Annotated in this window: 44 protein-coding genes (1 of these 44 running past the window's edge); 24 read left to right on the forward strand and 20 right to left on the reverse strand. The window is 69.0% G+C overall.

Annotated features, from left to right (window positions below; genetic code table 11):
* Positions 1–123: 123 nt before the first annotated feature.
* Together OWR29_RS38610 and OWR29_RS38615 are read left to right on the forward strand one after the other, a co-directional pair.
* Positions 124–690, forward strand: a complete 567-nt coding sequence (locus OWR29_RS38610) for a hypothetical protein (protein WP_267568465.1) — start codon at positions 124–126, stop codon at positions 688–690.
* Between the two features lie 293 nt (positions 691–983).
* On the forward strand, positions 984–2306 hold the full coding sequence (locus tag OWR29_RS38615) for a hypothetical protein (RefSeq protein WP_267568466.1): 1323 nt from the start codon (positions 984–986) through the stop codon (positions 2304–2306).
* On the opposite strand, the gene OWR29_RS38620 is transcribed toward OWR29_RS38615, so the two are convergent.
* From OWR29_RS38620 to dnaA, 5 genes are all read right to left on the reverse strand, one after another.
* Positions 2297–2776: a DciA family protein gene (locus OWR29_RS38620; protein ID WP_267568533.1), complete on the reverse strand. Its 480-nt coding sequence runs from the start codon at positions 2774–2776 to the stop codon at positions 2297–2299. The two genes, OWR29_RS38615 and OWR29_RS38620, sit on opposite strands and share 10 nt — an antisense overlap.
* A 541-nt stretch (positions 2777–3317) precedes the next feature.
* Positions 3318–4448, reverse strand: coding sequence for a DNA replication/repair protein RecF (recF, locus tag OWR29_RS38625; RefSeq protein WP_267568467.1), 1131 nt, complete (start codon positions 4446–4448; stop codon positions 3318–3320).
* Positions 4449–4455: 7 nt separating this feature from the next.
* A complete protein-coding gene (gene gnd / locus OWR29_RS38630) occupies positions 4456–5328 on the reverse strand; it encodes a phosphogluconate dehydrogenase (NAD(+)-dependent, decarboxylating) (RefSeq protein ID WP_267568468.1) in 873 nt (290 codons plus the stop codon).
* A 102-nt stretch (positions 5329–5430) separates the two neighbouring features.
* Complete coding sequence (dnaN, locus tag OWR29_RS38635; RefSeq protein ID WP_267568469.1) at positions 5431–6564, reverse strand: DNA polymerase III subunit beta; 1134 nt, start codon at positions 6562–6564, stop codon at positions 5431–5433.
* Between the two features lie 1395 nt (positions 6565–7959).
* Entirely contained in the window at positions 7960–9705 is a 1746-nt protein-coding gene (gene dnaA / locus OWR29_RS38640; protein WP_267568470.1) for a chromosomal replication initiator protein DnaA, read from the reverse strand.
* A gap of 592 nt (positions 9706–10297) precedes the next feature.
* Between dnaA and rpmH the strand changes: the two genes are divergently transcribed.
* The 10 genes from rpmH to OWR29_RS38690 all read left to right on the forward strand — a co-directional run bounded on the left by rpmH (position 10298) and on the right by OWR29_RS38690 (position 25358).
* A complete protein-coding gene (gene rpmH / locus OWR29_RS38645; RefSeq protein ID WP_133873797.1) occupies positions 10298–10435 on the forward strand; it encodes a 50S ribosomal protein L34 in 138 nt (45 codons plus the stop codon).
* A gap of 35 nt (positions 10436–10470) precedes the next feature.
* Positions 10471–10827, forward strand: a complete 357-nt coding sequence (gene rnpA, locus OWR29_RS38650) for a ribonuclease P protein component (protein ID WP_267568471.1) — start codon at positions 10471–10473, stop codon at positions 10825–10827.
* Entirely contained in the window at positions 10824–11081 is a 258-nt protein-coding gene (gene yidD / locus OWR29_RS38655; protein ID WP_215795203.1) for a membrane protein insertion efficiency factor YidD, read from the forward strand. Before rnpA ends, yidD begins: the two co-directional genes overlap by 4 nt.
* A gap of 1 nt (position 11082) precedes the next feature.
* Positions 11083–12120, forward strand: coding sequence for a membrane protein insertase YidC (gene yidC, locus OWR29_RS38660; RefSeq protein ID WP_267568472.1), 1038 nt, complete (start codon positions 11083–11085; stop codon positions 12118–12120).
* Positions 12121–12260: 140 nt separating this feature from the next.
* The gene (locus OWR29_RS38665; protein ID WP_324291299.1) at positions 12261–12821 is read left to right on the forward strand and encodes a Jag family protein; all 561 of its coding nucleotides are present in this window, start codon (positions 12261–12263) and stop codon (positions 12819–12821) included.
* 1 nt (position 12822) lies between these two features.
* Positions 12823–13794: a 16S rRNA (guanine(527)-N(7))-methyltransferase RsmG gene (gene rsmG, locus OWR29_RS38670; RefSeq protein ID WP_438872710.1), complete on the forward strand. Its 972-nt coding sequence runs from the start codon at positions 12823–12825 to the stop codon at positions 13792–13794.
* Between the two features lie 864 nt (positions 13795–14658).
* Positions 14659–15612: a ParA family protein gene (locus OWR29_RS48090; protein WP_438872713.1), complete on the forward strand. Its 954-nt coding sequence runs from the start codon at positions 14659–14661 to the stop codon at positions 15610–15612.
* Positions 15609–16643: a ParB/RepB/Spo0J family partition protein gene (locus OWR29_RS38680; protein ID WP_267568474.1), complete on the forward strand. Its 1035-nt coding sequence runs from the start codon at positions 15609–15611 to the stop codon at positions 16641–16643. Before OWR29_RS48090 ends, OWR29_RS38680 begins: the two co-directional genes overlap by 4 nt.
* A 5467-nt stretch (positions 16644–22110) precedes the next feature.
* Positions 22111–22998, forward strand: a complete 888-nt coding sequence (locus tag OWR29_RS38685) for a hypothetical protein (RefSeq protein ID WP_267568535.1) — start codon at positions 22111–22113, stop codon at positions 22996–22998.
* A gap of 1274 nt (positions 22999–24272) precedes the next feature.
* On the forward strand, positions 24273–25358 hold the full coding sequence (locus tag OWR29_RS38690) for an aminoglycoside phosphotransferase/kinase family protein (RefSeq protein WP_267568476.1): 1086 nt from the start codon (positions 24273–24275) through the stop codon (positions 25356–25358).
* 9 nt (positions 25359–25367) lie between these two features.
* Here the strand turns inward: OWR29_RS38690 and OWR29_RS38695 are convergent, their stop codons facing one another.
* Both OWR29_RS38695 and OWR29_RS38700 read right to left on the reverse strand, forming a co-directional pair.
* On the reverse strand, positions 25368–26339 hold the full coding sequence (locus OWR29_RS38695; RefSeq protein ID WP_267568477.1) for a D-alanine--D-alanine ligase family protein: 972 nt from the start codon (positions 26337–26339) through the stop codon (positions 25368–25370).
* 8 nt (positions 26340–26347) lie between these two features.
* Positions 26348–27658, reverse strand: coding sequence for an aminotransferase-like domain-containing protein (locus OWR29_RS38700; RefSeq protein WP_267568478.1), 1311 nt, complete (start codon positions 27656–27658; stop codon positions 26348–26350).
* 174 nt (positions 27659–27832) lie between these two features.
* Between OWR29_RS38700 and OWR29_RS38705 the strand changes: the two genes are divergently transcribed.
* Entirely contained in the window at positions 27833–28501 is a 669-nt protein-coding gene (locus tag OWR29_RS38705; protein WP_267568479.1) for a GNAT family N-acetyltransferase, read from the forward strand.
* On the opposite strand, the gene OWR29_RS38710 is transcribed toward OWR29_RS38705, so the two are convergent.
* The 8 genes from OWR29_RS38710 to OWR29_RS38745 all read right to left on the reverse strand — a co-directional run bounded on the left by OWR29_RS38710 (position 28502) and on the right by OWR29_RS38745 (position 37291).
* Complete coding sequence (locus OWR29_RS38710; protein WP_267568480.1) at positions 28502–29650, reverse strand: N-acetylmuramoyl-L-alanine amidase; 1149 nt, start codon at positions 29648–29650, stop codon at positions 28502–28504.
* A 98-nt stretch (positions 29651–29748) separates the two neighbouring features.
* The gene (trxA, locus tag OWR29_RS38715; protein WP_267568481.1) at positions 29749–30075 is read right to left on the reverse strand and encodes a thioredoxin; all 327 of its coding nucleotides are present in this window, start codon (positions 30073–30075) and stop codon (positions 29749–29751) included.
* Positions 30076–30107: 32 nt separating this feature from the next.
* A complete protein-coding gene (gene trxB, locus OWR29_RS38720; protein WP_267568482.1) occupies positions 30108–31067 on the reverse strand; it encodes a thioredoxin-disulfide reductase in 960 nt (319 codons plus the stop codon).
* Positions 31068–31201: 134 nt separating this feature from the next.
* Positions 31202–32044, reverse strand: a complete 843-nt coding sequence (locus tag OWR29_RS38725) for an RsmA family anti-sigma factor (RefSeq protein ID WP_267568483.1) — start codon at positions 32042–32044, stop codon at positions 31202–31204.
* Entirely contained in the window at positions 32041–32718 is a 678-nt protein-coding gene (gene sigM, locus OWR29_RS38730) for an RNA polymerase sigma factor SigM (protein ID WP_267568484.1), read from the reverse strand. Before sigM ends, OWR29_RS38725 begins: the two co-directional genes overlap by 4 nt.
* A 45-nt stretch (positions 32719–32763) precedes the next feature.
* On the reverse strand, positions 32764–34236 hold the full coding sequence (locus OWR29_RS38735; protein WP_267568486.1) for a protein kinase family protein: 1473 nt from the start codon (positions 34234–34236) through the stop codon (positions 32764–32766).
* Between the two features lie 277 nt (positions 34237–34513).
* Positions 34514–36334 carry a murein biosynthesis integral membrane protein MurJ gene (gene murJ / locus OWR29_RS38740; RefSeq protein ID WP_267568487.1) on the reverse strand — a complete coding sequence of 607 codons (1821 nt, stop codon included), beginning with the start codon at positions 36332–36334 and terminating at the stop codon, positions 34514–34516.
* Positions 36335–36382: 48 nt separating this feature from the next.
* Positions 36383–37291, reverse strand: a complete 909-nt coding sequence (locus OWR29_RS38745) for a hypothetical protein (protein WP_267568488.1) — start codon at positions 37289–37291, stop codon at positions 36383–36385.
* A 21-nt stretch (positions 37292–37312) separates the two neighbouring features.
* On the opposite strand from OWR29_RS38745, the gene OWR29_RS38750 reads away from it, so the two are divergent.
* Together OWR29_RS38750 and OWR29_RS38755 are read left to right on the forward strand one after the other, a co-directional pair.
* A complete protein-coding gene (locus OWR29_RS38750) occupies positions 37313–38746 on the forward strand; it encodes a CCA tRNA nucleotidyltransferase (protein ID WP_267568489.1) in 1434 nt (477 codons plus the stop codon).
* A gap of 33 nt (positions 38747–38779) precedes the next feature.
* Entirely contained in the window at positions 38780–39235 is a 456-nt protein-coding gene (locus OWR29_RS38755) for a methylated-DNA--[protein]-cysteine S-methyltransferase (RefSeq protein WP_267568491.1), read from the forward strand.
* A gap of 50 nt (positions 39236–39285) precedes the next feature.
* On the opposite strand, the gene OWR29_RS38760 is transcribed toward OWR29_RS38755, so the two are convergent.
* Complete coding sequence (locus OWR29_RS38760) at positions 39286–40365, reverse strand: inositol-3-phosphate synthase (RefSeq protein WP_267568538.1); 1080 nt, start codon at positions 40363–40365, stop codon at positions 39286–39288.
* Positions 40366–40385: 20 nt separating this feature from the next.
* A complete protein-coding gene (locus tag OWR29_RS38765; protein ID WP_267568492.1) occupies positions 40386–41018 on the reverse strand; it encodes a PadR family transcriptional regulator in 633 nt (210 codons plus the stop codon).
* 159 nt (positions 41019–41177) lie between these two features.
* On the opposite strand from OWR29_RS38765, the gene OWR29_RS38770 reads away from it, so the two are divergent.
* From OWR29_RS38770 to OWR29_RS38780, 3 genes are all read left to right on the forward strand, one after another.
* Complete coding sequence (locus tag OWR29_RS38770) at positions 41178–41648, forward strand: DUF5318 domain-containing protein (RefSeq protein ID WP_267568493.1); 471 nt, start codon at positions 41178–41180, stop codon at positions 41646–41648.
* A gap of 189 nt (positions 41649–41837) precedes the next feature.
* The gene (locus tag OWR29_RS38775; RefSeq protein ID WP_267568495.1) at positions 41838–44585 is read left to right on the forward strand and encodes a transglycosylase domain-containing protein; all 2748 of its coding nucleotides are present in this window, start codon (positions 41838–41840) and stop codon (positions 44583–44585) included.
* 99 nt (positions 44586–44684) lie between these two features.
* On the forward strand, positions 44685–46220 hold the full coding sequence (locus OWR29_RS38780; RefSeq protein ID WP_267568496.1) for a glycosyltransferase family 87 protein: 1536 nt from the start codon (positions 44685–44687) through the stop codon (positions 46218–46220).
* Between the two features lie 63 nt (positions 46221–46283).
* Here the strand turns inward: OWR29_RS38780 and OWR29_RS38785 are convergent, their stop codons facing one another.
* Together OWR29_RS38785 and OWR29_RS38790 are read right to left on the reverse strand one after the other, a co-directional pair.
* Positions 46284–48545 (reverse strand): hypothetical protein, encoded by a 2262-nt coding sequence (locus tag OWR29_RS38785; RefSeq protein ID WP_267568497.1) that lies wholly within the window; start codon positions 48543–48545, stop codon positions 46284–46286.
* Positions 48546–48567: 22 nt separating this feature from the next.
* Positions 48568–49344, reverse strand: a complete 777-nt coding sequence (locus OWR29_RS38790) for a deoxyribonuclease IV (protein ID WP_267568498.1) — start codon at positions 49342–49344, stop codon at positions 48568–48570.
* 130 nt (positions 49345–49474) lie between these two features.
* Here OWR29_RS38790 and OWR29_RS38795 point away from each other — a divergent pair, with 130 nt between their 5' ends.
* The 5 genes from OWR29_RS38795 (at position 49475) to rplI (ending at position 52413) form a co-directional block, all read left to right on the forward strand.
* Positions 49475–50455, forward strand: a complete 981-nt coding sequence (locus tag OWR29_RS38795; RefSeq protein ID WP_267568499.1) for a hypothetical protein — start codon at positions 49475–49477, stop codon at positions 50453–50455.
* Between the two features lie 291 nt (positions 50456–50746).
* On the forward strand, positions 50747–51037 hold the full coding sequence (rpsF, locus tag OWR29_RS38800) for a 30S ribosomal protein S6 (RefSeq protein WP_014448192.1): 291 nt from the start codon (positions 50747–50749) through the stop codon (positions 51035–51037).
* Positions 51038–51103: 66 nt separating this feature from the next.
* Positions 51104–51670, forward strand: a complete 567-nt coding sequence (locus OWR29_RS38805; RefSeq protein ID WP_267568500.1) for a single-stranded DNA-binding protein — start codon at positions 51104–51106, stop codon at positions 51668–51670.
* 39 nt (positions 51671–51709) lie between these two features.
* Positions 51710–51949, forward strand: coding sequence for a 30S ribosomal protein S18 (gene rpsR, locus OWR29_RS38810; protein WP_007073789.1), 240 nt, complete (start codon positions 51710–51712; stop codon positions 51947–51949).
* 14 nt (positions 51950–51963) lie between these two features.
* Positions 51964–52413 (forward strand): 50S ribosomal protein L9, encoded by a 450-nt coding sequence (rplI, locus tag OWR29_RS38815; RefSeq protein WP_267568501.1) that lies wholly within the window; start codon positions 51964–51966, stop codon positions 52411–52413.
* Positions 52414–52490: 77 nt separating this feature from the next.
* Here rplI and OWR29_RS38820 read toward each other — a convergent pair whose 3' ends face one another.
* Complete coding sequence (locus OWR29_RS38820) at positions 52491–56606, reverse strand: hypothetical protein (protein WP_267568503.1); 4116 nt, start codon at positions 56604–56606, stop codon at positions 52491–52493.
* Positions 56607–56994: 388 nt separating this feature from the next.
* On the opposite strand from OWR29_RS38820, the gene dnaB reads away from it, so the two are divergent.
* Positions 56995–57671 carry the 5' end (the start) of a replicative DNA helicase gene (gene dnaB, locus OWR29_RS38825; protein WP_267568504.1) on the forward strand. The gene runs 778 nt beyond the window's last position, so the window shows 677 of its 1455 coding nt (coding positions 1–677); its start codon is at positions 56995–56997; its stop codon lies beyond the right edge, outside the window.

Genomic DNA, 57671 nt, shown 5'->3' on the forward strand with positions numbered 1-57671 from the left:
CGGTCACCGCCACGCACTGCGACACTGCCTCCCGGCGACAGGGGTTCGTGTCGTAACCTCTGCCCGCGCGGGCCGGTGAAGGCCGGACGGCCGCGACGCAGGTCGAGGAGGGGTGGCCCCCAGATGGCGCATGACAAGGGGCTGGACAACGTCGCGGTGCACTGGCCGCGGACGAATCAGTACTACGACCCGGTGGCTCCCGCCGAGTTCGTCGACTTCGGGGCGATCGCCGACGCGCCCGACATCGCCGCGCCCACCGGCGCCCTGGCACTGCACATCGCCAAGACCGGGACGGTGCGGGCCACGGCGTACACCGAACTGGTCGATCTTCTGCTGGGCTTGGAAGGCGTGCTCTACGCCACCGATGCCGCCGCCGAGGACGAGGACCCGGTGATCGACCCGGACGGCTGCGCGTGGATCGCCGGCGGTCTCGAGCGCTTCGTCGAGGGTCACGAGGGGTACGGCGACCTGGTCACGTTCGACTCGGTGGCCCAGGTGATGCGGAACGCGGTCGCGGCGGGGCGGCTCGCCGAGCAGCAGCTGCGCTGGCTCGATCACCGGCTGGCGGCGCTGCGCGACGAGTCCGGCAACCCTCCGCACTGGAGTTTCGCCCGCTCCGAGCTTGCGATCCTGGGAGGTTTCTATCGCCGCTGCGCCGAGCGAGGGTTTGCGGTGTTCGCGGACTACTGATCCTTGGAAATCCGGTCGTTGGAAAATCCGGAAGGTCAAGATCTGGAGGTCGTAGCGGGGTGGTGGGTACAGACCGTCGCTCCCGCCGAGGGCCCGGGCGGGTTTCGCTGGCCGCTGGCGCGTCCAGAACGCGAAACCCACCCGGGCGACGTGCGTAAATGGTTGCGCCCAAAATCCCCGCCTCGGTGCTTCGTGGGATAGCTCGAAACCCCGCCGCGCCGGCTTCGGTACTGCTCAGTCTGCTAGGAACTGAGCCGGCCGTTCTGAGTCGAGCACTTCGGCACCGAGCGGTCGTGCCGCGCGCTCTGCAAGAGGCGATCATCGCTCGGAACCATGGCCTTGGCCCGCTGTTTGCCCTGGCCGAGCATTCGGGCACCGACCGTGATCTGCAGTACCGGCTGCTGGCCGATCCGGACTGGCGGATCCGGCTGGCGGTGGTGGCTCGCATGCCTCTGACCGACGAGGATCTGGCCGGTCTGCTGAGCGACGCTGCAGACCCGAGCCCGGACGCTCTGATGACCACTGAGGAGATTCTGGGCGAATTGGACTTCGCGGTTCGCCACGATGCGCGGCTGCAAGCGGTGGCTGTGCGGCATCCCGATCCGCGGATCCGCGTGCACGCCTTGAACGTTCCGGAGTATCTGCCGCTTTTGGCCGCCGATGCTGTGGACACTGTCCGGCTCGCCGCCGAGCGCAGGATCGCCGAGCATCAGCGGATCATGCAGCCGGCCGACCTGCCGCCGACGCATACCCACGGGTTCTGGTCGGTCCTGCAGCGACCCCTGTCCCGCGCCTTGATCGACCAGGTGATGTCCGATGAGCAGGCGCTCTACTTCGTCGGGACGAACCCGTCGACGCCGGCCGACGTGGTGGAGGCGTTGACTCGGCACCCGTCGGCTGAGGTGCGGCGGCGCCTGGCGGAACGGGCTGAACTCAGCGACGAGCAATTGCTGCGGCTGGCGGCCGACCCGGACGCCGGGGTGCGGACAAGGGTGTCCGTCCATCCTGGTCTGACCGAGGAGCAGCGGGCCGCCATCGACATCGACCTCACGACGATGCCGGAGGACGGGCACTACGGGCCGGCCCGGAAGTGCCCGCAACCGCATCCGCCCCGGCACGGCGACGAGCGGCCGCCGTCGCTGGATGACGCCCGGCGTTGGGCCCCGTCGGTGAACCCGCTGCTGCGCCGGCGCGCGGCCCGCAACGGCGAGCTCCCACACCCGCTGACCGACGACCCTGACCTCGGCGTACGGGTCCTCACCGCCCTGCATCACCCGGCGGCGCCGCCCGACCTGCTGCTGCGGTGCTTCCTCGAGCACACAGGGTGCGGGCGCGATCAGCTCGCGGCGCATCCGCTGTTCCCGGTGGCCGGGCTGGCGCGGTTCGCGGACGACGGTGATCCGGCCGTGCGGCGGCTGGTCGCACGCGATCCACAGGCCGGTCCACAGGTGATCGCCCGGCTGCTCGGTGATCCGGACAAAGGCGTACGGCGGGAAATGGCGTCCTGCCCACGGCTGCCCGAGGCACAGATCCTGGCTCTGCTCGACGACGGTGAGCTGGCCGAACACGCCGCGGCCAACCCGTCGCTGCCGATCGAACGGATCTATCAGCCGTAGGTGTCGCGCGGGCCGCGGCCCTGGACCCGGCGCGGGCCCTTGTTCCAGGACGGGGCGGCCGGGCCGTGGATGTTCATCCGGGTGACCACGTTGTGCCCGACCTCGCCGGCGATGTTCCGCAGCAGCTTGGCGTTCAGCAGGCGCAGCTGGGTGGCCCAGGCGGTGGATTCCGCCTCGACGGTCAGGATGCCGGCGTCGAGCTTGACCGGACGGCAGTGCTTGGCGATCTCAGGGCCGACCACCTTTTCCCAAGCGCCGAAGACGGTGGCCTCGGCTTTCGGTCGTTCCCAGCCGCGTGCCTTCATCAGGCGTTGCAACATGTCGCCGAAGAGTTGCGGGTCGCGCGGGTCGGGGCCGGGGCCGGAATAGCCGCGAAGCCGGCGGCCACTCCCCTCGCCCGAACCGCCGAAGCGTCGCCGAGGGTTCTTGGCGGCCGCCTCGCGGCGCTTGGCCAGCGCGGCGTCGAGCACGGCACGGGCGAGTTCCGGCCCGGAGGCGCCCTCGGCCTTCTCGTCCGGGCCGGAGACCCCTAGCTTCTCGTCCGGGCCGGAGACCGCCGGCTTCTCGTTCGGGCCGGAGACCTTCGGCCGGGGGCGGGGGGCCGCATCGAAGTCGACCTGATCGCCCTCAGCGGCCTTCTGAGGCCGCGAACGCCTTTCGGCCGGGGTCGGGCCACCGTCCCCACGCCCCGCGCCCGCAGATCGCCTCTCATCGCGATCTCGGTGGTCGAAGAACTCGGCCGGCCCGGGATCGTCGTAGGCGGGTGGCTCGGACGAGTACCAGCCGTCGTCGACGTCGCCCAGTTCCTCGCGGGCCAGGCCGTGTGGATCGGCCTGTGGATAGAAGCGTTCGGCTGTGGACGGCGGGCGGTGCTCGCGGGCCAGGTCGTCGCGCTCGCCGCGGGACAGGTCGGCCCGGCGCTCCCGGGCCAGGCCCTCGTGGCGTTCCCGGACGAGCTCGTCGTGCAGCTCACGGCGGTCGCGCGCGGGATCAGGGCGGGGCTCCTGCTCGTCAGACGGCACGAGTCACCGTACCTGTGGAAACGTCGAAACGCGCCCCGCGCAGGGCGGCCGGCACATCCTCGGGGACGGCGCACGTCACCAGCAGCTGGGCCGCGTCCGAGATCAGGGCGGCCAGCCTCTCGCGGCGGCCACCGTCCAGCTCGGCGAAGACGTCGTCGAGCACCAGCACCGGCTCGATCCCGTCCGAGCGCAGCAGGTCGTAGGCGGCCAGCCGCAGGGCCAGCGCGAACGACCAGGACTCGCCGTGGCTCGCGTAGCCCTTGGCCGGCAGATCGCCCAGGGCCAGAGTCAGGTCGTCGCGGTGCGGGCCGACCAGGGTGGTGCCGCGCTCGATCTCGGCCGGTCGCCGCTCTTGCAGCGAGGCCAGCAGCGCCTGCTCGAGCGCCGGGCGGTCCGGCACGAGGTGGTCGCCCAGCTTGGCCGCGTACGCGATGGACGCCGACGCCTTCCCGGCCGCCACCGCGTCGTACGCCTTGGTCAGATGCGGACCGAGGGCCGCGGTGAGCTCGAGCCGGCCGGCCAGCAGCTCGGCGCCGTGGTGCGCCAGATGCTGGTCCCAGACGGCGAGCGTCGACAGATCCTGCCCGCGGTTGCCGCCGACCTTGCGGGTCAGATAGGCCGTCCGCAGCAGGGCGTTGCGTTGCTTGACGACCCGGTCGTAGTCGGAGCGCACGCCGGCGAAGCGAGGCTGGCGGGCCACGAGCAGGTCGTCGAGGTAGCGGCGCCGCTCGGACGGGTCGCCGCGCACCAGTTCCAGGTCTTCGGGGGCGAACAGCACCATGCGCAGGGCGCCCAGCACCTCGCGCGGGCGCCGGACCGGCGAACGGTTGAGCCGCGCCCGGTTCGCCTTGCCCGGCACGATCTCGAGCTCGACCAGCAGCTCGCGTCCTTCGTGGACGATCGCGCAGCGGATCACGGCTGAGGCCGCGCCGGCCCGCACCAGCGGAGCGTCGGTGGCCACCCGGTGACTGTCCAGAGTGGCCACATAGCCCAGTGCTTCGATCAGGTTGGTCTTGCCCATGCCGTTCTGGCCGACCAGCACGGACACGCCGGGTTCGAGATCAACCGCAACTCGCTCGTAGGAACGGAAGTCGGCCAGCTCGACCCGGCGTACGTACACGTGTGCCTCAGCGCTTGACGGCGTGGCCGCCGAACTGCTGACGCAGCGCCGCCACCGCCTTCATCGCCGGCGAGTCGTCCTGACGCGACTCGAAGCGGTTGAAGATCGAGGCGGCCAGGACGTGGGCGGGCACGGCGAGGCGGATGGCCTCGTCGACCGTCCAGCGGCCCTCACCGGTGTCGTCCACGTAGCCCTTGAGGCCGGACAGGGTCGGGTCCTCGTCGAGCGCCCGGTCGAGCAGGTCGAGCAGCCACGACTTGACGACGCTGCCCTCGCGCCAGCTCTTGATGACGGCCGGCACGTTGTGGACGAGCTCGGAGGCGATCAGGATCTCGTAGCCCTCGCCGTAGGCCTGCATCATGCCGTACTCGATGCCGTTGTGGATCATCTTGGCGTAGTGGCCGGCGCCGTGCGTGCCCGCGTGCGCGAAGCCGAACTCGCCGGCCGGCTTGAGGGCGTCGAAGATCGGCTGGACCTTCGCCACGTCCTCGGCGTCGCCGCCGACCATCAGGGCGTACCCGTTGTCCTTGCCCCAGATGCCACCGGAGACGCCGACGTCGAGGTACTTGATGCCCTTGGGCTTCAGACGCTCGGCCCGCGGGCCGTCGTCGGTGAACTTGGAGTTTCCGCCGTCGACGATGATGTCGCCCGGCTCGAGCAGCCCGGCGAGCTCGGTGATGGCGTCCTCAGTGATCTTGCCGGCCGGGACCATCGTCCAGACGACCCGCGGCGCGGAGAGCTTCGAGACGAGTTCGGCCAGGTTGGCCACGTCGCTGTTCTCCGGGTGGTGGTCGTAGCCGACCACCTCGTGTCCGGCTGCGCGGATCCGGTCGCGCATGTTCCCACCCATTCGGCCGAGACCGATGAGGCCGAGCTGCATGGTGTCCCCCTAGATGAGCGTTGCTGTGCTGCCCGTGAAGATTATTCAGGCGTCGGCCACCGAACGGTGACCAGCGGCGAATCGCCTGAACAACCTTCAGTATCAGCGGGTTACCCGGATCGGCATGATCAGATAGCGGTATCCGGGCACGATTTCGCCGTTTTCGGATGCGGGGGAGATCACAGCGGGCTTGAATGCGTCGACGAACGAGAAGATCGCGTTCGGGGCGCCGAGGTTCTGCAGTCCGTCGATGAGGTATTGCGGGTTGAAGCCGATCGTCAGCGGCTCACCGGTGAACGACGCCTCCATGGCCTCGCTGGCCCGCGCCTCTTCCGTCCCACCGGCCTCGACGACCAGACCGTCCTCACTGAAGCTCAGCAGCACCGGGGTGGTGCGCTCGGCGACCAGGGCGACGCGACGGACGACCTCGACGAGGGCGGCCACCCCGATCTGGGCCTGCGCGTTGCTGCTGGCCGGGAAGAGCGAACGCACCGGCGGGTAGTTGGCCCCGTCGAGCAGGCGGCTCGTGGTGCGGCGGGTGCCGCCGGCGAAACCGATCATGCCCTCGCCCGCGTTGCCCTGCGCCAGGGCGAGCACGACCGAGCCGCCGAGCGGGCCCAGGGTCTTGGCCGTGTCGTTCAGCGTCTTGGCCGGCACCAGCGCGTTGAGGCTGATCTCGGAGTCGTCCGGGTTCCACTCCATCTCGCGCATGGCCAGGCGGTAGCGGTCGGTGGCCAGCATGGCCATGCTCGAGCCGTTCAGCTCGATGCGCACGCCGGTCATCATCGGCAGCGTCTCGTCCCGGCCGGCGGCGACGGCCACCTGGGCCACGGCGGCGGCGAAGGCGGCCGCGTCGACCGTGCCGGCGCTGGACGGCATCTCGGGCAGGCTCGGGTAGTCCTCGACCGGCATGGTCGGCAGGGTGAAGCGGGCGCTGCCGCAGACCAGTTCGAGGTGCGCGCCGACGGCGGCGATGTCGACCGGCTTGGCCGGCAGGGCCTTGGTGATCTCGGCGAGGAGGCGGCCGGAGACCAGGGCGGCGCCGTCGGCGTCGGCCTGCACCTCGACGGTGACCTGGCTGGAGACCTCGTAGTCGAAGCCGGAGACCTGCAGACGGCTGTCGGTGACGCGCAGCATGACACCGGCGAGAACCGGCACCGACGGCCGGCTGGGCAGGCTCTTCGCCGTCCACGCCACGGCGTCGGCGAGTGCGTCTCGCTCCACCCGGAACTTCATGCTGTCCTCCGCGTCGCTTTCTCTTGTCGGGGCGTCGTCGACCCCTACGAACCATATTCGCCGGGCCGGGAGTGACCTAATCAGTGTGGTCCACCATCGTGACCGCCGGGAAGCCGCCCTCGCAGCCCCTTGGTGTGCCGATCTTGGTGAGCACCGGTCCCTTGCCCCTGCCTTTGATCTCGGTGCGCTCTTGAGGAGCGGGACCGCTGAGGAGCCGGAAGCGAACCGATCCACAACTTCCACAACGCCGTTGATTGCTTTTTGTTGTCTTAGAGAGATAACTAGTCGTCTTCATCGGGCCTGTGCACACTGTGGAGAACTCGAGTTTTCGCAGCTCAGCGCGTTATCCACCGGTGATTCACATGTGGGAAACCAGGGTACAAACCCCGGTCCGTGTCCACAGTCGGGGAGCCGACGGCGGGTTGTCCACCGCTGTCCACCGGCTATCCACCGGATATCCACGGGTTTTATCCCCCGCCCTGTGGATGACGTCGGGACGCTTCCGGCCCGTCGTCCCCAGAGTCTTCAACAGGAAATCCACACGCTTCCACAGGCGGTGGAAAGCTGTGTGACTCTCCGTGTCTGTCCACATCGATTTCCACAAGACTTCTCCACATCTGTGGAACGAGCGGCCGGCTGTTGTCCACCGCTGGGGACAGGGCCTGTGAATTGCTGTGGATTAGTGTGGACAACGTTGGCACGAAACGGTTCCGTCCCGGCGTTGACAAACCGGCCCTGGGGATGGGTGGCGTCCGAACCACGATCGGGTCGTGTCGAGCCTCATGCGTGTCGCCGTCTTGTGGATAACCCGTGGACCCAAGCGCTGGCCCTGTGCACAACCTGTGGACAAATGTGGAGGAATGCGAAGAATCAACTCGCAAGAGGGACGCCGATCCGTGTGGATTAACCCTGAGAGCAGGAGATCTGCGGGATGCGCAGCCGCCCGAGGCCCGCTTGCGCTATACCCCCAGCCGGCCGGCAAGCCCACCGCCGAGGCCTCCTTGTGGAGAGTCCGCACGAAGGGCGCATGCCCCTGGGGCGGCCTGTGGACAACCGGTGGACCAGCGCCGCTAACTGCAGGAACAGACGAGAGACACGTCGGCAGCGTCGCGGGTTGGTCTTTGTGCCGCTGGTGTGTGCCTTTGACCCGGCTGAGCGGGTCACGGCTCGGAGCGGCGCGTGGGCGTCGGGTTGTGCCCCGACTGGACCGTGCGCTCCACCGCCTCGTACGAGATGAGAAGTTGACCTTCACCCCGCCCCTGGCGAAGCAAGGCGAACTCCCGCCCACCGCGAACGTAAGAGGCACGGGACGGATTGGCGCGCGGCCGCGTACTGGATACGTCCTTAGATCTTGTGTTTCCTCGTATGCGGCGCCTGTTTCTCGTATGCGTCGGCTTACGAGTTCTGTTTGATGCGGTTCGTCAGCTCGGCGATCTGGTTGTACAGCGAGCGGCGCTCCGCCATGTGCTGCCGGATCTTGCGGTCGGCGTGCATGACCGTCGTGTGGTCGCGGCCGCCGAAGGCCTGTCCGATGCGGGGAAGGGAGAGTTCGGTCAGTTCGCGGCACAGATACATGGCGACCTGGCGCGCGTTGACCAGCACACGTGAGCGGGAGTGGCCACGCAGGTCTTCGAGGGAGACACCGAAGTAGTCGGCCGTCGACACCATGATCTGGTCGGCGGTGATCTCGGGGCCGGCGCCGTCGGGCATGAAGTCGCGCAGCACCTCTTCGGCCAGCGAGAGCTGTACCGGCGAGCGGGTCAGGCTGGCGAACGCGGTCACCCGGATGAGGGCGCCCTCGAGTTCGCGGATCGAGTTGGAGACGCGCGACGCGATGAATTCGAGCACGTCGGCGGGCGCGTACATCCTTTCCTGCGCGGCCTTCTTCTGCAGGATCGCGATGCGGGTCTCGAGGTCGGGCGGCTGGATGTCGGCCAGCAGGCCCCACTCGAAGCGGGTGCGCATGCGGTCTTCCAATGTGGCCAGTTGGCGCGGCGAACGGTCGGAGCTGATGACGATCTGCTTGTTCGCGTTGTGCAGCGTATTGAAGGTGTGGAAGAACTCTTCCTGCGTGCGCTCGCGGTTCTCGAGGAACTGGATGTCGTCGATCAGCAGAATGTCGACGTCGCGGTAGCGGCGCTGGAAGGCCTGCGTCTTGTCGTCGCGCAGGCTGTTGATGAAGTCGTTGGTGAATTCCTCGGTGGACACATAGCGGACACTGCGGGCGTGACCGAGTGTGGTCGCGTAATGACCGATCGCGTGCAGCAGGTGGGTCTTGCCCAGACCGGAGCTGCCGTAGATGAAGAGTGGGTTGTAGGCCTTGGCCGGCGATTCGGCGACGGCGACGGCGGCCGCGTGAGCGAAGCGGTTGGACGAGCCGATGACGAACGTCTCGAACATGTACTTCGGATTGAGGCGGTTGCCGTCGTTGGTGCCGCGCGGGTTGCTGCTCGGGCGGATGTCGACCGGCGAGCGGCCCGGGCCGTTGTCGCCCCGCATCTGCAGAGTGTCGTCGCGCGGGTCGTTGCCGCCGCGCATCTGGTCGTCGGGTCGGCGCTGGTTGTCGCGCAGCTGCGAGTCGGCATTCTCGGTGACGTGCGTCACGGGATTGCCCATCCGGGCTACCGGCGCGGGCGGAGCGGGCATCGGGTCGCCGAAGAGCGCCTCTTGACCGCCGCGGGCCGCCGGGACCCCGCGGGGATAGGAAGGCTGCTGGGCGGAACCGGTCGGGTAGCCGTCGGCGGCGGGGTAGCCGTCGTAGGAAGGCGGCTCGGGCTGGCGGGGCGGCTCGGCGTAGTGCCGCGGCTGTGGCTCGCCGGCCTGGTCGGGCTCGGGCTCGACCGGGGTGCCGTAGACGGTGCCGGGCAGGCCGGACCCGTCCTCGGGCGGCTTGACCGTGACCGCGACCTGGATCGGGCGGTTCAACCGGCGGCTCAGCGCCTCGGTGATCGCCGGGCGCAGGCGGGACTCGATGACGTCGCGGGTGAAGGCGTCGGGGACGGCCAGCAGGGCCGTGTCCTCGACTATGGCGCGTAACTGAGTCAGCTGCAGATAGGCGCGCTGCTGACGCGACGAGATCTCGTCGGCCAGTTCATCCAGCGTCGCCTTCCACACACCGCTCAGGTCGACCTGATCGGCCACCGCCGCGCCACCCCCATCGCCACCGACCCCCGGTGGACCTCAATCCGGCTACCGCCTTGCCCGCCGGCGCTCGCTCAGCGCTCGGCGGTTCCCCCTGACCCAGCACCACATTTAACGTGCTGAAGACGTTCGGCGCCACCGGCTATCCACAGGTTATCCACAACCTGTGCACGCCCGGCGGACGCTCCCCGGCCGGATGGTCGGCAGACTTCCGGAGCCTGGTACGGCGCGGTTCGGCAGGCTCATCGTGGCGAACGATTCACCCGCTTGTCTGGTTCTGGCCGACCCGTCGTGGTATGCGGACAGCGTTGCTGCTGACCAGCAAACGGGCACGCTAACAGCGATCTCGGCGAACCATCAACTCCGCCTCCGGCAGTCGAGTGTCCGAGTCCGCGAAAAAATTCACTACCTGTGTAGAAAGACCAAGCCGGTCACCGACCGGGTGAACGGGCGGCGGCGTGCCGGATCAGGCTATGGTTGACCGGCGTGGTCGCCCTGCGTAGGGTCGAGCGGTTGCTCCGCCGCGTTCTGCTAAAGTGGCGTCTTGCAGCTTTGATGCCCCCTGGATGTTGTACGAAGACGGAGTTTTGACGTGAGCAAGCGCACCTACCAGCCGAACAACCGCCGGCGTGCCAAGACCCACGGCTTCCGGCTGCGCATGCGCACCCGGGCCGGGCGTGCCATCCTCGCCTCGCGCCGTTCCAAGGGCCGCGACAAGCTGTCGGCCTGAGCCGACGGCTGTCGGGCCGGAATGCCCAGGTAGTCGTGCTGGCCGCGGCGCAGCGACTGCGGCGTAGCGCCGACTTCGCCGCAGCGATTCGCGGTGGACGTCGCGTCGGCCGGGGCACGGTTGTCGTTCATCTGCTTCTCGAGGAGCCGGCGCAAGCCTCCACGGCGCGCGCCGGCTTCGTCGTATCCAAAGCCGTCGGCAACGCGGTGGTGCGGAACAAGGTCCGCCGCCGTCTGCGGCACCTCGTGCGACCCCTGCTCGGCGAGCTGCCGGCCGGGGCCACGCTGGTGGTGCGCGCGCTGCCGGCGGCGGCCGGGGCGTCGTACGCGACCCTCGGAACCGATCTGTCGGCCGCGCTCGCCGCGGCGCGCAAACCGAGGCGTCCGCGATGAGCCTGCTTGCCCGCGTGCTGACGGCGATGGTGGTCGCGTACCGTCGTTATGTGAGTCCGGTGCTGCCGGCCCGCTGTCGGTTCTACCCCTCGTGCAGCGCGTACGCCCAGGAAGCGCTGGCGCGTCACGGCGCTGTGAAGGGGACGGGCCTGGCGGTCTGGCGGCTCCTGCGCTGTCACCCCTTCCACCCCGGCGGGTACGACCCGGTACCTGACCCGATCCGTCACCGTCCTGCCGATGTGACTGGAGCCTGAATTGAGTCTCGACTGGATCTACTACGCCATTTCGTGGATCCTCCTGCGCTGGCACGCCCTCTGGGACTTCATCGGTGTGCCCGACGGCCGGTTCATCGGTTCGAACTGGTCCTGGATCCTGGCGATCGTCTTCCTCGTGGTGACGGTCCGGGTCATCCTGTTCCCCGTCTTCGTCAAGCAGATCAAGAGCCAGCGGGCCATGCAGGCGCTGCAGCCCAAGGTCAAAGAGCTGCAGGAGAAGCACAAGGGTGACCGGGAGACGCTCCAGAAAGAAATGATGGAGCTCTACAAGACCGAGAAGGCCAACCCGCTCATGGGCTGCCTTCCGATGTTCTTGCAGATCCCCGTCTTCCTCGGCCTCTTCCACACCCTGCGCCGGCTGAACCCCGACAACCAGGGCAAAACCCTGTACGGCTGGACCGTCGAGCAGTTCGAGAGCGCCACCCACGCGTCGCTGTTCACCGCGCCGCTGGCCGGCAAGTTCGGCTCGACGCCCGAAGAGCTCACGGCACTGCAGGCCAACGGCACCACGGTGAAGATCATCGCCGGCATCCTGGTGCTGATCATGATGGCGACGACGTACCTGACCAGCCGTCAGATGATCCTCAAGACCGGCTGGGCCGAGGACCCGCAGCAGAAGATGATCCAGCGCCTGATGCTCTACGGCATCCCGGCCTCGCTGCTCATCTCCGGTGCGCTGTTCCCCATCGGTGTGATCATCTACTGGGTCACGAACAACCTGTTCACGCTGGCCCAGCAGCAGTGGGTGCTCCGCAAGTTCCCGCCGCCGCCCATGGCCAAGAAGCCCGGCTCCTCGGCCCCGGCCCGCCCGTCCGGCCCGCCGGTAAAGAAGCTGGCCGGTGGCGCCGCCCCGAAGAGCCCGGTGCAGCCCGGCCGCAGCGGTGGCTTGTTCGGCAAGAAGCAGCAGCCCGAGCCGCCCGCCCCGGTCGTCGACACCAAGGCGCTGGCGCCCAAGCCTGGTGCCAAACCGGTGAATCCCAAGAAGGGCGCCCGGCCGGCGAGCAAACCCAAGGGATGATCGCTGCCCGGGTGTTCGCCGAGTGAACGCCCGGGCGCTCCCCTTGCCAATACCTCCCCGCGGTCCGGCCCACCGCCGACGCCGCCGCGGGAAACAGCGGACCGAGCAGGTCCGGCCCGATTGAGTACGGAGATGAGACCGTGACCGACACCAGCACGCCCTCCGCCGAGGCCCCGGCCTCGTCCTCGCCGTCGACGTCCCCCGAGGAGGAGACCAAGACGTCGGAGACCGTTGCTTCCGACGGCGACCTGTTCCGCCAGAGCGAGATCGCCGCCGACTACGTCGAGGGTCTGCTGGACATCCTCGACTACGACGGCGACATCGACGAGCTCGTGTCGGCGGGCCGGCCGATGGTCGAGGTGGTCGGCGGCCGGCTGCAGCCGCTCGTCGGTCAGCGCGGCGCCACGCTGGAGGCGCTGCAAGAGCTGACCCGCCTGGCGATCTTCCGGGCGACCGGCTCGCCGTCGCGCCTGCTGCTCGACATCGGCGGCTACCGGGCGTCGCGGCGCAAGGAACTGGCCGCGGTCGCGCGCAACGCGGTCGAAAAGGTCAAGGAGCACGGCGACCCGGTTCGCCTCGAGCCGATGTCGGCCTTCGAGCGCAAGTGCGTGCACGACGTGGTCAACGCGATCACCGGTGTGCAGAGCGAGTCGGAGGGCGTCGAGCCCAACCGCCGCATCGTGGTGCGTGTGGCGGACTGAGATGACTGACCCACGCTTCGGCGAGGGAGACGCCGGCCCGGGTGAGAATTCGCCCGGGCCGCAGTCTTTCCGGGCCAAGAGAGCTCCGCGGCGACCGATCGCCTTCCCGGGTCGCACCTCCTCGCGTGCTGTTTCTCAAGATCCAAGCGGTTCCGGTACGGAGGTCTCGAGCGCGCCGACGTCGGGGTCCGCACCTTCGGACGCTCCATCCGCCTCTTCGGCTGCCGCTCCTGCCGTGTCTGCCTCTCCTGAGCCGCCGGCGGTTGCCGCCGAGGTCTTTGGTGACCGGCTTGGTCTGGCGGTGGACTATGCCCGGCTCCTAGTGACGGACGGCGTTGTGCGGGGGCTCATCGGTCCACGGGAGGCACCGCGCATCTGGGAACGGCACCTGGTGAATTGTGCCGTGGTGTCCGAGATCATCCCTATCGGCGCTTCGGTGGTCGACGTCGGGTCTGGTGCCGGTTTGCCCGGTATCGTGCTGGCAGTGGCTAGGCCGGATCTGCACATCACCCTGGTCGAGCCGCTGGCACGACGTACCGCTTTCCTGTCGGAGGCGGTGACCGCACTCGGCCTCGAATCGACCGTCACGGTCGTCCGGGGTCGCGCCGAGGACGTCGTCGACGGACCCCCCGCCGGCGCCGACGTCGTCACGGCGCGGGCGGTCGCCCCGCTCGACCGGTTGGCCGGTTGGTGTCTGCCGCTGGCCAAGGTCGGCGGCAGGCTGCTGGCGCTCAAGGGCGCCACTGCTGCCGAGGAAGCGGCGGAACACCGGGATGCGGTGGCCGTCCTGGGTGGCGCCGAACCGGTCGTCCGGCTGTGCGGCGAGGGTCTGATCGACCCGCCCACGACGGTGATCGAGGTGGTCGTGCGGTCAAGGCCGAAGCCGCCCACCCGGGCGGCAGGCCCGGGGCGGGACGCGGGTGGGAAAGCCGGCGGTCGGACCTCGGGTCGAGGACGATCGCGGAGGGGATAGATGTCGAGGCGGGGCGCGCGCAAACGGAATGCCAAAGCGAGGCGCCCCGATCCGGGCAACTCCCCCTCGTCGCAAGATGATCTCTCCGGTGCCGCCAGTTCTCCGTCAGCGGACGATGGGGGGACTTCTGCACTGAGCCGCACCCCTCGACCGTCGACCGGCTCTGCGTACCGCCTGGCGGGTCCGAGCAAGGTGACGATCACTTTCTCCAGCGCGCCGACCTCGCCTGCCGGTGGTGGTCCTTCGTCGTTGTGGGCGGTGGCTTCGGTCGGCGGGCCGCACCCATCTGATCAACGGGAATCGGCTGCCGCCCTCGGCGGGGGTTCGGCGCCGTTGGGAGCCATAGGTGTGGGTGCCCCGGCTGACTCGCGGGGCTCTGCGACGTACGGGAAAGAAGGTCTTGATTCACAGGTCTTGCCGACTCATGGCGTGGCTGACGCTGAACTGTTGACGATGGGGACGCCCTATCGGACGGTCGGGCATGGCGACGCACGCCCGACCACCGTAGGCTTGCCGGGCGTCGATAGTCTGGACCGGCCCTCTGTCGCCGGAACGCAGGTGTCGCCGACCGACCCGTTCCTCAATAACAGGGATAAAACGGTGCATGAGTACGGTGTTTCACGTGAAACCGAGTCATCTCTCGACCGCAATCGCGCGTCCGGAGCGGGCTCGAGCGGCCATAGTGGCGCATTGAACACCGGCGAACAGGGCGTGCCCGCGCCACGCGCAGGCAGTAGCTATCCTGGCGGCGGCCAGATTTACGGATCCCCGGCTCAGCAGGCAGGTCCGGAGGAAACGCGGGTAGCGCCGGCGCCTCGATCGGCTCCGCCAGCGGTTTCGGCCGCTCCCGTATCGGCGTCGCCCATATCGGGTAGCCCCGTGTCCCCTGTTGATGCTCCGTTGGGACCGGACGAGCATGTTTCACGTGAAACGCCGAGCCGGGATGAAGACGATCCACCCCTAGCCATGGAAGCGTTGCGAGCTGTGCAGATCCTCAACCCGAGCGGCGAGATCACCATGCCGCGTCCGGACCACCCGAGGGTGCTCTGCGTCGCGAACCAGAAGGGCGGCGTCGGTAAGACCACCACGACCGTGAACCTTGCCGTGGCCCTGGCGCTGCACGGCAACCGCGTCCTCGTGGTCGACCTCGACCCGCAAGGAAACGCGTCAACCGGCCTCAACGTGCCTCACCACGCCGGCGTGCCGGACGTGTACGACTGCCTGATCGACAACGTGCCGCTGTCTGAGGTGGCCCAGCCGGTCGAAGGTATCCCGAACCTGTGGTGCGTGCCGGCGACGATCGACCTCGCCGGTGCGGAAATTGAGCTGGTCTCGGTGGTCGCTCGCGAGTCCCGGCTGGCCCGGGCCATCGCGGCGCACCCCGAGCAGTTCGACTACGTCTTCATCGACTGCCCGCCGTCACTCGGCCTGCTGACGGTCAACGCCCTGTGCGCGGCGCAGGAAGTGCTCATCCCCATTCAGTGCGAGTACTACGCGCTCGAGGGTCTGAACCAGCTGATCAACAACATCAACCTCGTCCGCCAGCACCTGAACCCGACGCTGGACGTTTCGACGATCCTGCTGACCATGTACGACCGCCGCACGCGCCTGGCCGACGCGGTCGAGCAGGACGTGCGGAACCACTTCGGGACCAAGGTGCTCAACGCCGTCATCCCCCGAAACGTGCGTGTTTCGGAGGCTCCTAGCTACGGGCAGTCCGTGATGACCTACGATCCGGGTTCACGGGGCGCGACCAGCTACTTCGAGGCCGCCCTGGAGATCGCGATGCGTGGGGTCAACACGGGAGGCACCGCATGAAGAACCGTCCCCGGGGCGGGTTGGGTCGGGGCCTCGGTGCCTTGATCCCGACGGCACCGGCTGCCGCCCCCGAGGCGCCTGCCGCTGCCGCGCCGGTGCCCGCGGCGCCGCCGGCTCCGTCGCCTGCGCCCGCTCCCCCGGTCGAGTCGGTCGAGCCTTCGCCCGCACCTGCGCCGCCGGCCGACGAACTCGCTCCGGTCCCGGGCGCCCGCTTCGCCGAGATCGCGGTCACCTCGATCGAGCCGAACGCGAAACAGCCGCGGCACGTCTTCGACGAGGAAGCGCTCGACGAGCTCAAAACCTCGATCCAAGAGGTCGGCTTCCTGCAGCCGATCGTCGTCCGCGAGCTCGGCGAGGGTCGATACGAGCTCGTCATGGGTGAGCGCCGCTGGCGGGCCGCCCAGGCCGTCGGCCGCGAGACGATCCCCGCGATCGTGCGCGAAACCCGCGACGACGCCATGCTCCGCGACGCGCTGCTCGAGAACATCCACCGCGCCAACCTGAACCCGCTGGAAGAGGCGGCTGCGTACCAGCAGCTGCTCGAAGAGTTCGGCGCCACCCACGAAGAGCTGGCGAAGCGGATCGGCCGCAGCCGGCCGCAGATCTCCAACACCATCCGGCTGCTGAACCTGCCGGCTCCGGTGCAGCGGCGGGTAGCCGCCGGCGTCTTGTCGGCCGGCCACGCTCGCGCGCTGCTGGGCTTGGACGACAGCGACGCCCAGGAGAAGCTCGCGCTCCGGATCGTCGCGGAGGGTCTCTCCGTACGGGCCACCGAGGAACTGGTGTCGCTGGCCATCGCCGACGGACCGGCCAAGAAGGCCGCACCCTCACGCCGCCCGAAGGTGCACGCGCCGGCCCTCAACGACTTGGCCGAGCGTTTGTCCGACCGCTTCGACACTCGAGTGAAGGTCGACATCGGCCGCAACAAGGGCAAGATCACAATCGAGTTCGCCACCGTGGACGACCTCGAGCGCATAGTAGGCATGATCGGCGTCGACGAAGAGGGCGCCAACACAGACGGCGAAGAGTAGCCCGCCGAACAAACGCAACGGGGGCACGCGACTTATCGCGTGCCCCCGTTCTTGTCATCCAGGTCTTCTTATGCATCGACTATCTTCGCGATTAATCGGAGGGCCACCGCCGTTTAGCCCCATTTCGGCTTCTGTCAGAGCCATTCTCCTGAGGTTTTGAAACCGAGCTCCAGTCGATGATCAGGCAAATCTAACGCCCGATTCGATCCGTTTTGCGTCCTGCGGCGATCCGGAGCCGCGAGAGGCCGCCGTGATGCGTTGGCTCAAACTCCACGTTCCTGAAAATGACGGCGGACTCAAGCACCGTGTTCCTTTGTACCTACGTTGCACCGTTGGTGCAGTGTGACGGTGGATCTTTACATTGCTAGATGTACCCAACGTTCGATTAGATCAGGATGGCCCTCCGCCGCTTGCAGAACCGGACTGTCCGGGGCGGCGCACTAAGCAAGGGCGTGTGGCCGCCGCCCCTGGGCCAGCATCGTGCCGTGCGGGCACCAAGCTTGCTCGTGTCCATCGGCGAAACGCACTTGCCATCGGTGCCAGCTTCTAGCTGGATCACGAACTCTCTCCAGGCGGTGCTGCCGAGCGAATCAGCCAGCACCGTGCTGCCCTGGCCCGCAGCGGGACTTGCCGCCCCTAATGGCATCACTACCGGTGCCACTCGACTGAACAGTCTCGGTTATACAACGGTGTATCGCCGCCGCCTTCAGCAGGTGTTGGCGATGCGGATGAGGTCAATCTCGGTGCTCAGGAAGGAGTCTTGAGGCCGAGGCCGTCACGCGTAGCTGAGTAGTTCTGGCGCCGAAGATCCGTGGTACCCGCCGGCCGAGTGCGACAGATGCCGCCTACAGGTCTGCTATTCAGTCGCCCGACAACACAAGAATCACCTTGGCTATGTCGTAGCGGTCAGGGCGGCGCAGTGGCGCGCGAACGCTGGGTCTAGTGCGTGTCGTCCATCCTGTTCGAATACCCGCCGGCTCAGCATCCGGCTGTCATCCATCACTGACGCACGCCACCTCGTGTGAAGGACTGTATGCCAACTCGGATGGTGCTAGACCACTGCGTCCGCTCCGACGATGAGCGCCAGGCCAGCTGGGAGGATTCAGCACCGCCGTACCGCTAGTTGTTTTCGCTGTGCGCTTGGTCCGCTCGGCGGCCGGCACCGGCCGCGTTGCTTGAGCCTGGCGGTCCGTGTCGGTGCGTAGCAGCGTTTCACGTGAAACAAGCGCTAGCCGATCGCCCCTCTTGCCGTCAGGGCGGTACATCATGCGGCAGGGCGATGGAGGCAAGCCGTTTCACGTGGAACAACGAGTGGCATGGCTGGGCAGCTGTCCACGACTTCGAAAATCGGCGCGCTGAAATCTTCCGCCTCTCCAATCCGCTCGCGCTAAGGAGTCGGCCGAAGCCAAGTCGAATTAGAGGCCGAGAGAAAGCTCCGTCATGCTCCTAGAGCTTCTTGCAAGGGCGACGTGTCGTACGACCAAAGAGCTGAAGCGTCCGTCATTGCCAAGCAGAGCCGGCCGATTCCCGCAGCACCCCCCCCGCTCGCCCATGCTTACAGCGGCGTTGCACAGGCGCCGCCGAAGTGGGTCGCACTGGCCGACAGGGCAACATGGTGGACAGCTCATGGGACCCGAGCCCATTGCGCCGAGGCAGTAGCACTGCAAAGTCTGTACCTGCTGAGTCGGAGGCATCACCGAGGCCTGGCGGGCACTGCCGTTCGTCGAAGGGCACCGGCGGCCGAGAGACCGAGCCACCTAGACCACCCACTGTCGAAGTGTGCAGCCGTTCAATCCTCTTCAAGCGTCTGCCCTCCATTAGGAGGCGATGATTAGGCAGTCGGGACCTGAGTTTCACGTGGAACAATCAACGACTCCAACACCGGCATCTCGAGCCAGTGCGCCGATCAGCACCCGTTCCTGCGCGAGGAGGCGGCAGATAGATCGCTTGTCGGTGCTACTCCGCGGAGCGATCTGAGTGCCTGGGGGGTTGCCGTCGTGCTGTATGGCCAGCACGTGAACCGGCGGATCAGGAAGTCGGCTTCCCCGCGATGTCCGCCAGCGACTAACTACCCGACTTCAAATGACTCAGTCGGCCCTTCAGGCTCGCACTTAGCCCTGGCGTCTACTAACTGGATCCCGGCCGCAGTCCAAGTCCAGTGCCAGATCCGGAGGCGACCATTGGCGCCGACGCCTACGCGTCCCAGTCGAGGGCAGACCACAGGTAGTCGTTTCACGTGAAACAGCAGTCATGGACTCCCAGGAGATAGTCCGCCCTCATCTGCAGTTGTCAACCACGACGAGCGGTGTAACCGCGACTGCCACCCGACCAGAACTCGCGACACGGTAGAAGACGCGACACGATAGAAGATCAGCAGCCCAATCGTTTCACGTGAAACGACCAGTCTAAGATCCCTCGGAGCCGGGAGCCGGGAGCCGGGAGCCGGGAGCCGGGAGCCGGGAGCCGGGAGCCGGGAGCCGGGAGCCGTTTCACGTGAAACGCGGTCCCTTTGCCTTCTAACTCCACCCACCCAATGTGGTGCGGCGGAGCGGCAGAAGTCATTGCCAGCCGTCGGCTTCGGCCTTAGAGACCTTGGAGCCTCTGGTCCAGACGCCAGTAAGGCGAATCTCGGAACACGACAGATCCAGCTCTAAAAGGCAACCTCTTGGGAGACGCCGCAAATGCGATGACGCCGGCAAGCGCCACGGAGGCGACTAGTTCAGGGCCGGGTCGAGAGCACGAGATACCGCTTCGAACGGAGACTGCTCGGTGTTGGATCGACGCCCCGGACTATGGGCGCTGCCAACCCTTCAAGCTAAAGGGCCTAGCGAGGCTCAGCCTCCGACTGCCCTACTTCGAAGACGTCCACGCGACATTGATGAGCCACAGGCGAGCATGACTACCCGGCTCAGAATGTAGGCATCGCGGTGTGGCCAGCAACGTGCACCACAGCCAAACGCCTGCGGCACTATGCTTCACCGACCTGACCAGTCACCCTCAACAAGGACGCGACTGCGCAACGGTGGCTAAAGCCGGTGGGTCATTCAAGGTCTGGATAGCGGCGCTATCGCTGCGGCGATCCGCCCTACAGTCGCTTGTCGGCTTGTCCGGAGCGATCAACGTGCAGTCGCATTACCGGCCGACTCAATCACTGTCTCGCTCACGGTAGGTCCTCTAGTCTCTTGGTGCTCCCCGCTGCACCCGTCCACCGTGCCTCATCGCCGACGCCGACTCCATTGCTCATTGCTATGCCACCGTCGCCATTCAGCAGGCTTCCACGTCACGGCTGCGGTGGAGTCAAACAAGGCGCCAGCTACCGTGCCTGCCCTAACCGTCCATGACGGTCGCTCGCGATAGCTGCCGTCTCGCATGCTGAGGCTGCAACTGCAAGCCGTCGCGCATCGCAGACTGTACGCCACGATCGCCTAGCTTTTCAGGCGCCATGGCCGCCGGTGCTTGCCACAGTCGGTCGTCGCGCGCCGCAGCGGCCGATTTAGCCGTTGCCGTCAATGCTTCCGCCATGGTCGCTAGCCGGCACGGTCGTCAGCCGGCACGGTCGTCAGCCGGCACGGTCGTCAGGCGGTACGGTCGTCAGCCGCCGTAGTCGTCAGCCGCCGTCGTCGTCAGCCGGTACGGTTTTCAGCCGCCACGGTCATCAGCCGGCACAGTCGTCAAACCGTCATGGTCGTGAGCCGCGATGGTGGTCGGCCGCTGTCGTCGTTGAGCCGTTGGTCGGCATGACCGTCGGTCGCTCTAGCTGTCCAGCCGTCATACGCCATATCCGCCTAGCCGTCGCCGGCACAGCCATGTAGCCGTTGGAACCCCGTCCGGCGGAGGCCATGCTCGCTGCTCGCTACTGTCCCTTTACGGATGGCGTCTCCCCTGTCGCTGCTTCGATCCGACTGCCCGACACCGCGATCTGCCACGCGGGCCGCATCATCGAGATGGCCCGTAATGGCTAAGTCATACAACGCTTGATGCGACGGCCGACACTCGACAGTGAACGCGTCGAGGCCCCACGGCTTTCGCCCTGAACCGTCAGCCTTTGGCTCTGACGCTCATGCGCATCTGCGTCGCCTCACACCGTTGACGACTCGTCTGGAACGAGAGATCGAGGCCGCCGCTGACAGAGGCTCGAAGCGTCCTCACCCATGATCAGATGATCGGTGAGAGCCCGAGGCTGGAGCCACCGAGCCGTTTGATGCTGATCCAGGCCCTGGTGTTCGGTCAGCGCCATGAGTCGGCTGTGACCTGAGTTCTCCGTTCGCATGAGATTCGATGGGCACGCTAGCTCGTTCTGGCGCGCGTCTGCGAAGCCGAAAGCTCGCTGAGGAGGAGCGCTACGACCAGCGAGCCGACCTTCTGTGGGTGGCTGTGCGTCTTCTGCCTGAGTGTTGCGGCCAGCTTTCTGGGATTACACTGCTGGGTTCGTGTGCCGGCGAAGTAGGTGGGACCTCAACTATGGCGAGCCGCTCCCGTATCTGCTTGAGCGGGGAGTCGGGTCACTTACGCGATGCTGCTGGTGCAAACCTGGCGCGACGCGCGTAGAGCCGTTGCGGCACGCCAAGGGTGCCTTCGAGCCATTGGTCGCTGTCCTGCATGCACGGAACTAAGGGGTGACCCTGACAGCATGGCCCCGAGTAGAGGTTGTCTGCCAGACATGGCGCACGGTGAGGTATGCGGCAACCACCGTCTAAGCGGCGCCGTGATTGATCATCTATCCGCATTGGCGCGTTCCCAAGCACATGAGCTCGGGGCGCTATGGAGGGCAGGTTGTGCGAGCATCGCACCAGAGCGACAGGCGACTCACGTCATCCAATGTGCGCTCGTTGTAGAACAAGCTGGCATCGTGGTGGACTCTGCCATCTTGATTGGTCTTGCCTTCGGCCGGCGCACGAGAGTCACCACACGTCGCACGGCTGAGCCGCGACGGACGCTCCCCTAAGAACGCGACGGATGCTCGCCTAAGAGGTCGATTAGGCAAGCGGCGCGGCCGGTGGTCTTGTAGGCGATGACGGCTCGTCAATCATGGCTTCACGGTCGTTAAGGGCGACGGATGCCAATGGCGACCGTGAAGTCTGAGAACGCAGGTACTGGCTTCGGAGCGGCGCCGTGATGGCGCTTAGGGCACGGTGCAGTTATCCACAGGGTGTGGGTAACGGCTGTTGAGAAACCTGATGCGGCTGTTTCACGTGAAACGGCGTTGATGTGGTCTGCGGGGGCGACCGCAGTATCCACAGGGTGCGCAAGCCTGCGACGTCGTGTTTCACGTGAAACTGGGGGCCCTGTGGATAACTTCTGTGGATAACTTTCGGCGTGTGGGGATGTCCACAGACGGTGACGTTGATCTACGTCGACCCAAGAGTGGGGGTGGGGTCCGTGGATGGATCAGTTGCCGCCAAATTGACTCGGGACACGGGGTCAGGGCTGGACTAAGGTTCCCGTCGTGGCCGAGAACATCCCCCCGCTGCCCGACTTCACGCGCTGGCCGTCGTTCCCCTTCGAAGGCGATATGAGGGTCAAGCCATTGGCTGCGCCCGTCGCCGTCGAGCCACCTCGGAGCGGCGAGGACGCGGCGGATTGCGTCGCATGCAATACGCCCGACGAGGCCTACATCTGGGTGAGTGAACGCTGGCGAGTACGGGCCATGGACCGGCCCACTGGGCTGCCGATGGTCCTCATCTTGGAGTGCCGGTCTCACCTCGACATCGGCGACCTGCCCAACCTTCTCGCGGCCGAGCTCGGCGTGATGACGGTCCGCCTCGAGCGCGCGATTCGGTCCCTTGATGGCGTTGCTCGGGTTCACGTGAATCGCTGGGGCGACGGCTCGGCCCACTTGCACATGTGGTTCCTCGCCCGACCGCAGGGCCGGCTTCAACTGCGCGGCACTTTCCTGACGTTGTGGGACGACATCCTGCCCGCGATTCCAGAGCAGCAGTGGCGGGAGAACCTGGCCCTAGTGGCGGCTTGGCTGGCCGACTTCGGCGGCACCGCTATCGCAGAGCCGCCGCACATCCAGTGGGAGTCGCCCTCCACCATCAACTACGCCAGCGACCGATCCGCCGCGACAAATGATGAGCCGTACGCAGAACCCGCGCAACCGACTGCCAACCACGGCGCTGAGCCGCATTCCGAGCGAGCGCGCCCAACCGCCCCCGAGCGCACGCATTCGACGCCTGGGGCCGCACGGACAAATGACGAGGCCGAACACCCAGCCTTCGTGGCCGAGCCAGGTAGCCACCACACAGGCGGAGTCATCGCCGATTCCATCCCCGCTCAGCGCTCCAACACGACAACGCCAGAACAACCGGCGGCGACCACCAACCCCACTCAGGCTCAAGCGCCGACCACCTAAGAAAGGCTTGCGTCCGGGTGGTGCGATGCCCTGCTGAGGCGTCCGGGGCAATGACCCCGGACGTTCCGCCGGCGCAACGCCGATCACTTAAAGGCGCACCGAGCCGAGCAGTTAGCGTCGGGCTAGGCCGGGTCCCGCTGGACCGGCCTATGCCCGAGCCAGATCACGCCGTGCTCAACGGACCGATTCGAGCGGGCCGCATCGTCGAGCCAACCGCCCTCATCCCGCCGTACTTGGTCGCGTTCGGCCAGGCCGAACCCTGCCGGACAGAACTGTGCGGTCCGCGCTGGCTGACAACGTCGCGCAGCCGGGCCCAAATCCGCCGGCACGGATCACGCCCCGGCTGAGCCGGACCGAGCCGAGCCGGCCGGACTGCCGAGCCAAGGGCCGAGCCGATCGGACCGTACTGGACTAGGGACTGTCCTGCCGATCACGCGGGAGCGATCCGAGGTCAGGTGGCGGCCGAAATCAGCCACCACCTGGGCCACGCCGCAGCTCTCGTGATCGGCAGGACAGTCCCTAGGCCGAGTTAAGCCGGACCGAGCCGAGGAGCCAGGCTGCCGACCGAGGACCCAGCCGATCGGACGGTGCTGGATTGGGCCGAGTGAGCCGGACCGAGTCGAGGTCGAGTCAAGCCGGGCCGTGCCGAGGCGGTGGACCATGCCGAACCGAACTGGTCCTAGCCGAGCCGGACTTGACCGCGCCGGGTCCGTGTACGACAGGACCGCGCCGCACTGGGGCGGACTTTGTCCATCCAATCCAGAGCGAATGACGAAAAGAGCAGGACCCGGCCGCAGCGAGCCGGTAGGACCGACCCGCTAGCGATCCGAGTCCGCTGAGCAGAACCGAGCGGAAGCGGCTCGAGCGAACGGTCGAGGACCCGGAGCCGGGAGGAGACGAGTCGCACTAAGTGGCGCTGAGCAAGCCACGCCGCGTAGGTGAGGCAGACCAGGCGAGTCGAGTGAACCGAGTGGCACTGGACCGAGCCGGGGTGAGCACAACTGGACCTCTCAGGCGCAGCGGATCAGGCGGGGCTCAGGAGGAGATCGGACGAGTTGCGGGAGTCCTCGAACCTGGGCCGCAGTGTTGCGCTCGCCGGTGACCGAGTTGATCTGGGCGGGCCGAGCGTTATCGAGCTCGGCACCGAGGGCCGCCACTAACCCGTCGAACAGAGACGCGAACCGGCTGACCGTCGCCGCCCTGAGGCGGGGCTAAGCCGGTGCAGTGGGTGAGCCGAGTTGGGCTGGGCGGATCGTCGGCCGGGTGTAAATCCGGTGGTGTGGGATCGCGTTGAGCATCAGGATCTGGCGATGGGCCTTGAGGTTGTCGTGAGTCGGTTCGGGTTGGGGCGGCTTGAGGCGAAGCCGGTGAGGATGGCCGGCGGGCTGTCCAATGAGCTGTGGCAGGTGCGGACGTCGTCGGGGGTCTTTGCTGTTAAGCGGATGGTCGTCAACGCCGAGCGGCCCGACTTCATCGGCAACGTTGAGGGTGCGTTTCGGGTTGAGCTTGGGGCTTGGAACGCCGGGGTGGCCACGCCTGAGCCGATTGCTGAACCCGGCAGTGGCCGGGCCCTGGTTCGGGTGGACGGTGAGCTCTTCCGCGTGCATCGGTGGGTTGACGGGCGAGCGGCGGACTCGGCGGCTGCGCAGGCGGCGGAGCTTCTGGCAGATATTCACGCGGCCGGTGCGCCTCGGTGGGAAGAGTTCGCGGACCACGGCTGGGACGGCGGGCGCTGGGGTGCGGAAATTGCCAGCCTGGCCGATCGGGTGCGGTCCGCTCCCCTTCAAATGTTGACCGTTGACAGCCACCGGGATCTGGATCGGAAGAACGCGCTCCGGCGTGGGGACGGCACGCTTCTCGCGCTCGACTGGGACGCGGCTGGACCGGTTGGCGCCGTTCAGGAAGCGGTTGCAGTCGCGCTCGACTGGGCGGCCACAGAAGCCGGCGACCCCAGCCCGCACGGGGAGGACGACCGGCAGCGCGGCGCGAGTGGGGTGCCGCATGCGAGGGCGGACTCCGGCGTGCGGCCAGGCAAAGAAGCGCCAGGCAAAGAAGCGCCAGGCAAAGAAGCGCCAGATGTCTCAGCCGCCGGGCAGAACGGAGATCGGCGAGTCTCCGACCGAACCGACGCGTTCGCCGACGCGGTGGCGGCCTACTGCCGGCGGAGCGGCGTGGCTGTCCCCGCGGAACCGTGGGTGTTCGGAGGGTGGGTGGCGGCGCTGGGCGGATGGCTGGACTACAACGCCGACCACCGCGCGGACGAGGAAATCGGGCGAACCGAGATCGCGGCGACCCGGCGCCGACTGCGGGCGCTGGCCGACAACATGGACGCCTGGCTCGACGCACTTGGTCGCGTGTGATCAAGCCGCCTAAGAAGTGCGGGCCACGGCCCGTTCGACGAGCGTCTTGAGGATCTGGCCCAAGTCTTCGCCGGCGGCCTGCACGGCCAGCGGCAGCAGCGACGTCTCGGTCATGCCGGGCGACACGTTGATGCCGAGCACCTGGGGCGAACCGTCCTCGGCCACGATCAGATCGACCCGGGAGAGGTCGCGCAGACCCAGAGCCTTGTGCGCGGCCAGCGCCGTCTCGGAGACCCGGGCCGCCACCTCGGGCGACAACCGGGCCGGCGTGTGCCAGGTGGTCAAGCCGGCCGTGTAGCGCGCCGCGTAGTCGTAGACGCCGTCGCGCGGGACGATCTCGACGATCGGCAGGGCCTGCGGGCCGCTGCCGAGGTCGACGATGGAGACGGCCACATCCATGCCGGGGACGAACTTCTCCACCAGCGCCGTCGAGTCGTACGCGAAACAACCGACCATCGCCGGGGGCAGGGCGCTCTCTTCGCGCACCACCGCGGCGCCCAGGCCGGAACCGCCCTGGGCCGGCTTCACCATCAGGGGCAGGCCCAGCCTGTCGACGATGCGGTCGAGCACGGCCACCGCGCCCAGCTCGGAGAAGCGGTCGTGCGGCAGCGCCACCCAGTCGGGCGTCGGGATGCCGGCCTCGCGCAGCATCGACTTGGCCGACGGCTTGTCCCAGGCCAGGCGGGCCGCCCGGGCGTCGCAGCCGACGTAGGGCACACCGCACAGGTCGAGCACGCCCCGCAGCGAGCCGTCCTCCCCTGTGGCGCCGTGCAGGGCGATCACCACCGCGTCGGGCGGGTCTTCCTGCAGCGAGGGCAGCAGAGTCACGTCGGCGTCGCGCATCTCGGCACTGAGGCCGGCTGCGCGCAACGCGTCGAGCACCCGACGACCCGACCGCAGCGAGACGTCCCTCTCGTAGGAGAGGCCACCGGCCAGAACCATCACACGCACATCGTCACCCACCGAGGAGACCGTACTCATGGAAGAGATCATGCCAAGTCGGGGCCGGGAGCATCCGCGGCGGCCGTGCCCCGGCGGCGCGCGTGCGAGCCGCCGATCGACGGGCCGAAGACCGCGCGCATCGCCAGCTCTTGTTCCATCACGCCGGACAGCCGGCGGATGCCCTCGCGAATGCGTTCGGGCGAGGAGAACGAGAAGTTGAGCCGCATGTTGCTGCGGCCGGTGCCGTCGGCGTAGAAACCAGTGCCGGGCACATACGCCACGCGGGCGGCGATCGCGCGCGGCATCATCGCCTTGGAGTCGAGGCCCTCGGGCAGCGTCGCCCACACGAACAGGCCGCCGGTCGGGTGCGTCCAGCTGGTGCCGGGCGGCATCAGGTCGCGCAGCGAGGTGAGCATGGCGTCGCGCCGCTCGCGGTAGATCTCGCGATACACCTTGATCTGTTCCCGCCACGGCATCGTGGACAGGTACTGCGTCACGGCGCCCTGCGCGAACGCGCTCGGGCACAGGACGTTGGCTTCGCTCATCATCACAAGCTTTTCCCGTACGGCGTGGGGCGCGAGAATCCAGCCGACGCGCAGCCCGGGAGCGAACGTCTTGGAGAACGTGCTCACGTAGAAGACACCCTCACGGCGGCGCGCCCGCATCGGCAGCGGCGCCTCGGACTCGAACGACAACATGCCGTACGGGTCGTCCTCGACCACCAGCAGGCCGGCGCGCTCGCAGATGTCGAGCACCTGTTCGCGCCGCTCATCGGTCAGCGTGACGCCGGCCGGATTCTGGAACGTCGGGATCGTGTAGAGGAACTTGGCCTTGCGACCGGACCGCTCGACGGCGGCGATCGCCTCTTCCAGGGCGGCCGGGATCAGTCCCTCGTCGTCCATCGGCACGTGCTTGACCTGGGCCTGGGCGGCCTGGAAGACGCCGAGCGCGCCCACGTAACTGGGACCCTCGGCCAGAACCACGTCACCCGGGTCGAGGAACAGGCGGGCCAGCAGGTCGAGCGCCTGCTGACCGCCGACGGTGACCACCACGTCGTCCGGTGAGGCGCCATGGATGCCGGACAGCGCCATGACCTCGCAGATGCGTTCGCGCAGGTCGACCGTGCCCTGGCCGATGCCGTACTGAAGCGAGTTGGCACCCTGCTCGGCGGCGAGTTTGTTGAGCATCTCGCCCACCGCGTCGAGCGGCAGGGCGGCGATGTAGGGCGAACCGCCGGCCAGCGACACGACCTCGGGACGACTGGCCACTGCGAACAGTGCGCGAATTTCGGAGGTGGTCATGCCACGCACACGACGCGCGTACCGATCGGTGTAGTCGTCCTGGGTAGTGCCGGTCATGCGGCTTCACCTCGCCGGTTGGTGGGACCGAGTGCCGATGTCCGATCGTAGCCGTGCGATACGACAGAAGCCCTCGGTTAACCAGTCACCTTGCCCGAGCTGGTCCCGTTCATGACTATTGCGGCGTAGGATCCCACCCGGGGCGCTGGGCCCGATGACGCCGAGGGGGATGCAGTGTCGCGACGCCTGGTCAACCTCACGCTGGACACGCTGGGCGACCTGCCCCGGCCGTGCAGCCAGTGCGTTTTCTGGGAACTCGACCCGGTGGCGGCCGAACGGGCCTGCGCCTCGGGCGACCCGGGCCTCGAGAAAGAAGCGTGGGTCTCGCAGACCCTGCTCGAGTGGGGCTCCTGCGGAAAGCTGGCCTACGTCGACGGCATGCCCGCCGGTTTCGTGATGTACGCCCCGCCGGCCTACGTCCCCCGTTCGATGGCCTTCCCGACCTCGCCGGTCAGCGCCGACGCCGCTCTGCTGATGACCGCGCACGTGGTGGCCTCGTTCGCCGGCGGCGGGCTGGGCCGCATGCTCGTCCAAGGCGTCGCGCGCGACCTGACCAAGCGCGGGGTGAAGGCGATCGAGGCGTTCGGCGACGCGAAGTTCGGCGAGGCGGACGACGAGAAGCAGCCCGGTTGTGTCGCCCCGGTCGACTTCTTCCTGTCGGTGGGCTTCAAGACCGTACGCCCGCACCCGCGCTTTCCCCGGCTGCGCCTCGAGCTGCGCACTGCCTTGTCGTGGAAGTCCGACGTCGAGTACGCATTGGAGAAGCTGCTCGGTTCGATGAGCCCCGAGACGTTGCTGCGGCCGGTGCGTCCAGCCACAGCAACGCGCAGCGTCGAGAGCTGATTAGCCCTTGCTCGACAGGGCCATCCGCAGCTGGCGCACGTCGATCGAGCCGGTGGGCACGTCGGCCTCGACCGGGTAGTACATGCGCTGCACGGCGGCCAGGATGGCCTCGACGATCTGCTCGCGGAACAGCGGGTTGACCAGCCGGTCGCGGTCGAGCGGCGAGGTGAGATAACCCAGATCGACCCGTACGGCGGGCATGCGGGTCAGACGCAGCAGCTCCCACGTCTTGGCGTGGATCCGGCAGTCACGCATGCCGGTGCGCACCACGATCTCGCGCTGGACCAGATTGGCCAGCCTCTCCCCCACCGTCGAGCTCAGGCCGCTGCCGGTGCCGTAGTGGTAGGTCGCCACGCCGTCGGCCACCTCGTTGTCGTGACCGTCGAGGTGCAGCGAGATCAGCAGGTCGGCGCCGAGGCTGTTGGCCAGCCCGGCCCGCTCGGCGCTGCTGATCGACTCGGCCGGCTTGGGCCCGCGGGTGAGGTGGACCCGCATGCCGGCCGCGGCGAGCCGGCCCTCCAGGCGGTTGGCCAGGTCGTAGACGAGGTCGGCCTCGCTCCAGCGCAGCGGGCCGTCGGGCACGACGACACCCTGGTCGTCACCGCCGCCGTGGCCGGGGTCGATCACGATGGTCTTGCCGACCAGATTGGTGCCGGCCTGGCGGAACGCCTCGGCCTCGCGCAGCCACTGCGGGCGGCCGCCGACGACCTTGCGACCGAGCTGGCGCAGCGCCTTCATGGTCTGCGGGCCGCAGGAGCCGTCCGAGGTCAGGCCGACCTCACGCTGGAACTGGGCCACCGCGCGGGCCGTGCGGGGGCCGTAGATCGAGTCGGGGCGACCGGAGTCGAAGCCCATCTCGAGCAGGCGTTCCTGCAACGTACGGACGTCCTCGCCGACCAATGCGTCGGGCACCGAGTGGAACAGCGTCCGGGCGCCCAGCCGCCACCGGGAGGCGTCGAGCGCGCCCCACGTCTCGTCGCCGACCAGACCGTCCACGCCGAGCCCACGGCCCTGCTGGAAGGCCCGCACGGCCGTGTCCATGGCGTCGTCGAAGACATCCCCGGCGGACTCGAGCAGTTCGAGACCGACCAGGATCGATCGGATCTCGGCAACGGCCGGGCCGCTGTCTCCACGTCGGATGGAACGCACGCGCGACTCCCTAGGAACGAAGGACGACTCTGGGCAGAGTACTCCGCACACGCCGACGCCCCGCATCCTCGAGGGGCGCGGGGCGTCGGCGGTGAATATCAGATGGCCGATTCGATGAAGTTGACCAGGGCGCTCTTGGGCTTGGCGCCGGTGACCGAGCTGACCGGCTCACCACCCTTGAAGATCGTCAGAGTGGGGACCGACATCACCCGGTACGCGCGTGTGGTCTCCGGGTTCTCGTCGATGTTGACCTGGACGATCTCCACCTTGTCGCCCATCTCTTTGGCGATCTCGGCCAGCAGCGGGTCGACCTTCTTGCAGGGCGCGCACCACTCCGCCCAGAAGTCGACCAGCACCGGCTTGTCCGCTTGCAGCACGTCGCTCACAAAAGTGGCGTCGGTGACCGCCTTACCTGCAACTCCCACTACGACCCTCCAGGTCTTCTTGCCGCGTCTCTTTACAGCTCGACGAATGAGGCGATGAAACGCTCGGCGTCCAGCGCCGCGGCGGTGCCCGTGCCGGCGGCGGTGATGGCCTGCCGGTAGGTGTGGTCGACCAGGTCACCGGCGGCGAAGACGCCCGGGATGTTGGTGCGGGTCGACGGGTGGTCGACCTTCACGTACCCCTCGTCGTCGAGCTCGACCTGGCCCTTGAACAGCTCGCTGCGCGGGTCGTGACCGATGGCCACGAACACGCCGGTGACGTCGAGAACCTTCTCCTCACCGGTCTGGATGTTGCGCAGGCGGGCGCCGGAGACCTTGCCGTCGTGGCCCAGGATCTCTTCGACCACCGAGTTCCACTCGACCTTGATCTTCTCGTTGTTCAGTGCCCGCAGCTGCATCACCTTGCTGGCCCGGAACGAGTCGCGGCGGTGCACGATCGTCACCGACTCGGCGAAGCGGGTGAGGAAGGTCGCCTCTTCCATCGCGGAGTCGCCGCCGCCGACCACGATGATGTGGTGGTTGCGGAAGAAGAAGCCGTCACAGGTGGCACAGGACGAGACGCCGTGGCCAAGCAGCTCCTGCTCGCCGGGAACGCCCAGCGGCCGCCAGGCCGAACCGGTGGAGAGGATCACGGCCCGGGCGAAGAACTGCTTGTCGCCGACCCAGACGGTCTTGAGGCCCTCGGTGCCGGCCTCGGTGGGCTTGTCGCCCAGCTCGACGCGGGTCACGTCGTCGGTCAGGAACTCGGCGCCGAAGCGCTCGGCCTGGGCGCGCATGTTGTCCATGAGCTCGGGGCCCATGATCCCGTCGCGGAAGCCGGGGAAGTTCTCGACCTCGGTGGTGGTCATCAGGGCGCCGCCGGACTGAACGCCCTCGATCACGAGCGGCTTGAGGTTCGCCCGGGCGGCGTACAGCGCCGCGGTGTACCCGGACGGTCCCGAACCGATGATGATCAGATTACGGACCTCGTCCACTGCCGACTCCTCAGTCTGCTCTTCGCCGGGATATCCGCTCGGCGACACTGCACGCTAGAACGCCATGCTAGGCACACACCATTCCCGCCTGCGCGGCCGTGGCTGACCTCACGCGGGTGTTCTGGGGGTGTCGTTCAGGGTACCGGCACTTTGTCGAGCGTGTCGGCGCCCGCGACGCGCGTGCCGCAGTCGGCCCCGACGGCCCAGGCCCACCCGCCGTTGCTCGCGGTGAACCGGACGATCACCGCGGATGCCCCGTCAAACCGGGCGAAATCCACCGTTTGTACGGCGATGACGCCGCCCAGGTTCTCCCGCTCGATCGCTTCGAAGCACTCTTGGAGCGCGGCCTGCCCGGACAGCCGGGCCAGGGCCGGATCGGCGAGGGCGATCTGGCTTCGATCCTGCTCCTTCGCCTCGGACTCGCCGAAGGCCCCGGCGGAGCGGGGTGCGGCGGGAGCCGCGAGGGGCTGAGGCGGCTCGGCGGAGAGGGTGGCCCGGGAGTAATCGGTGCCGGTGTTCAAGATCTGCGGCGCCTGGGCCAGGTCGGCCGAACCGGCGGCGGAACTGGCGGTGTCGTCCGTCTGCGGGCCGCTGCGGCCGGCGAGATAGTCGGCGCCGAACCCGACGAAGGCGATGAACCCGGCGGCGATCGCGATCGGGGTCACCCAGCGCCGGCTGCGGCTCCTCGGCTTCGCGGGCGCGGCGGCATCACCCTTGACCAGCGTCAACGTCGGGGCGCTGAACATGCCGTCGAGCCGGGCGGCCAGGTCGGCCGGCATCGGCTCGGGCTCGAGGCGGCCCAACTCGGCCCGGACGAGAGACACGCCACCGCTCAGCGACTCGTACGCCGCGCGCCACTCGGGATTCTCGGCGATCAGCGTGGCCACCACGGACTCGTCGGGGGTGCCCTCGAGGGCGCCGCCGATGTAGTCCGCCAGCAGGTCGATGTCGACCCCGCTGAACTCGGCCCCGGTCACCTCTGATCCCTCCGCTCGTGCCGATCGGGTCGCGGCGTCGCCGCACCTGGTCCGGATGGGACGGTTTCGGCGGCGTCCTGGTTCCCGCCGGCGACGTGACCGCTGTCTCTCCCCCGCAGATCACCCAGCGCCAGCGCCATCCGGGCCCGGCCGCGGGCGCACCGGCTCTTGATCGTGCCGACCGCCACGTCGAGGATCTCGGCCGCTTCGGCCACCGGGTATCCCTGGATGTCGACCAGCACGATCGCCGCTCGCTGGTCGGCCGGCAGATCGGCCAGCGCCTGCCGCACCACCATCGACGTCTCGTGGTCGACGGCCGGCGCGGCCGGCTCCACACCGGCCGGCCGGTCGTCGGAACGGCTGCCGTCGGGCAGCGGCACTGTCGGGTGGGCCTGGCGGCGGCGGATGCGGTCGAGGGAGGCGTTGACCACGATGCGGTGCAGCCACGTGGTGACGGCCGAGTCACCCCGGAACCGGGCGGCGTTGCGGTGGGCCGAGAGCAGAGCGTCCTGTACCGCGTCGGCGGCCTCTTCACGGTCGCCGATCGTGCGCAGGGCAACGGCCCACAGCCGCTCACGGTGGCGGCGGACCAGCTCGCCGAACGCCTCCTTGTCGCCCTCGACGTGGGCGCGCAACAGCTCCGCGTCGCTCGGCGAGAGGTCCCCGGAAGTCACGCCAGCAATCTAACCGGACGAGGCGAGCGACGGGGGGACCGCCGCTCAGTAGCCGTAGACCTCGATCTCTTGAACGCTGACCTTGAACCCGCTGCCCTCGTCGGCCGGGGGCAGCTTGGTCAGGAAGACCAGCACGTAGCGGTAGGTCTGGTCGGGGTTGAAGACCGAGAAGACCTCGCGAGTGCCGTCGGCCTTGGTCTCGCTGTCGCCGAGCCGCTTGAAGGTCTGCATGATCTTCTCGTCGCCCGCCGAGTTGTCGCCCGGGTCGTCGTTGCCGGTGCGAATGTCCATCGTGGCGCCCGGGTGGGACATCTCGACCTGGATCTCGGACAGCTTGCGGGCCGAGCCGAGGTCGACCAGCACGCCCATGCCCGGCTTGAAGTTGCCGAAGTTGGCCTGCTTGAAGCGCTGGGTCTCCCAGGCCGTGTCGGGGTCGCCGTCGACGGTGTACTTCGACTCGCCGGTGTCCTCACGGCTGCCGTCCGGCGGGTCGACAATGCGCACCATGTCTGCCGTCAGCGCGATCTTCTTGGGCGCGGGGGCGGGAGTCTGCTCGTCGGTGGGCGTCTGGGCGTCGGTGCCGGCGCCGGCCTGGGTGGTGTTGGCCGGCTTGTTGTCGCCCGACGAGCTGATCGCGCGGATGCCGAAGACCAGGCCGATGATCGCGATGACGACGAGCGCGGCCACGCCGACGATGATCTTCGGCGTGCTGCGGGTGGGTTCGGGCGACGTGTTCTGCGTGAACCGCAGGGGGCCGACGTCCTCGTAGTCCTCTTCGGCGGCGTCGAGGCGGGACAGCTCGGCGGCCAGCGCGTCAGCCTCGGGTGCGGCGACCCGCGAGTCGAGCAGGTCCATCGTCAGGTCGTCGAGGTAGGCCGGGATGCCGGCCCGGATCTGCCGGGGCGCGGCCGGGGCGCCGGTGGCGTCGCGGTTGGCGTCGGGCAGCGCGGAGCCGCCGACCTCGGCGTGCGGCCAGTGGCCGGTGAGAGCGAAGTAGAGGATGCCGCCGACCGCGCGGATGTCGCCCTCGACGTTGTCGGCCGAGTCGGCGCGGGCGTCGGCCAGCACGACCCGGCCGTCGTCGCCGATCAGCGTCGTGCCGGGGTGGACGTTGCCGTGCACCATGCCGGTGGCGTGCACCGCGGCCAGGGCGTCGGCGATCGAGTGGGCGATCGCGGTGGCGCGGCCGGGGTCGAGCGGGCCGTCGGTGGCCACCAACTCGCGCAGCGATTCGCCGTCGACCCACTCGCGGACGACGTAGGCGCGGGCACCCTCGTCGATCGCGTCGTAGACGCCGACCAGGTTGGGGTGGATGACCCGGCTCGCGTCGACCGCGGCCTGCAGCATCTCGGCCGCCGAGTCGCCGCCGGGGTAGCGCAGCACCACGGCCACCGGGCGGCGCAGGATGACGTCGATGCCGCGCCAGACCTGCCGGCCGGCGCTGTCGTCGTTGACGTGTTCCTCGAGTTGATAGCGCTCGGCCAGGACCTCACCGACGGTGGGTGCACCGAAAGTCATGACCGGTCCGTCCGCATCGGCCGCGGTCTCGTGGCCTTCGCCGACCTGGGTCACCAGTCCTCCTCGGTGCTCCACGCACGGTTCGCCGTGCTAGGTGCAGATGTTGCTAGCTGCAAATGCCGTGCTCGGTGCGAATGGCGACGTGCGAAGAGCACATGCCGACACCGACCATACCCGCACGGGGCCATCCCGCGGCAGGTCGTCCCCCCGGCGCGGCAAGCATGATCGCCGCGCTGAGTAGTTCCACCGTGACCCCGTGTCGTGCCGAATCCGCTGGTCAGCGGCCGATTCGGCGGCGCACCATCCCGATCACCTGGCTGACTTCGGAGACCCGCAGAGCGAGGGCGGCGCCCAGATAAGCCAGCAGAATCACGGCGCCACCGGCGATCAACTGCACGATCGCCTCGCCGCGGCCGGACGGCGACCCGGCCCCGGGCAGCAGGCGCACGACGAGCAGACCGAGGGCGGCGGCGATCGCGGCCGCGACCACGACCTTGATCAGCGCTACGGCGACCGAGCCCAGGTTCAGTCGGCCGATCTTGCGGCGGAGCACCGCCAGCGAGATCAGCGCCGACACCGCGTACGAAATCGCGTTGGCCGCCGTCATGCCGGCCGCCGACAGCGAAGCCTTGAGCACCTCGGCGAGCACGAAGTAGGCAGCGATGCGGACCGCCACGACCGGCAGGTTGATCAACGCAGCCGTGCGGTTGCCCTGCAGAGAATAGAAGGCGTATGTGCAGAGCTGGCTGATCGACAGCGGGATCACCGCGAAAGCAGCCACCACGAGCACCTTGCCGGTGGCCAGGGCATCGCCGTTGTCGAAGGCGCCGCCTTGGAAGAGCGTGACTGAGATCGGCGCGGCCAGTACGCCGTACACCACCGAGATCGGAGCCAGGGCGACGGTGACGAGCCGGATGGCCCGGCTCAGGTCGGCGCTCACCTCGGCGTGGCGGCCATCGGCGGCGGCCGCGCTCATCTTGGGCAACAGAGCGGTCATGACCGAAACGCCGATGATGCCGTGCGCCATGGTGACCAGCAGGAAGACGTTGTTGAAGGCGAGCACGCTGGCGCTGTCCTCACCGGCGACCCGGTTGAGGATGCGCACGACCACGAAGACGGCGATCTGGTTGGCGGCGACGTAGCAGAGCATCCAGCCCGCCAGCTGACCGATTTCCCTCAGGCCCAGCGAGCGGGGGTCCCAGCGCCACTTCCAGCTGAAGCCGACCTTGCGCAACGCCGGCAGCAGGCCGAGCGCCTGCGCGACCATGCCGAGCAGCAGGCCGCCGCCCATCACCGCGATCTGCAGGCCCGAGACATCCTCGGGCTGCAGGTTCTTGTCGGTGCCGAAGGAGACGATGAAGACGCCGCAGGCGGCGATCACCACGAGGCTGTTGAGGATCGGCGCCCAGGTCGGCGCGGCGAAGTGACCGCGCGTGTTAAGCACCGCGCCGATCATCGCGGACAGGCCGGTGAAGAAGATGATCGGCAGGATCCAGTACGCAAAATCGGTGACCAGCGCGTTGTAGGCCGGTTTGTCGTTGCCGGCCTGGATCCAGGTGATCGCCGGCGCGGCCACCACGACCAGCACCGTCGCGATACCGAGCGACACGACGGCGAAGGTGAGCAGCTTGCGGGTGAACTCCAGGCCGCCGTCGGCGTCGGACTTGCGCCGGCGCACCAGCAGCGGCACGAGAACACTGCTGAGGATGCCGCCGAGCAGCAGCTCGTAGATCTGGCCGGGCAGGAACTGGGCGCTGGTGAAGGCGCTGCCGATGTACGACCCGAGGGTGATGCCGATCAAGGCGTTGCGGACGAAGCCGATGATCCGGCTCACGAAGCTGGCCACTGCCATCATGGCGCTGGCGCTGGTGGTGCTCTGCTCCTCGGGCGGGGGCAGCTGCTCGGGCGGCAGGGCCTGATCCTCGACCGCGGCCACCCCGGGCAACTGGGCGTCGACCGAGATCAGGGTGACACCGTCCTCCGGCCTCGGCGGCTCACCGGCCGGCGCGGCGTAGGCGCTGCGGTAGACGCCGTCCTCCGACCTCGGTGGCTCACCGTCGGGCGCGGCGTTCGCGCTGCGGTAGATACCGCCGTTCACCGAACCTCCCGAGCATCGTGCGGAACTGCAGCCACCATAGAGGTGACGTCACAGACTGTGCCGCAGCAGAGTGCCCGGTTCGGCCCCGGCCAGCGTCTCGACCATCCAGCAGGCCTCGGCCGGCACCAGCGGCTCACTCAGCGCGTCGAGCACCGTCGGATGATCGCAGCCGGCCTCGGTGAGCGCACCGAGCAGGGCCGGAATGGGCCGAAGATCACCGGTGTCCAGGATGTGCCGGGCGATCGGACGGGTGTCGGCGTACCACTGGACGCTGGAGACCGCTTCCAGGTGCGCGGCTGACCGTCGTACCAAATCGGCCAGAAGCTCACGCGGGAAGCGCGAGGAGTGACGGACCTCTTGATACGCCCGGTCCGGTCGGCTGAGCTCGGCGATCGACGCCTCGTCGAGCACCTGCGGCGACAGCACGGCGGGAGTCGGCCACCAGTCGTCGCTGGTGAACAGCGGCAACGGCGCCTGCTCGGGACCGGACGGCTCGGCCGGCGGCACATCGCGGCGCAGGGAGCGGTAGGCCGCCTCGCGCATCGCGGCGATCGAGGGCTCGTCGTCGTCCGGCGTGGGCGGCGCGAACGGCGACAGCAGCGCGACCACCAGGCCCGGGTGCGGCAGCGTGGGGTCTTCCCAGGCTATGACCCGGGCGAACAGATCGAGCTCCCACCAGCGCAGAGCGGCCGGGCCGGCACCGGCGCCGGGGGCCCAGGCGAGCTGGACCGGCTCGCTGTGGGCGGGACCGCGCAGGCCGAGCGTTCGCTCGCCGGTGGCCGGGTCGAGGTCGAGCACGAGCGCGTAGCCGCCGATGACGGGGAAGGTCACGCGCAGCTCGGCGGAGGGGTCGTCGCCGGTCGCGCCGGTCCAGAAATCAGGGTTTTCGATCAGGCGGAGCAACGCCTCGGGAACGGGCACCCGCCCATCCTGCCCGCTGACCTCCCCTGCTGCCACGGCCGATACCCTGGTTGTCCCATGTCTGTGTTGAACACCGCCCAGCGAAACGCGGTCGCCGAGCTGCTGCGGGTCTCCCCCGTCGCCGACGAGCTGGGGCGCCGGTTCGGCGCCGCCGGCCATGAGTTGCACCTGGTCGGCGGGTCGGTGCGGGACGCGCTGCTCGGCCGGCTCGGCGACGATCTCGACTTCTGCACCGACGCCCGCCCCGAGCAGACCCTCGCGGTCGTGCAGGGCTGGGCCGACGCGATCTGGGAGACCGGTCGCGAGTTCGGCACGATCGGGTTGCAGAAGAACGGCCTGCGCCTCGAGATCACGACGTTCCGGGCCGAGGCGTACGACGGGGTGACGCGCAACCCGGTGGTCGAGTACGGCACGTCGCTGCTCGACGACCTCGAACGACGCGATTTCACGATCAACGCGATGGCGGTGTCCCTGCCCGGGCATGTCTTCACCGACCCGTACGGCGGTCTGGAGGATCTCACCGCGAAGGTGATCCGGACGCCGGCCTCGCCCGCCCAGTCGTTCAGTGATGATCCACTTCGGATGCTGCGGGCCGCCCGGTTCGCCTCCAAGCTGCAGTTCACTGTGGATAACAAGGTCATTTCGGCCATGCGGGACATGTGCGCCGATCTGCAGCGGATCACCGCGGAACGTATCCGCGACGAGTTCACCAAGCTCATGACCGGCGCCGACCCGATCGCCGGCCTGCGCCTGCTGGTCGACACCGGCCTCGGTGACCAGTTCATCCCCGAGGTGTCCGGGCTCAAGCTCGAGATCGACGAGCACGCTCAGCACAAGGACGTCTACGAGCACACGCTGATCGTCGTGCAGAACGCGATGCGGCTCGAGGGCGACGAGGGCCCCGACTTCGTGCTGCGGATGGCCGCGCTGATGCATGACATCGGCAAGCCGGCCACCAAGGCGGTCGGGCGCGACGGCCGGGTCAGCTTCCACCACCACGAGGTGGTCGGCGCCCGCCTGACCAAGCAGCGCATGAAGGCCATGAAATACCCCAAGGACGTCACCGCGGACGTGGTCGAGCTGGTCGGCCTGCACCTGCGCTTCTACGGGTACGGACGGGGTGAGTGGACCGACTCGGCGGTGCGCCGCTATGTGACCGACGCCGGTCCCCTGCTGACCCGCCTGCACAAGCTGACCCGCTCCGACGTGACCACCCGCAACAAGCGCAAGGCGGCCAACCTCGCCGCCGACTACGACGCGCTCGAGGAGCGGATCGCCCGGCTGGCGGCCGAGGAAGATCTCGCCCGTGTCCGCCCCGACCTCGACGGCAACGCGATCATGGAACTGCTCGGGGTGCCGCCCGGCCCGATCGTCGGTCAGGCCTGGCGCTTCCTTAAAGAGCTGCGCCTCGACCACGGCCCGCTCACCCGCGACGAGGCCGAGGCCCAGCTCTTCAAGTGGGCCCGCGACAACGGCCACCTGCCGTCCTGAAACTTGTCGTACCCGGGGAGCAGAATCGGGTGCATGTTCGTCATCGACTCGCCCATCGGGCCGCTCGGCGTGGCCGTCGAGGGCGATTCTGTGGTCGGGGTGCGGTTCGCGGCGCGGCCGGGGCCGTCCGGGGCGCATCCGGCCGTGCGCGAGCTCGAGGCCTATTTCGCCGGTGAGCTGACCGATTTCACCGTGCCGTTCGAACTGCGTGGCGGCTCCGAGTTCGAGCGCGCCGTCTGGGGCGAGATCGCCAAGATTCCGTACGGCGAAATGATCACGTACGGCGCGATCGCCACCGCCCTGGGCGATCCGGGCGCCGCGCGGGCGGTCGGCACGGCCTGCAACCACAATCCGATCCCGGTCATCGTCGGCTGCCACCGGGTGGTCGGCGCCGGCGGCAAGATGGTCGGCTTCGGCGGCGGGATCGACCGCAAACGCCAACTGCTCGAGCTCGAGGCGCGGGTGTCCCTCGCCCGGCTGTGGGGCTGACATGCTTCGAGGCCGGACCCCGTACGGGCCCGGCCTCGATCAGCTGACGATCAGCGCTCGATGTCGCCGCGGATGAACGCCTCGACGCTCTCCTTGGCGTCGTGGTCGTTGTACTGCACCGGCGGGGACTTCATGAAGTACGACGAGGCCGAGAGGATCGGGCCACCGACGCCCCGGTCCTTGGCGATCTTGGCCGCGCGGACGGCGTCGATGATCACACCGGCCGAGTTCGGCGAGTCCCACACCTCGAGCTTGAGCTCGGCGTTCAGCGGGGTGTCACCGAACGAGCGGCCCTCGAGCCGGATGTAGGCCCACTTGCGGTCGTCGAGCCACGGCACGTGGTCCGACGGGCCGATGTGCACGTCGCTCTTGACCATCTCGTGCGGGATCTGAGAGGTCACCGACTGGGTCTTCGAGATCTTCTTGGAGACCAGGCGGTTGCGCTCCAGCATGTTCATGAAGTCCATGTTGCCGCCGAAGTTGAGCTGGTACGTGCGCAGCAGCTCGACACCGCGGTCCTCGAACAGCTTGGCCAGCGCGCGGTGCACGATGGTGGCACCGACCTGGCTCTTGATGTCGTCGCCGACGATCGGCAGGCCGGCGTCGGTGAACTTCTGCGCCCACGCCGGGTCGGAGGCGATGAAGACGGGCAGCGCGTTGACGAAGGCGCAGCCGGCGTCGATCGCGGCCTGGGCGTAGAACTTGTCGGCCTGCTCGGAGCCCACCGGCAGGTAGGAGACGACCACGTCGACCTCGGCGTCGCGCAGAGCCTGCACGACGTCGACGGCCTCGACCGACGACTCCTCGATGATCTCGCGGTAGTACGTGCCCAGACCGTCGAAGGTCGGTCCACGCTGGACGGTGACGCCGGTCGGCGGCACGTCGGTCAGCTTGATGGTGTTGTTCTCGCTGGCGACAATCGCCTCGCTCAGGTCCATGCCGACCTTCTTGGCGTCCACATCGAACGCCGCGACGAACTTCACGTCGGATACGTGGTAGTCGCCGAAGGTCACGTGCATGAGACCCGGGACGCGGTCGTTGGGGTCGGCGTTCTTGTAATACTCCACGCCCTGCACGAGGGACGAGGCGCAGTTACCCACACCGACGATGGCGACGCGGACGGAGCCCATCGCGTTTGCCTCCTTGTTCATCACGGCCGGTCCTTGTGCGGACGCGGGGGTTCGAGGGGTGCCTCCTCGGCCGGGTCCGCGGGGAGGTCGATCTCTCCCATGGATCCGGCGGGGGCGCGGCCGGAACGCTCATTCGTGATGAGCTCTTCCAGCCAGCGGACTTCGCGCTCGGCGGCGTCGAGTCCGTGTCTTTGCAGTTCCAGGGTGTACGCGTCGAGCCGGCCGGCCGCGCGGGAGAGCACATCGCGCAGGCCTTCCCGCCTTTCCTCGACGCGCCGGCGTCGCCCCTCCAGGATGCGCAGCCGGGTGGCGCGGTCGGTCCGGGAGAAGAACGCGAAGTGAACGCCGAAGCCGGCGTCGTCGTACGTCTCGGGGCCGGCCTGGGCGAGCAGATCGGCGAACCGCTCCTTGCCGTCGGCAGTGATCTTGTAAACAACGCGGCCCCGCCGACTGGTCATCGGGGGGATGATCGACGGATCCGACTCGGACTCGGTGATCCAGCCGGCCGTCTGCAGGCGCTTGAGCGTCGGGTAGAGGGTGCCGTAGCTGATCGCGGCGCGGAACGTGCCCAGTTTGGTGGCGAGCTCTTTACGCAGCTCGTAGCCGTGCATGGGGGTTTCCTGCAGGAGGCCGAGGATCGCCAGTTCCAGCATCGGCCACCTCCCTTGTTCTACCCCGATGTATCGGCCCGATACATCGCAACCGTAGATCCGTTGCCACCAGTGCGCAAGGTGTTCATGACTGAGCTACTTGCGCGCCACGCTGAGTGATGACAGTCGCCCCTTCCCGCCGGACCGCGTACGCTCGTCGCCATGCGAACGCAGCGGCAGGTCGTCGACTACTCGCTACAGAAGCGAGCAGTGCTGCGTGACGTGCACAACGGCAAGATCGGGACGCTCGAGGTCTGTGATGCCTCGCCATACCTCAAAAGTGCTGCTCGATTCCATGGCGAGCCGACCGAGGAGCGGTGCCCGATCTGCCGCCGCGACAACCTGACCCTGGTCCACTACATCTACGGCGACGAGCTCAAGCAGTCCGCCGGCCAGGCTCGCAAGCTCGCCGAGCTGCCTGTGCTGGCGATGACGCTGCGTGAGTTCCAGGTGTTCGTCGTGGAAGTGTGCCAGTCCTGCGCGTGGAATCACCTGGCCGAGCAGTACCTGCTCGGCCGGGACGCGCTCACCGCCGACGAACTCGATCGGGTCGAGGCGGTTGCCGCCTCGTCCACCGCGGGCCGCCACCGCGACATCGGGTCGTCGTCACACGGCTGGGACGCCCGCCGATGACGCGGATCGATCTCGCTACCGTTGACACGACCCCGACCGGCTCGCGCATCCAGCGCCACGGCCGGTCATCAATGACAAACGTCAGGGCGGCTGCCGGTATGCAGCCCGAGTCGTCCGCGCGTGTCGTCGCCGGTGAGGGCCCCTCCAGGGTCCTCCCTGCGCACGTCACCGCGACCGAGGTGTGACCGCATGAACTCGTACGGCGAACCGCAGTCCTCGCGTGCCCGGGCCCGGGTGCCCGGGTCCGCGAACGCAGCGCCTGACGACGACCAGTCTTCCTATTCGGCGTCGGCCCGGCCGGCGCCGGACGCCTACCGCCGCGGCAGCGCCGGACGGGCCTCCGTCACTCCGGGCCGCGCCGCGGTGGGGTCGGCTGCTCCGCCCCCTGTCGGCTCGGCCCGCGTCGGCGCACGCGCCTCGGTCGGGGCGGCCGCGCCGGTTCGCGGCACGGGGGCGGTCGCGCGTGCGGCCGTACGCCCCGGGCCGTCGCCGGTCCGGCCCAACGACGAGGGCAGCATCGGCGGCGGGGGCCGTCCGCCCGGCGGCAAGGACAAGTCGAAGGCGGCCAAGCGCCGCCGCCGCACCAACATCCTGACCGCCGCCGCGGCCGTGCTGGTCATCCTGCTCGGCGCCGGCGTGGTCGGCGGCACCTACTTCTTCGACGACGTCGACCTGCCCTCGCCGGTGAGCGAGGACCAGTCGAACGTGATCCTCGACACCAAGGGCACGGTGCTGGCCAAGCTCGGTGAGCAGAACCGCACGGTCGTGCCCGAGGCGCAGATCAACAAGGTCGTCGAGCACGCCGTGGCCGCCGCCGAGGACAAGAACTTCTACAAGCACCACGGCATCGACATGAAGGGCATCGTCCGCGCCGCCTGGAACAACTTCACCGGTGGCGACCAGCAGGGCGCGTCGACGATCACCCAGCAGTACGCCCGGCACGCGGCCGACCTCAAGGACATCAGCTACAACCGCAAGCTGCGTGAGGCCGTGATCGCCCGCAAGATGGAGGGCAAGTACAACAAAGACCAGATCATGGGCATGTACTTGAACTACATCTACCTGGGCCGGGGCCGGTACGGCATCCAGGCCGCGGCGCAGGGCTACTTCGGCAAGTCGGTAACCACGCCGGCCGGGCAGAAGAACGCCATCACGCCGTACGAGGCCGCGGTGCTCGCCTCGATCATCAAGCAGCCGGAGCCGACGGCCACCCACCGCGGCTACGACCCGACGATCAACCCGGTCGACGCCAAGGCGCGCTGGGAGTACACGATGGCGAACATGCTCGAAATGGGCTGGATCTCCAAAGAGGTGTACGACAAGCGCAAGTACCCCACGGTCAAGAAGGCCAGCACCAGCTCGGCCAGCAAGAGCACGGGCAGCAAGCCGGTCGACATGATCATGCGGCACGTCCGGGCCGAGCTGGCCGAGATGGGCATCAGCCAGCAAGAGTTCGACAAGGGCGGCCTGACCGTCACCACGACGATCGACCCGGTCGTGCAGAAGGCGGCCGAAGAGGCGGGCTCCCGCAAGAGCGAGAGCTCCCCGATGCACGACAAGCCGGCCACGTACCAGGCGGCGGTGATCGGCATCGACCCGAAGACCGGGCGGGTGCTCGGCTACTACGGCGGTGACGATGCGACGGGCATCGACTACGGCGGCTACATGAACAGCGACACCTTGAAGGTGGACGGCGGCCAGTCCCCCGGCTCGACCTTCAAGATCTATACGCTGGCGGCCGCGCTGAAGGAGGACATCTCCTTCAAGACCCGCTGGGACGGCACCAAGCTCCGCCCGAACGGCAAGAAGATCAGCAACGCGGGCGCCGACCCGGGAACCGTCTGCAAGGGCCAGATCAAGCGCTGTGACCTCGAGACGGCGACGATCAAGTCGTACAACTTCCCGTTCTACTGGATTGCCGACGCCATCGGCCGCGACAAGGTCATCGCCGCCGCCCGCGACGCCGGTATCCAGCACATGTACACGGACGGCAACAAGCAGTTCCCCAACGGCAAGCTGGTCGACCTGAAGAAGACCGACGCCTCCGTGTGGAAGCAGGACGGCTACTTCGACAACGAGGTCGCCTTCGGCCAGTACCGCGTCGTGCCGCTCGAGCACGCCGAAGGGGTGGCCACGATCGTCGGCGGCGGTGTCCACCACGACGCCCACTTCATCCGGTCGGTCTCGCGGGTCGATCCCGACACCGGCCAGAAGTCGATCGTCGGCAGCGAGAAGATCGACGGCAACAAGGTCTTCGACGCCGACCAGATGTCGAACCTGCAGTCCGTGATGAAAGAGATCGTCGAGGTCGACGACCGCGACCTGCGCAACGGCCAGGAGGGCATCGCCAAGTCCGGCACCTGGGAGTTCAACGAGGGCAGCGGTGACACCTGGTTCGTCGGCGGCATGCCGCAGCTGGCCGCGACGGTCTGGGTCGGCGGCGCCAAGAACAAGGTCGAGCTGAAAGAGTCCAACGGCCGCGACATGTTCGGCGCCGGCACCCCGTCGAAGATCTGGAAGAAGTTCCTCGACGCGGTGATCAAGGCGAAGGACCTGGAACGCGAGGACTTCCCGAAGCGCGTCGAAACCGGCAACCCGGACAGTCCCTTCGCCAACGGCCAGGCGGCCCCGCCGCCGCGTGAGCCGGCCGACAACGGCGGCGACTGCGTGCTCGGCTTCATCGGACCCGACTGCAACCAGAACAACAACAACGGTGGCGGCAACGGGAACGGGAACGGCAACGGCGGTAACAACGGCGGCGACAACAACGGTGGTGGCGACAACAACGGCGGCGGAAACAACGGCGGCGACGGCGACAACAACGGCGGCGACGGCGGTAACACCGACGGCGGTGGTGGCGACAACGACGGCGGCGGTGGGACACCGGAGCAACAACCGACCCAGCCGACGCTGACGCCACAGAACGCGGGCGACTAGTTCACCGACCGGCGCGTGCCCCCTGGGGGCGCGCGCCGGTTCATTTCGGGCGTAGGTCGTGCGGAGCGCCGGGTGCGAAGTACGGCATGATGCCATGACATGAGCTCGCTACCGCCCGAGGACTTCGACCGCCCCGACAAGCCGAGCGCTCCGGCCACGTCGGACGGATTCGTGCGCGGCCTGTCCGAGGCCATCGGGGGGCCGCTCGGTTCGCACGCGGTGCGGCCCGAGGCGCGGCGCGGCCGGTTCTGGTCGGCGCCACGGATCATCCTCGCGCTGATCTGCATGACGCTTGCGTTCTCGTGGGTGCAGAAGTCGCCCTGTCAAAGCGGCGACTGGCAGCAGAACGTCCAGTACACGCGGTTCTGTTACACCGACGTGCTGGCGCTGTACTACGCGGAACACCTCAACGAGGGCGCCGTGCCGTACAAGGACTGGCCGGTGGAATATCCGGTCGTTACGGGCTACTTCATGGGCGCCCTCGGGCTTCCGGTGCACGCGTACGGCGAGAACAACCCCGACATCAACCAGGGCACCTGGTTCTACAACATCAACGCGATCGTGCTGTCGGCGCTGGCCGTGGCGACGGCGGCGATCATCCTGGCGTTGCGCCGGCGCCGGCCCTGGGACGCCGCCATATTCGCGGTCTCCCCCATCATCTTCTTCACGGCGACGGTCAACTGGGACTTCCTCGCCATCGGGCTGGCCGCGATCGGGCTCTACCTGTGGGCGAAGAAGCATCCGGCCTGGGCCGGTGTGTTCCTGGGGCTGGGCGGGGCGGCGAAGCTGTGGCCACTGTTCATTCTCGGACCGTTACTCGTGCTGGCCCTGCGCTCGAAAGCCGTGCGCTCGTGGGGCGCGGCCATGGCCACGGCCGCGGTGAGCTGGGCGGTGGTCAACTTCCCGGTGTTCTTCTGGTACCACGAGAGCTGGTTGCGCTTCTTCCGCCTCAACAGCGACCGGCCGATCGACTGGGGAACGCTCTGGTACATCGGGCGCTATCTCGACGGAAAGTGGAACACGGGCTCGTCGGGTGATCAGGGGCCCTTCCAGTGGTTGAGCGACCACGTGCCGGCTCTCAACCTGGTCTCGTACGCGTTGTTCGGTCTCGCCTGCGTGGCGATCGGCCTGCTGGCCTGGCTGGCGCCGCGCCGGCCCCGGGTCGCGCAGCTCGCCTTCCTCGTCGTGGCGGCCTTCCTGATCACCAGCAAGGTGTGGTCGCAGCAGTACGTGCTCTGGCTGCTGCCGTTGATCGTGCTGGCCCGGCCGCGCTGGGGCGCGATCATCGCCTGGACGGTGGCTGAGTTCGGCTACTTCACCGCCTTCTACGCCGAGCTCATGGGGGCCGGTGGCAAGCCGGTGATTCCCGAGGGCACGTTCGTGCTGGCCTCGACGCTGCGCCTGGTCACTGTCATCGTCCTGTGCGCCCTGGTGATCCGCGAGATCTGGAAGCCCGAGCTGGACGCGGTGCGGCAGAGCTACGACGACGACCCCGACGGCGGGCCGCTGAACGGGCCGGACGCGCCCTGGATCGGCCGCCTGCGCCGAACTTTCCGCGTCGACCGCTCCCCCGCCGCCACCCCGGCCCCGATCGACCCGCCGCCACCCGCGGATCAGACCGTCGTGAAGGTCTGACCCGCTGTTGCCTGAAGTCCGCCGCCGGACGGGGTGCGGAGGCGTCGGGTGTCAGCCGTGCGATCAGCGGTCGAGGATGACGCCGGGTTGCGTGGTGAGGGCCGGCTGCGTGGGCTGAGGCAGCGTGGGTTGAGCAGGCTGGGTGGGTAGGCCCGGAGTGGGCAGCGGCGACGACGGTGTCTGCTTGTCGTCCAGGTGGAAAACAACGCCGTCGTCGGCGTCTTCGCGGCGGATGCCGAGGGCGTCGACCGGGATGTCGCCGGCGCGTTCCCACGGGGTGCCGGCCGACTCGCCGCGGACCAGTAGCACTCGCTTGATATTGATCGAGCGCAGGTATTCGACGCTGGCCGCGTCGGGAAACGACAGAACCTTGCCGTACAGCTCGGTCTGGCGGGCCGCACCGAAGCCGCCGGCGCCGTTGGCCATGGGCTGGAACCGACTGGTCGACCACAGCATGACGGTCTGGTCGGCGAGGGCGCCGGTGGGCAGCACCAGCATCGGGCCGCTGACCGTGCGCATGGCCGTGGGCTGGGCCGGGGCCACGGGATGGGCGGTCGCATTCCAGCCCTCGACGAGCACCAGCATCAGCGGCACGAAGGTGGCCAGGCGCAGCCAGGGGCCGGGCCAGGGTGGGATGCGCTGCTCGGACAGATGCTCGGCGCGGCGGACGAACTCGGCCACGGCGCCCGCGGCCAGGATGGCCAGCAGCAGCGTGGCCCAGATCATCAGCCGGCCCGGGATGCGCAGCCCCAGCGAGGCCGGGAGATGGCCGAAGAGCGGAAGGTAGCTGTAGCGGCCCTCGTAGAAGTTGGTGCCGAGGGTGAGGACGATGGTCACGGCCAGAGCGGCCAGCAGCAGCAGGCGCTGACGCAGCGTCCAGATCGAGAAGGCCAGGCCGGCCAGCGCGAGGGCGTAGAGCACGAAGCCGGGCAGCAGACCCATCTCGGCCGGCCAGCCCAGCGAGGAGCGCGGCACCTGGTGCGGGGCGCCCCAGATGCGGGATTCGGCCGGACCGATCAGCAGGCCGCGCAGCGGCGGCGAGAAGAAGGCGATCTCGGTGCCGGCCGGGCCGGAATCGGGCACGCGGAAATACGGAATGGCGAGCAGGAAGCTGAAGGCGGCCAGGAACGACGCGCCGGACAGGTCGATCAGCATCAGGCGCGAGCCGAGGATCGGGCGCTCGGCCGGGCGGCGCAGGAAGCGGATCGGGGTGCCGAGCACGATCACGACCAGCAGCAGGCCGAGCACGTAAAGGAACGGGACGCCGAGCGAGAAGCCGAGGCTGACCTGCCAGGAAGCCACGATCCAGCCGGCCGCGGCCCAGCCGGGACGACGGCGGTCGGGGCGCAGGCCGCGCCGCAGCGACCAGCCGTGCCCACGGGCCAGCATGGCCAGGGCGAGCGGGATGCCGCCGGCCGAGATGATGTCGAGGTGGCCCTCTTGAGCGAGCCGCCAGGGCGCGAACGCGAAGGCGACGGCGGCCACGGCGGCGCCGGTGCGGCCCGCCCCCAGCTGGCGGACCAGCGCGTACCCGCCGATGAGAAGCAGCGCGTGGGCCAGGACGAAGAGGATGTTGTAGCGCAGGACGGCGGCCTGCGGACCCTCGCCGATCATGCCGAACGGCGCGTACCCGAGCAGGCTGTTGCCGAAGGCGTAGCTGTCGGCCAGCGGGAAGAAAGCGTTGGACTGCCAAAGGTGAATCGGGTCGGTCAGCAGGGTGTGGCCGATCCAGGCGATCTGCCAGGCCTGACGGGACGGGTCCCAGATGTCTTGCGGAAGCGTGTGCAGCGGGTAGCGCAGCGTGGGCCAGGTGAGCGCGACGGCCATCAGCACGCCGAGATAGGTGACCAGCGCGTACTCGTGGATCAGCGAGCGGGCGAACCGGCGGGTGGTGCGCCGGAACCAGCCCGGGGGACGTTCGGCGGTGGCGGCGAAGGCGTGCCAGGGATCGGGTGGGGTGCCGGGCGGCCGCTCGGTGGGCAGCGGTTCGGGGCGTTTGGTGGTCTTTTGTGGACCTTCGGCAGTTTGGGTCTTGCCTTCCCGTGCCGGCGGGGCGGCCTGAGCCGGGATGGTGGCGGGCGCAGCAGCCGATGCAGCGGGCGCGGCGGCGGGTGCGGTGGGTGCTGCGGCGGGTGCGGGGCGTTTGCGCAGCCAGCCGCGCCGGCGTTCGGCCTTGTCGACGAAGGTGACCGTCGCGGCCGGAGCGGGTGCGGTGGAGACTTTGTCGTCTGTGGAGGAACTGCCGGGGGTGGGAGGCCGTAGCGGCTCGGCCGGTGGCCGTTGAGCCGGCGGGCCGGGGGACTGCCTCGGCTGCTCGCTGGTCATGACCCTCTCCCCGTGCGGCGTGTCACCGGCCCGTCCGCTCCCGCAGGAGCGTGATGTCGGCCGTCTGTCCCTCGGCGCCGCCCGGCGTCTCGACAACGGCCGGCGCGCCGGCGGCCCGGATCGCGGCCACGATGAGTTCCGGGTCGATCTTGCCATTGCCGAGGTTGTCGTGCCTGTCCTGCCCGGAGTCGAAACCGCCCTTGGAATCGTTGGCGTGGATCAGGTCGATGCGGCCGGTGATGGCCTTGACCCGGTCGACGACGCCGACCAGGTCTTCGCCGCCGGCGAAGGCATGGCACGTGTCCAGGCAGAAGCCGGCGCCGAAGGAGCCCACCGCTTCCCACAGCCGGGCCAGGTCGTCGAAGCGACGGGCGCAGGCGTTGTCGCCGCCGGCCGTGTTCTCGATCAGGATCGGCAGGGGCAGACCGCCGTCGTTCTCCGCATATTCGAACGCCTTGCGCCAGTTCTCGAAGCCGGCCGAGATGTCGGCGCCGCTGCCGACGTGACCGCCGTGCACGATCAGGCCCTTGGCGCCCAGCTCGGCCGCGGCCTTGGCGTGCGCCATGAGCAGCTTGCGGCTGGGGATGCGGATGCGGTTGTTGGGCGAGGCGACGTTCACGATGTAGGGCGCATGGATGTAGACGTCCACCTCGGACGCCCGCAGGGCTGCCGCGTCTTCGCGCGGCTTGGGCGTTTTGTAACCCTGGGGGTCGGTCAGGAAGAACTGCACCGCCTCGGCCCCGCGGGCGGCGGCCTCTTCGAGCGGAGAAGCGGGATCGACATGGGCTCCGATGCGCATGGGTCGAGACTACGACGCGGGTCCGACAGTTCGGCCCGCGCGTCACCGGGCCTCGGCGGATGTCGTTAGCTCCATTGATCACATTTGACCGATACCGGCCGGTGGGCCGGGGCGACGTGGGAGATGGTGCATGTCTCGGCAGGTCCGACAGCGGGTGACGGCGATCGTGCTGGGCGGTCTGATCTTCGGCGGCCCCCTGCTGGCGATGAACGCGGCCAGCGCCGACCCGATCCCCGAGGGCGCCCGGGCGGTGACCTTCTCGGGGGCCGGGATCTTCAGCGTCTCGTGCACCTCACGGCCGAGCGTCGAGTCGTTGACGGTGCCGCCCGAGAGCAAGCTGCGGGTCGTCAACCAGACCGGCTTCGACGCGCAGTTGCTGCTCGGCGGGGATGCGAAGGGCACCGTCCCGGACGATTCCTCGACCGATGTGATCTTCCGGCGGGGCACGACCTCGGTGCTGCTCAGGCCCAGCTGCCCGATCGGCGACGACGCCACCCCCATGATGGTCACGGCCTCGCCGTCCGACACGGCGGCCGCCGAGCCCGACGCTGATCCGGCGCCCACCGCGACCGACGCGACACCGATGTCCCTGACCCCGGCCGACTCGGACCGTTCCCCGGCGGGGGCCTCGCTCACGGACACGGCAGTCCCGGCCGAGCGTCCGTCCCGGGTCAAGTCCGCGGGCACTCGTCCGGACACGCGGCGGTTGCCGGCCCGGAGCTCGCACGCCACGGCTCATGCGGCCACCACCGCTCCCCGAGCCGTGCCGCACGGCGGTGCTCCGGCACAAACCAAGGTCAAGGCCGTTCCCAGTACGGCCGGAAGCGCGTCGCCCACCTCCGCCGGCCTGCCGCCCGGCGACCTCGCGGCGCTGCCCGGCGTACCGGACCTGGACGTCGACCCGATGACCGCCGGCGCCGAGCCGGTCCCCCTCACGCCGGCCCCGACGACGGCCGCCGCGGCCGAGCCGGTGGCGACGCTGGAGCCGATGCCGGAAGGCAACCCGCTCGGCCTGCTCGCGCTGACCGCCGCCGTCTGTGTGGTCGGGGTAACAGTTGCCGCTATTCGGTCATTCGTGTCGCAACGTGCAAATCGGGCAGAGATCGCATAGTCTTCTTCCCACAAGCTCCGCGGGGCGGCCGTCCAACCTCATCGGTGTGGTCGTTCCTCCCCAGGTCCCACCCAGCGAATGCGGATCGGGCGCCCCGCGGCTCCACCAGCGAGGACCCTGCCTACACGGGCGGGGTCCTCGTTTTTGGCGGCACGTCCCGGGTGGGTATGCTTACTCGGTTCGCAGACTGACCGCCGTGGGCACAGCCCCACGGTTTTCGTTTGCGATCGACACAAGACCTCCTGCCACGGAGAGACCGTGGCCGTTCAGCCCACAGGAGGTGAGAACGTCTTGCGTCATTACGAACTCATGGTGATCCTCGATCCTTCGCTCGAGGAGCGCACCGTTGCCCCGTCGCTCGATCAGTACCTGAACGTCATCAGGACCGCGGGTGGCTCGGTGGAGAAGCTCGACGTCTGGGGCCGTCGCCGGCTCTCGTTCGAGATCAACAAGAAGGCCGAAGGCATCTACGCGGTCGTCGACCTGCAGGCGACGCCCGAGGCCGTGGCCGAGCTGGACCGTCAGCTGCGGCTGAACGAGTCCATCCTGCGTACCAAGGTCATCCGGCCCGAGACCCGCTGAGTTCTCGTTTTTGTCAGGGGGTTCTGACAACCTCCTACGAACGAGCGAAGCGGCGAGGAGAAGATCATGGCAGGAGAAACCGTTATCACGGTCGTCGGTAACCTCACCGACGATCCCGAGCTGCGCTTCACCCCTTCGGGTGCGGCGGTTGCCAAGTTCCGCATCGCGTCCACGCCGCGCACCTTGGACCGGCAGTCGGGCGAGTGGAAAGACGGCGAGCCACTGTTCCTTGCGTGCAACATCTGGCGTGACGCCGCCGAGCACGTCGCCGAGTCGCTGCAACGCGGCTCCCGGGTGATCGTGCAGGGCCGGCTGCGCCAGCGGTCTTACGAGACCCGCGAGGGAGAGAAGCGCACCGTCTACGAGCTCGAGGTCGACGAGATCGGCCCGTCGCTGCGGTACGCCACGGCGAAGGTGCAGCGCATGAACCGCTCCGGCGGTGGCGGCGCTGGTGGCAGCTCTGGTGGCTTCGGCGCCTCCGGCGGTGGCAACCGGCAGTCCAGCGGTGGCGGCGGAGGAAGCAACAACAACTTCGACGACCCGTGGGCGACGGCGGCTCCGGCCTCTTCCGGCGGCAACCGCTCCGGCGGTGGCGGCGGCAACTCCTCGTTCGACGACGAGCCTCCCTTCTAGCCCTCTCATCAGGGCTTACCGAGTTCAGGAGTAAGAGCAATGGCTAAGGCTGCGGCGCTTCGCAAGCCGAAGAAGAAGGTGAACCCGCTCGACAAGGACGGGATCACCTACATCGACTACAAGGACACCGCTCTGCTGCGGAAGTTCATCTCCGACCGGGGCAAGATCCGTGCCCGCCGCGTCACCGGGGTGACCTCGCAGCAGCAGCGGCAGATCGCCCGCGCGGTCAAGAACGCCCGTGAGATGGCGCTTCTGCCGTACACGGCGACGGCGCGCTGAGGAGGATCACCAATATGAAGATCATCCTCACCCAGGAGGTGTCGGGCCTCGGCACCCCCGGCGACGTCGTCGAGGTCAAGAACGGCTACGGCCGTAACTACCTGCTGCCCCAGGGTTTCGCGATCCTGTGGACCAAGGGCGCCGAGAAGCAGGTCGCGGTCATCAAGCGGGCGCGTGACGCCCGCGAGATCCGTGACCTGGGTCAGGCCAACGAGGTCAAGGCCCAGCTCTCCGGCCTCAAGGTGACGCTGACGGCCCGCTCCGGCAACGGCGGCCGGCTGTTCGGCTCGATCACCCCGGCCGAGATCGTCGACGCGGTCAAGACCGCCGGCGGTCCGTCCCTCGACCGGCGCCGCCTCGAGCTGCCCGGCCACATCAAGACCACGGGCGCGTACAACGTCCAGGTCAAACTGCACCCCGAGGTGACCGCGACGTTCCCGGTGAACGTCGTCGCCGCCAAGTAAGACCGCTTAACGCGTCAAGGCGCGTCGGGATCGGAAGATCTCGGCGCGCCTTTTCGTTGCCTGCGACCGGTTCGCCGTCAGCTGAGGCTGTTGCCGGTGATGGCCGAGGTCAGCACGGTGGCCAGCCCGCCGCCGACCACGGCCGCGGCCAGGCCGACGCTGATCGCCTTCCACGAGTGGCTCACGAATCGCAGGCCGACCGCGACGAGGACGCTGAGCACCAGCGAGATCAGGAACTGCGGGGCCGCCTTGGCCAGCGTGCCGAGGGCATGCCCCTGGGCGCCGGCGCCGACCACCAGCATGTAGGCGACGAACAGGACGACCGGGACGCCGTACCAGATGACGGTGTAACCGACCGCGGCGAGCGGCCCGCCGGAACCCTGTTCATCCTCCTCGTCGTCCGGATCGAGCAGATCGCTCTTCCGGCCCGTCGGGTAGCCGCTGGTGACCGGGCGACGCTCGTACGCACCGGACGGACCGTTCCAGTTCGCCGCGGCCCGCCGGCCGGGCGCCTCACCCGCGACCGGCGAGATCAGCGACGTCGACGTGGTGGATAAGTTTGATTGTCCCTGGACCGCGGCTGAGCCGCCGGACCGAAAGGGCACGTAGTCCGAGGTGCCGAAGCGCCGGGATTCACCGTCGGCCAGGTTGCTCTGATCGGCTAAGTCGCGTCGCCAGTCGCTGCCGCCGCCCTCGCGGTAAACCGCGCTGCCGCGGGCGCGTTCGCGCCGCTCGTCCAGATGCCACTGGCCGGTGTCGGACGGCGAGCCGGTGGCCGGTGGCTCGTCCAGCGACCACGACGGGGCGTTACCGCGCGCGTCGGCGCCGGTCGAACTGTCGCCGTCGGGGCTGTCCAGCGACCAGGAAGGACCGCCGGGGCGGGCGGTGCGGCCGGTTTGCCAGGCCTCTGGGCTGAGCGGCTCGTCGGCGTACGCGCCCGGGCCCGCTGCGCCTCGCCGGCCGGTCGGAGCGTCATCGTCGGCGCGGCGGCGGCCGGAGCGCTGCGGCTGCTCGAGCGGGATGTACTGCGGGACGCCGCTGGCCGGGGCCGCGGAGGAACCGGGCGGTAGGGCCGGCGAGCCCGAATAGCCGCGTGGTGAGCTGACCGGCGCCGAACCGGAGTAGCCGGGCCCGCCATCGGCCGGCGCGTCGCCGTAACCGGGGGCGCTCCGCGGGGCACTCGGGAGGGCCGGCTGTTCGCGGTACTGGGCGCCGTAAGCCGTGCCGCCGCGGGACTCTTCCTGGTAGGCGCGGCGGCCCGTCGCAGCACTGCCGTAGTCGTCGCGGGCGGGGACGGAGCTGGTGGGCGCACTGCCGTAGCCGCGAGGCTCATAGGAGTCCCGGCTGGGGACGGAGCTGGTCGGTGCGCTGCCGTAGGTGCGCCGATCGCGGCCGGCGGCTGGGCCGCCGAAGTTCGTGGGTTCGTCGTAGCGGTCGCGCGCTGGGACGGAGCTTGAGGGTGCCGCGCTGCCGTAGGTGCGGGGTCCGCGGGAGTCGTCGTACGGGTCGCGGCCGATGGCCGGGCTGCCGTAGCTGGTGGGTTCGTCGTAGCGGTCGCGGGCTGGTACGGAGCTTGAGGGCGTCGCGCTGCCGTAGGTGCGGGGTCCGCGGGAGTCGTCGTACGGGTCGCGGCCGATGGCCGGGCTGCCGTAGCTCGTGGGCTCGTCGTAGCGATCGCGAGCCGGGATGGAGCTTGAGGGTGCTGCGCTGCCGTAGGTGCCACCGGACGACGAGGAGCCGTAGGGGTCGCGGCCGGGGGCTGAGCTGGTGGGCGCGCTGCCGTAGCCACGCGGCTCGTCGTACCGGTCGCGATCGGGGGCCGAGCCGCCGTAGATGCCGGTGGGCGCCGACGTTCCGTACGGGTCGCGATCCGGGACCGAGCTGGTGGGCGCGCTGCCGTAGCCGTAGGGGTCGCGGCCGGGGGCAGAACTAGTGGGCGCGCTGCCGTTGGCTCGCTGAGCGTCGTACGGCTCGCGACCGGGGGCGGCGCCGTACCCGCCGCGGGACCGGTCGTCCTCGTCGCGGCCGGCCGGTCCGCTGCCGTAGCCGCGCGGCTCGTCGTACGGGTCTCGCGCGGGGACAGGGCTGGTCGGGGCGGCGCCATACGGGTCACGGCCGGGCGCTGAGCTCGTCGGCGCATTGCCGTAGCCGTATGCGTCGCCATAACCACGGGACTCCGGGCCGCCGCCGTAGGGAGTGGCGCTGCGGGGTGTGGGGCCCGGGGGCAGCGGTGGTGGGGCCGTGTTGCGCCAGCCGGTGGGCGGCTGCTCCTGCTGGCGCGCCTCGGGCTCGCTCGCGGCGGGCGGCGGCGGGGGCAGCGCGCGCGGGCCCTCACCCATCGCCTCACGCCGGGCGGCCTCCCGGCGCCAGGCCAGGATGCGGGGGTCGTCGTTGGAGCGGCTCCACTGGCCGGTGTCGGGGTCGCGGACCCAGCTGCTGGTGTCGGGCTCGGCCTCCCACGAACCGGTCTGGTCACGCCAGTCGGTGCTGCCCGCGTTGTACCTCGCGCGGCCCTTGGACGGGCTGCCGGTCGGCCCGGACGCCGGCGCGGCGGGCATGGCGCTGCGCGGCGAGGAAGACTGCCCAGGCATGGCGCTGCGCGGGGAGGACGACGGAGCCGGCATGGCGCTGCGCGGGGACGACGATGGCGACGCGGGCATGGCGCTGCGCGGGGATGACGACGGGGCCGGCATGGCGCTGCGCGGCGAGGTCGGCGGTGGCGCGGGCATGGGGACCGCGCTGCGCTGAGCGGAGGACGGCGGGGCCGGCATCGGGATGGCACTGCGCTGCGCGGACGTCGGCGGCGGGGCCGGCATGGGCACGGCGCTGAAGGTGGCGGTCTCGTCCGGCTCGGAGCGGGACCGGCGCGGGGCGCGCGGCTCAGGAGGCGCGTAGGAACCCGTCTCGCCGCGCGGCGAAGCGTCGGCCTCGTCGGCGTAGCGACGGCTCCGCCGGCTCCGCCCGGTCGGCTGTTCGTCCTCCGGGGCGTAACGAGGGCGTTCGCCGTAGCCGCCGGTGGCGTCGTCCCGGCGAGGCTGGCGCGGGGGCGGCTCGTACGGCGTTGCGGGCGGCATCTCGTAGGCGGGAGCATCGCCGTACGGCGTCGACCGGCTCGTTTCTTCGCGACGGTTGACGTTGCGGGAGCCGAAGCCGGTGCCCGTGCCCCAGGCCGACGGCGCCGGGGCGGGAGTGTCCCCGTACAGCTGAATGCCGCCGGTGTCGGTGTGCCGGGCCCAATTGTCGGTGTTCTCGCCGTTCTCCGAGTCGGAGCGGCCGCTCGACCAACCCGTACCGCCGGAAGGAGGGGAACCCGGCTCGGGAGCGCGACGCCGCCCGACCGGGGGTGACCCAGCGCCGGCCTCGCGTCGCCACGCGGCGCGGTCGTCCTCACGCACCAGGTGGCGGCCGTCGTCGCGCGGGTCGTCGGACCGCAGCCACGTGGTGCCCGTGTCGGCCGGACGCTGCTCGGTCAGATCGGTCCAGGTGGCCGAGCCCTCGATGGCGTCGCGCTGCCAGGACGGCCGCGAGTTCCACGACGGCTGACCCGGCTCGACCAACTGCTGCCACGACGGTGAGCTCTCGGCGGGCGTACGGGGAGAGGGTTGCTGCCAGCTCGGGGTGGCCGACCGGCTCGGCGATTCGGGCTCGGCCGGTGACTCGGCGAACTGCTGCCAGGAGGGACGGGAGTCGGCACTCGAATCGGCCGACCATGCGCTGCTCGAGATGGCCGGCTGAGCCATCGGCGTCTCGGCCTCGGGCGGGTAGGACTCGTTGTCACCGGACTGCCAGGCCTCGGTGGTCGACCGCCAGACGTGGGAGCCGGTCGTGGACCGCCACTCGGTGGTCTGCCGCCAGCGGGCGCCGGCCGCGCGCCACTCGGCCGTCTCGGTGCGCCAGCCGACGCCGTCGGCCGGGAAGGTCGGGCGGCCGGTGGCGGCGACGTCGGACCAGCGGTTGGCCGGCTCGACCGACTGATGCGGGTCGGACTCGGACTGCTGCGCCCAGGCGTCGGCCCGGCGCTGCCAGTCGAGAGCCTCGGCGCTCGGCTGCAGACTGCCCGTGTCGGTGAGCGATGACCATTTCCGGTCAGGATCGGCGAAATCGGGCGAATCCTGGCCACGGGGGGACCGCTGATCGGCGGCGCGTCGCTCTCGCGACATGCGGGCGCCGTAGTCCCACTCCCGTTGGTCCACGACAAAAGCGTGCCTTCCGCGCGTCGGAACCGCAACGCCTCCGCGCGACGGCTTGCTCACGCCCGGCACCTTTTCGCACTTGTGCAGGAGTTTTTCCCCCTCCACAGGTGGGGACAGCGAAATGCCTGCTCGCGAAGGCACGACCTCCGTCGTCCCCAGCAGTTGTACACAGGCTGTGCACAGGCCTGCCCACAGGCTGGGGCGGGATGTCCACAGGTTGTCCCGAGGCTCGTCCACCGGGGCGGTTGGGCAGGTGGGGGCGGGGTTCGTAGAGTGGCGCGGTATTTGATCGGGACTTTTCTTCCTGATCATGGCGGGGATCAGCCGAAAGTGTCATACCCGAGCTGTTTGATCAGGGGTGCGCGTACGGCGAGCGGAGGAGGTCCGGGTGTCGATCACCGACGAGACGCGGCCGCCGGCCCAGTCCGGTGGTGGGCCGTCGGGTGGCGGGCCTTCCGGGGGCGGGTCGTCCGGCGGCGGGCCATCGGGCGGCGGGCCGTCCCGGGGCGGCGCCTTCGACAAGTCGCCCCCGCAAGACGTCGCGGCCGAGCAGGGCGTGCTCGGCGGCATGCTGCTCTCCAAGGACGCGATCGCCGACGTCGTCGAGATCCTCAAGGTGCAGGATTTCTACCGTCCGGTCCACGCCTCCATTTACGACGTCATTCTTGATCTGTACGGGCGCGGTGAGCCGGCCGACGCGCTGACCGTGGCGGCCGCGCTGGCCGACTCCGGTGATCTGCAGCGCATCGGCGGCGTGCCCTACCTGCACACCCTGATCGAGAGCGTGCCCACCGCGGCCAACGCCGCCTACTACGCGCGCATCGTCGGCGAACGGGCCATCCTGCGCCGCCTCGTCGAGGCCGGCACCAAGATCGTGCAGCTCGGCTACGGCGCCAACGGCAACGGCGGCCGTGACGTCGACGACATCGTCGACCTGGCCCAGCAGGCGATCTACGACGTCACCGAAAAGAGGGTGAGCGAAGACTTCGCCGCCCTGGGCGACATGCTGCAGCCCACCTTGGACGAGATCGAGGCGGTCGGCGCCGCCGGCGGCATGATGACCGG

Source organism: Paractinoplanes pyxinae, from assembly GCF_026626335.1.
GTDB lineage: Bacteria > Actinomycetota > Actinomycetes > Mycobacteriales > Micromonosporaceae > Actinoplanes > Actinoplanes pyxinae.

What these genes read in the sequence shown, in the direction of transcription:
- OWR29_RS38610 (WP_267568465.1), top strand. Translation starts at nt 124, where the DNA reads ATGGCGCATGACAAGGGGCTGGACAACGTCGCGGTGCACTGGCCGCGG.
- gnd (WP_267568468.1), bottom strand. Translation starts at nt 5,328, where the DNA reads ATGCAGCTCGGCCTCATCGGTCTCGGCCGAATGGGTGGGAACATGCGC.
- dnaN (WP_267568469.1), bottom strand. Translation starts at nt 6,564, where the DNA reads ATGAAGTTCCGGGTGGAGCGAGACGCACTCGCCGACGCCGTGGCGTGG.
- yidD (WP_215795203.1), top strand. Translation starts at nt 10,824, where the DNA reads ATGAGCCTGCTTGCCCGCGTGCTGACGGCGATGGTGGTCGCGTACCGT.
- rsmG (WP_438872710.1), top strand. Translation starts at nt 12,823, where the DNA reads ATGACTGACCCACGCTTCGGCGAGGGAGACGCCGGCCCGGGTGAGAAT.
- OWR29_RS38680 (WP_267568474.1), top strand. Translation starts at nt 15,609, where the DNA reads ATGAAGAACCGTCCCCGGGGCGGGTTGGGTCGGGGCCTCGGTGCCTTG.
- OWR29_RS38695 (WP_267568477.1), bottom strand. Translation starts at nt 26,339, where the DNA reads ATGAGTACGGTCTCCTCGGTGGGTGACGATGTGCGTGTGATGGTTCTG.
- OWR29_RS38700 (WP_267568478.1), bottom strand. Translation starts at nt 27,658, where the DNA reads ATGACCGGCACTACCCAGGACGACTACACCGATCGGTACGCGCGTCGT.
- OWR29_RS38735 (WP_267568486.1), bottom strand. Translation starts at nt 34,236, where the DNA reads ATGACTTTCGGTGCACCCACCGTCGGTGAGGTCCTGGCCGAGCGCTAT.
- OWR29_RS38750 (WP_267568489.1), top strand. Translation starts at nt 37,313, where the DNA reads ATGTCTGTGTTGAACACCGCCCAGCGAAACGCGGTCGCCGAGCTGCTG.
- OWR29_RS38755 (WP_267568491.1), top strand. Translation starts at nt 38,780, where the DNA reads ATGTTCGTCATCGACTCGCCCATCGGGCCGCTCGGCGTGGCCGTCGAG.
- OWR29_RS38760 (WP_267568538.1), bottom strand. Translation starts at nt 40,365, where the DNA reads ATGGGCTCCGTCCGCGTCGCCATCGTCGGTGTGGGTAACTGCGCCTCG.
- OWR29_RS38765 (WP_267568492.1), bottom strand. Translation starts at nt 41,018, where the DNA reads ATGCTGGAACTGGCGATCCTCGGCCTCCTGCAGGAAACCCCCATGCAC.
- OWR29_RS38770 (WP_267568493.1), top strand. Translation starts at nt 41,178, where the DNA reads ATGCGAACGCAGCGGCAGGTCGTCGACTACTCGCTACAGAAGCGAGCA.
- OWR29_RS38775 (WP_267568495.1), top strand. Translation starts at nt 41,838, where the DNA reads ATGAACTCGTACGGCGAACCGCAGTCCTCGCGTGCCCGGGCCCGGGTG.
- OWR29_RS38780 (WP_267568496.1), top strand. Translation starts at nt 44,685, where the DNA reads ATGAGCTCGCTACCGCCCGAGGACTTCGACCGCCCCGACAAGCCGAGC.
- OWR29_RS38785 (WP_267568497.1), bottom strand. Translation starts at nt 48,545, where the DNA reads ATGACCAGCGAGCAGCCGAGGCAGTCCCCCGGCCCGCCGGCTCAACGG.
- OWR29_RS38790 (WP_267568498.1), bottom strand. Translation starts at nt 49,344, where the DNA reads ATGCGCATCGGAGCCCATGTCGATCCCGCTTCTCCGCTCGAAGAGGCC.
- OWR29_RS38795 (WP_267568499.1), top strand. Translation starts at nt 49,475, where the DNA reads ATGTCTCGGCAGGTCCGACAGCGGGTGACGGCGATCGTGCTGGGCGGT.
- OWR29_RS38805 (WP_267568500.1), top strand. Translation starts at nt 51,104, where the DNA reads ATGGCAGGAGAAACCGTTATCACGGTCGTCGGTAACCTCACCGACGAT.
- rpsR (WP_007073789.1), top strand. Translation starts at nt 51,710, where the DNA reads ATGGCTAAGGCTGCGGCGCTTCGCAAGCCGAAGAAGAAGGTGAACCCG.
- rplI (WP_267568501.1), top strand. Translation starts at nt 51,964, where the DNA reads ATGAAGATCATCCTCACCCAGGAGGTGTCGGGCCTCGGCACCCCCGGC.